Raw genomic sequence first — 54,078 nt, forward strand, 5'->3', positions numbered from 1 at the left:
TCCGCCGGCCCCGGCACCGGCACGCTGGGCGGCCAGGCTGGCAGCGCTGGCGTGGGCGGTTATGGCGGTGGCTACGATGCCACCCACATGGGCGGTCGCGGCGGTACCAGCACCGGCGGCGCGGGCGGTCTGGGCGTGTCCTACTACAGCAACGGCGGCAACGGCGCCACGGCCACCAACGGAACGATTTCCATTGGCGGCGGTGGCGGCGGCGCGGGTTGGGACAAGGTCGGCGGCGCGGGCGGCAATGCCGCCGGCGGTATCTACAACGCCTCCAGCGGCACCCTCACGGTGATCGGCACCTCGACCATCAGCAACAACATCGGCGCGGGCGGCGGCGGTGGCGGCGGTGGCGGCCAAGGCAGCAACGCCAGCAACGGCGGGATCGGCGGCCGGGGCGTCGGCGCAGTCTGGAACAAGGGCACCTTCCTGATCACCGCGGCCAACTTCGCCGCCCTGAGCGGCAACGCGGCGGCCAGTGGCGCCGGCGGCGTGGCGCTGGGGGGTGGCACGACCGGTACTTCACCGACTTCGTTCGCGACCATCTACAACGACGGCGGCATCCTCAACACCGCCTATGCACCACCGCCCACCGCGACCATAGTGGTCGCCGATACCACGTTGAGCATCGGCGAGACTTCGCTGGTGACCATCACTTTCTCCGAGGCGGTGACCGGTTTCACCAACGCCGACCTGACCATTGCCAACGGCACCTTGACCGCGGTGAGCAGCAGCGATGGCGGCATCACCTGGACCGCCACCTTCACCCCGACGTCGAGCATCACCGATACCAGCAACGTGATCACCCTGGATAACACCGGGGTGATCAATGGCCTTGGCACCGCCGGGGTCGGCACCACCAACTCCAACAACTACGTGGTCGATACCGTCCGGCCGACCGCGACCATCGTGGTGGCGGACAATGCCTTGCGAGTCGGTGAAACCTCGCTGGTGACCATCACCTTCAGCGAAGCGGTCAGCGGCCTCACCAACGCCGACCTGACTATCGCCAACGGCACCCTGACTGCGGTGAGCAGCAGCGACGGCGGCATCACCTGGACCGGCACCTTCACCCCGAGCGCCAGCATTACCGATACCACCAACCTGATTACCCTGGACAACACCGGCATCGCCGACCTGGCCGGCAACGCCGGCAGCGGCACCACCGATTCCAACAATTACGCGATCGATACCGTCCGCCCGACCGCGACCATCGTGGTCGCCGACAGCACCCTCACGGCGGGCGAGACGTCCCTGGTGACCATCACCTTCAGCGAGGCGGTCAGCGGCTTCACCAATGCCGACCTGAGCATCGCCAACGGCACCCTGACTACGGTGAGCAGCAGCGATGGCGGCATCACCTGGACCGCGACTTTCACCCCGACCGATGGCATCAGCGACGCCAGCAACCTGATCACCCTGAACAACACCGGCATTGCCGACCTGGCCGGTAATACGGGCAGCGGCACCACGGATTCGGGCAACTACGTGATCAACACCGCGCACCCGACGGCCACCATCGTGGTCGCCGACAATGCCTTGAGCATCGGTGAAACCTCGCTGGTGACCATCACCTTCTCCGAGGCGGTAACCGGGTTCACCAATGCCGACCTGACCATCGCCAACGGCACCCTGACCACAGTGAGCAGCAGCGACGGCGGCATCACCTGGACCGCCACCTTCACCCCGACGTCGAGCATTACCGATACCAGCAACGTCATTACCCTGGATAACACCGGCGTACAGAACGCCGTGGGCAACCTGGGCCTGGGCACCACCAACTCGAACAATTACGCCATCGATACGGTGCGGCCGACCGCGACCATTGTGGTCGCCGACAGCGCGCTGAGAATCGGCGAAACCTCGCTGGTGACCATCACCTTCAGCGAAGCGGTGACGGGTTTCACCAACGCCGACCTGACCATCGCCAACGGCACCCTGACCGCGGTGAGCAGCAGCGATGGCGGCATCACCTGGACCGGCACCTTCACTCCGAGCGCCAGCATTACCGATACCACCAACCTGATCACCCTGGACAACACCGGCATCGCCGACCTGGCCGGCAACGCCGGCAGCGGGACCACCGATTCCAACAACTACGCGATCGATACAGTGCGGCCGACCGCGACTATCGTGGTCGCCGACAGTGCTCTCAGCGCCGGTGAAACCTCGCTGGTGACCATCACTTTCAGCGAAGCAGTCAGCGGTTTTACCAACGCCGACCTGACCATCGCCAACGGCACCCTGACCGCGGTCAGCAGCAGCGATGGCGGCATCACCTGGACCGCGACTTTCACCCCGACCGTCGGAATCAACGATGTCAGCAACCTGATCACCCTGAACAACACCGGGGTCACCGACCTGGCCGGCAACACCGGCAGCGGTACCACCAACTCCAACAACTACAGCATCGACACCGTCCTGCCGACCGCGACCATAGTGGTGGCGGACAACGCCTTGAGGATCGGTGAAACCTCACTGGTGACCATCACCTTCAGCGAGGCAGTGAGCGGTTTCGACAACAGTGACCTGACGGTGGCCAACGGTACCTTGAGCACGGTGAGCAGCAGCGACGGTGGCATCACCTGGACCGCCACCTTCACCCCGACGTCGAGCATCACTGACACCAGCAACGTCATCACCCTGGACAACAGCGGCGTGACCAACGCCTCCGGCAATGCCGGCAGCGGCACCACCGACTCCAACAACTACGCCATCGATACGGTGCGGCCGACCGCGACCATCGTGGTCGCCGATACCGCGCTGAGAATCGGTGAAACCTCGCTGGTGACTATCACCTTCAGCGAGGCCGTCAGTGGCTTCACCAACGCCGACCTGACCATCGCCAACGGCACCCTGAGCGCGGTGAGCAGCAGCGACGGTGGCGTCACCTGGACCGCCACCTTCACTCCGAGCGCCAGCATCGGCGACAGCAGCAACCTGATCACCCTGAACAACACGGGCATCGCCGACCTGGCCGGCAACGCCGGTAGCGGCACCACCGATTCCAACAACTACGCCATCGATACGGTGCGGCCGACCGCGACCATAGTGGTTGCCGACAGTGCTCTCAGCGCTGGCGAAACCTCGTTGGTGACCATTACCTTCAACGAAGCGGTGAGCGGCTTCACCAATGCTGACCTGAGCATCGCCAACGGCACCCTGACCGCGGTCAGCAGCAGCGACGGCGGCATCACCTGGACCGCGACTTTCACCCCGACCGTCGGTATCAACGATGCCAGCAACCTGATCACCTTGAACAACACCGGAGTCACCGATCTGGCTGGCAACACTGGCAGCGGCACCACCAACTCCAACAACTACAGCATCGACACCGTCCTGCCGACCGCGACCATAGTGGTCGCCGACAATGCCCTGAAGATTGGTGAAACCTCGCTGGTGACTATCACCTTCAGCGAGGCAGTAAGCGGTTTCAGCAATGCCGACCTGACCATCGCCAACGGCACGCTGAGCGCGGTCAGCAGCAGCGACGGTGGTATCACCTGGACCGCCACCTTCACCCCGACGTCGAGCATCACTGACACCAGCAATGTCATCACCCTGGATAACAGCGGGGTGACCAACGCCTCGGGCAACGCCGGCAGCGGCACCACTGACTCCAACAACTATGCGATCGACACCGTCCGCCCGACCGCGACCATAGTGGTCGCCGACAGCGCCCTGGGCGTGGGCCAGACCAGTACCGTGACCATCACCTTCAGCGAGGCGGTGACCGGCTTTACCCTGGCCGACCTGACCGTTGCCAACGGTACGTTGAGTGGCTTGAGCACCAGCGACAACATCACCTACACGGCCACCCTCACCCCGACGGCCGGCATCACCGATAACAGCAACCTGATCACCCTGGACAACACCGGGGTGACGGATGGGGCCGGCAACACCGGCAGCGGCACCACCGACTCCAACAACTACGCCATCGACAGCCTGGGTCCGAATGCCACCATCGTTCTCTCCGACTCGACCCTCAAGGCCGGCGAAACCGCGGTGGTGACCATCACCTTCAGTGAAGCAGTGAGCGGTTTCGACAACAGCGACCTGACGGTGGCCAATGGCACGCTGAGCGCGGTCAGCAGCAGCGACGGCGGTATCACCTGGACCGCCACCTTCACCCCGACGGCGGGCATCACCGACCTGAGCAACCTGATCACCCTGAACAACACCGGCATCACCGACGTGGCCGGCAACAGCGGTACCGGGACCACCAACTCAGCCAACTACAGCATCGAAACCGTGGTGCCGACCGCCACCATCGTGATCGCCGACACGGCCTTGAAGGCCGGCGAAACCTCGCTGGTGACCATCACCTTCAGTGAGGCGGTCAGTGGTTTCGACAACAGCGACCTGAGCATCGCCAACGGCACCTTGAGTGCGCTGAGCAGCAGCGACGGTGGTGTCACCTGGACCGCCACCTTCACCCCGGCAGTCGGTATCGCCGATACCAGCAACGTCATCACCCTGAACAACAGCGGCGTGATCAATGTCTCGGGGAATACGGGCAGCGGCACCACCGATTCGAACAACTACGTCATCGACACGGCTCGCCCAACCGCGACCATAGTGGTGGCCAATCCGATCCTGCCGATCGGCGAAACCAGCCTGGTGACCATCACCTTCAGCGAGGCGGTCAGCGGTTTCGACAACAGCGACCTGACGGTGAGCAACGGCACCCTGAGCGCGGTCAGCAGCAGCGACGGCGGCATCACCTGGACCGCGACCTTCACCCCGAACGTCAATGTCAGCGATGCCACCAACCTGATCACCCTCAACAACAGCGGGGTCAGTGATGCGGCGGGCAACGCCGGCAGCGGCAGCACCGACTCGAACAATTTCATCATCGACACCGGGCGGCCGACCGCCACCATCGTGCTGGCCGACACGGCCCTGAAAGCGGGCGAAACCACCACGGTGACCATCACCTTCAGCGAGGCGATCAGCGGCTTCACCAACTCGGACCTGACGGTGGCCAACGGTACCCTGGGGGCCCTGAGCAGCAGCGATGGCGGGGTTACCTGGACCGCCACCTTTACCCCGGCCATCAACATCAGCGACAGCAGCAATCAGATCACCCTGAACAACGCCGGAGTGATAGACGCCGTCGGCAACACCGGCAGCGGCACCACCGACTCGGCCAACTACGTCATCGATACCGTGCGCCCCACCGCTACCGTGGTGGTCGCCAACCCGATGCTGGCGGCGGGCGACACGTCCCTGGTGACCATCACCTTCAGCAAGGCGGTCAGCGGTTTCGACAACAGCGACCTGACGGTGACTAACGGCACCTTGAGCGCGGTCAGCAGTAGCGATGGCGGCATTACCTGGACCGCGACCTTCACACCGAACACCAACGTCAGCGATACGAGCAACCTGATCACCCTCAACAACAGTGGGGTCAGCGACGCCTCGGGCAATACCGGGCTGGGCAGCACGGATTCGAACAATTACCTGATCGATACCCAGCGGCCGACCGCGACCATCGTGGTCGCCAACAGCAGCCTCGGCGTGGGCCAGACCAGCGGCGTGACCATCACCTTCAGCGAAGCGGTGAGCGGCTTCACCAACTCGGACCTGACGGTGGCCAACGGCACCCTGAGCGCCTTGAGCAGCAGCGACGGCGGCCGGACCTGGACCGCGACCCTGACGCCAACCGCCAATATCAGCGATACCAGCAACCTGGTCACCCTGAACAACAGCGGGGTGAGCGACGCATTCGGCAATACCGGCAGCGGCAGCACCGACTCCAACAACTACGCGATCAACACCGTGCCGGCGACCAACCCACCCACGGAGCTGCCGGTGGGCGATCCGGAATTCCGTTCGAGCGACCCGGTGGTTCCGCCGCTGCCGCCTTATGTGCCGCTGCAGCCCATGGTCACCACGCCACCGGTTGGCGACCTGGGCTCGCCATTGGCCTTCGCGCCACTGTTCGAGCAGCGGGTGCTGGGCGATGGCATCCGGCCGTTGGGGGATATTTTCATCAATCACGGGGCCCTGGCGCCGAGCTTCATTGCCCAGGTATTTGGCAGCAGCGATCCCGGTGGCGACGGTAATGGCCATGGTTTCCTCGGCTTCGGTGGCGGCGATGGCGGGGTGTTCAGCCAAAGCACGCTGTCGGTGCTGTTCGGCCAGGACTCCACTGAGGACGGCGGTTCGCTGAAGTCCTTCGGCGACAAGCCCAGGGCCGGCGATCTTTCCCAGGGCGGGCGCGGGGTGTTCGGGGCACCGTCGCTGACCCAGCAATTGCAAGTGATGCAAGACATGGAGCAACGGCCGATCCGCGATCTGGCCAAGGCATTCGAACAGGCCGGCATCAGCGCAATGCAGGCCTGAAACAAGACATAAATACGATGCGGCACCCAGGGGCGAGACAAGGATGAATAAAAGTCAGAAGTTGTTCGGGGTCAGCTTGTTGGCGCTGGCGGTCAGTGGTTGTGCCGTCAGCAGTAAACCGATTGAACGCAGTGCCAGCGAGCAGCGCGCCAGGAGCGACCTGCAGAGCATGTACAAGGATCAGGAGCCGCTGAGCGGCCCGCTGACCCTGCACCAGGCCATGGCCCGGGCAGTGAAATACAACCTCGAGGGCCGGTTGAAAATCATGGAAGAGGCCCTGGCCAAGCGCCAACTGGACCTCGCCAGTTTCGACATGCTGCCGCGCATGGCCCTCTCCGCCGGCTACGTGGGGCGCAACAACGTCAGCGCCTCCAGCAGCCAGAGCGTGGAAACCGGTACCCAGTCCCTGGAACCCTCGACCTCCCAGGACCGGGACCGCAGAGTGGCCGACCTGACCATGGTCTGGAACGTGCTGGACTTCGGCGTCAGCTACATCAATGCCAAGCAGCAGGGCGACCAGCGGCTGATCGTCCAGGAGCGCCGGCGCAAGGTGATCAACACCATTGTCCAGGACGTGCGCTCGGCCTATTGGCGGGCGGTGGCGGCCGAACGCCTGCTCAAGCAGATCGACAGCCTCGCAGGTCGGGTCGAGCAGGCCCGCGGCAACAGCCAGAGCATGAGCGAGCAACGCATCGGCGACCCGGTGCAGGCCCTGGCCTACCAGCGTTCGCTGATCGAGGCCACCCGCCAGCTGGAGGAGCAGCGCCGGGCGTTATCCCTGGCCAAGACCGAGCTGTCGACCCTGATCAACCTGCCCATGGGCACCCAGCTGACCCTGGCGACCACCGACGATTACCCGGTGCCGGAACTCAAGGTCGATATGGCCCGCCTCGAACACGAGGCCCTGACCAGCCGCCCGGAACTGCGCGAGCAGGATTACCAGAGCCGTATCAGCGCCGCGGAAACCCGCAAGGCCATGCTGCGCCTGCTGCCGGGCCTGGAGTTCTCCGCCGGTGGGCACTACGACAGCAACTCGTTTCTGGTCAACGACAAGTGGGCCGACTACGGGGTGAAGGTCACCTGGAACCTGTTCAATGTGCTCTCCGCGCCGGCGGCCATCGACACCGCCAAGGCCGGTGAAGACGTCGCCGCGGCGCGCCGCCAGGCCATGTCCATCGCGGTGCTGGCCCAGGTCTATGTGGCCAACGCCAACTACCGCGACGCGTTGCGCCAGTTCAAGACCAGCCAGGAGCTGGCGGACATCGACGGGCAGATCGTCGGCCAGCTGCGCAACCGCTACCAGGCCAATGGCATTGGCGAGCTGGACCTGATCCAGGGCGAGCTGAACACCTTGCAGGCGGACCTGCGGCGCGACCTGGCCTATGCCGACCTGCGCAACGCCTATGGGCAGATCTTCGCCAGTGCCGGGCTCGACCCGTTGCCCAACGAGGTGCAGTCGACCCAGGTGCAGTCCATCGCCTCGGCGCTGGCCAGTCGCGAGGCCGACTGGGCGGCGGGCAACATCAGCACGCCGGTGGCCCATGCCCAAAGACAATAATCTGCAGGCGCCCCAGGCCAGCGTCAGCCGGGCCCAGCGCGAGGCGCGCAATGGTCATCGCGGGGTGGCGATCCTGCTGACCGGCCTGCCGGCGGCGGGCAAGTCGACCCTGGCCCAGGCGCTGCAGGCCGGGCTGTTCCAGCACGGCCGGCAGAGCCTGGTGCTGGACGGCGACGCCTTGCGCGGCGGCCTGAATCGCGACCTGGGGTTCGCCGAGGCCGACCGCCGGGAAAACATCCGCCGCGCCAGCGAGCTGGCGGCCTTGCTGGTGGACAACGGGCAGATCGTGATCCTGGCGATGATCGCCCCGCTGATCGAACAGCGCGAGCTGTTCGCCCGGCGCCTGGGCGAGGACTATCTGGAGGTCTGGTGCAGCGCCTCGCTGGCGGTCTGTGAACAGCGCGACCCCAAGGGCCACTACGCCCGCGCCCGCAGCGGCGAGTTGCCGGGGTTCACCGGTATCTCGGCACCCTATGAGCCACCACGGGCCGCGCTGGAGCTGGACACCGGCACCCAGTCGATCGACGACTGCCAGCGGCAATTGCTCGGCTGGCTGGTCGAGCGCAAGGTGCTGCCTGCCTCATGAGCCGCCCGGCGTTCGCCCGGCTGCCGGTCAGCGTGGATCTGCCACGGCTGTTGCGCGCCCTGGCGCGCATCGACGCGAGTGCCTGGCAGGGCCACTTCAACGGCGGCTATTACGAAGGCGACTGGAGCGGCGTGGCCTTGATCTCGGCGGTGGACGCGCCCTCCGAACTGGCGCCGGGCAAGGGCCAACCGGTACAGCGCGAGCCCTGGCGGCAGGACCCGGACTGGCAACAGGCATTGCGTCACCTGCCCTTGCAGATCGTTTCGGCGCGCCTGCTGCGGCTGGGCCCGGGGGCACGCATTCATGAACACCGCGACTACGACCTGGGCGGCCCGGACGCCGACCTGCGCTTGCATATACCCCTGCTCAGCCCGCCGCTAGTGGAATTCCTGCTTGATGGTCAGCGCATGCCGATGCAGGCGGGGGAGTGCTGGTTTCTCGACCTGTCGCGCCCGCACCGTGTGGACAACCACGACAGCCAGGAACGCATTCACCTGGTGATCGATTGTCGCCCCGACTCCTGGCTGGAGCAGATGATTGCCGACGGCGCGCCGACCACGCCGACGCCTGGCCTGGGCCGCGCCGCCGTGGACTTCGCCCGGTTCTGTCGGTTGCTTGAAGAGGACCCCGCGCTGTGCCAGGCCTTGCAGGCGCTGAACGACAGCGAAGCCTTCATCGAGCGCACCCTGGCCCTGGCGGCCGAGCGTGGCCTGGCGTTCACCCGCGAAGACCTGCGTTCGGCCATGCGCCAGGGGCGGCGTCTGTGGAATGAACAATGGACGGCCTGAACCTGCATGGCTGGTTGCCGATCCGCATTTGGCAGCCGCGTGACGAGTGGCGGGTCGACTGGTGCTGGTTCGGCGACAGGCCGCTGTCGCAGCCGTTTTTCCGCGAGGCGGTCGAAGAGGCCCTGCGCCTGCCGTTCAATCAGGCGTTCCGGCGCCAGACGCCGTTGTCTGCCCTGACCGAATGGCGCCAACGTAGCCCGGGCCTGGCTCCCAGCGCCTTTATCTTCCACGCCTCGCGCTGCGGCTCGACCCTGGCCAGCCAGATGCTGGCTCATCTGGACGATCACATCGTGGTGTCCGAACCGCCACCGCTGGATGCCTTGCTGCGCAGCTCGCTGGCGCCACGGGAGAGGGCTGCCGCGCTGGTGGGATTGCTGTCGGCCTATGGGCAGGTGCGCCGCGGCAGTGAGCAGCGGCTGGTGATCAAGCTCGATGCCTGGAACATCGGCGAGCTGCCGCTGCTGCGCCAGTGCTTCGTCGATACGCCGTGGTTGTTTCTGTATCGCGAGCCGCTGGAAATCGCCGTATCGCATCTGCGCCGCGCCGGCATGCACATGACGCCGGGCCTGATCGGGCCTAGCGCCTTGGACGACGGCGAGCCTTTCCAGGACCGGGAAAGCTGGATCGCCCGGCGTCTGGGGCGCTTGTTGCAACTGGGGCTGGAGCACTGCCGCGAACACCATGGCCTGGTGCTGAACTACAGCGAATTGCCCGCTGCCATGGACGGCCATCTGGGCGATTTTTTCGGCCTGAGCGCCGAGCAACGCCGGACGGCATTCGCCTGTGTCGGCCAGCATGCCAAGCAGCCGGCCCAGGCCTTTGTCGATGACCGCCAGGGCAAGCAGCAACAGGCCTCAGCCCGGCTGCGGGAGCAGCTGGAGCAGTGGGCGCAGGCGCCTTACGCAGCGCTGGAGCAGTGGCGCAGCTGCGCGGTCCCGCAACCTCGGCTCAGTTCTTCGGCGACAACTCCGCCATGCCCTTGAGGAATTCGATGGGCAGCGGGAAAACGATGGTCGAGCTTTTATCGCCGGCAATCGCGCTCAGGGTCTGCATGTAACGCAGCTGCATGGCGCCGGGCTGGCGGCCGAGCATTTCGGCGGCCTGCATGAGCTTTTCCGAGGCCTGCAATTCGCCTTCGGCGTGGATCACCTTGGCCCGGCGTTCCCGCTCGGCTTCGGCCTGTTTGGCAATGGCGCGGATCATCGATTCGTTGAGGTCGACGTGCTTGATCTCGACGTTCGCCACCTTGATGCCCCAGGCGTCGGTCTGGGCGTCCAGCACCTGCTGGATATCGGCGTTCAGGCGCTCGCGCTCGGCCAGCAACTCGTCCAGCTCATGCTTGCCCAGCACCGCGCGCAGGGTGGTCTGGGCCAGTTGGCTGGTGGCCATGAGGAAGTCCTCGACCTGGATGATCGCCTTCTGCGAGTCCAGCACGCGGAAATACAGCACGGCGTTGACCTTGACCGAGACGTTGTCGCGGGTGATCACATCCTGGGGCGGCACGTCGAGCACCACGGTGCGCAAGTCGACGCGGACCATCTGCTGGACGACCGGAATCAGCAGGACCAGCCCGGGCCCCTTGACCCGCCAGAAGCGCCCCAGCTGGAACACCACCCCGCGCTCGTATTCGCGCAGGATGCGAAACGTCGAGACCGCCAGCGCCAACAGCAGCGCCAGCAGCGCGCCAAAACCCAATTCCAGACCCATTTCATCCTCCTCGCGGCGCGGCCTCGGCCGTCGTCACTTCCAGAAGCAGCCCCTTGCGCGCCACCACCCGAACCCGTTGCCCGGTTTGCAGCGGTGTCGCGCTCAGGACCTGCCAGTGTTCGCCCTGCAACAGCACCCAGCCGTTGTAAGGGTTGCCCGTTTGCACCGCGGTGATCGCCGTTATGCTGCCCACCAACCCAGCGTCGCCAGCCACCTGCTGGCGTTGTCGCGCACGCACCGCCATGCTCGCCAGCGTCGCCAGGAGCAGCGCACTGATTACCGCCAGGCTGACGATGAGCGGCAGGGGAATGCCGTAGCCCGGGACATCGGTGTCCATCAGGATCACCGCGCCGACCACAAAGGAGACGATGCCGCCGAAGCCGATGACGCCGAAGGTCGGTAGAAAAGCTTCGGCGACCATGAAGGCGATGCCCAGCAGGATCAGGGCCACGCCGGCGTAGTTCACCGGCAGCAACTGCAAGGCATACAGACCGAGCAGCAGGCAGATGCCGCCGAGCACGCCGGGCACCGCGGTGCCCGGGTTGACGAACTCGAAGAACAGCCCGTAGATGCCGATCATCATCAGGATCAGCGCGACGCTGGGGTGGGTGATGACCGACAGCAGCTGCGTGCGCCAGTCCGGGTCGTGATGGATCACCGCCGCGCCCAGGGTATGCAGCTGCACCGCCTGGCCGGCGGCGATGAGGAACTTGCCATCGAGTTGCCTGAGCAGGCCGTTCAGGTCATCCGCGACATAGTCGACCACCTTCAGCTTCAAGGCTTCCTGGGCCGGCAGGCTGACGGCCTCGCGCACGGCCTGTTCCGCCCATTCGGCGTTGCGCCCGCGCAATTGCGCCAGGCCGCGGATATAGGCCGCGGCGTCGTTGATCTGTTTCTGGCTGAGGGTGTCGGGTTCCGGTTCCGGGTTCTTGTCCGAGCGTGGCGCGGCGGGCGGGTTGCCGCCCGGGTCGGGCTGCCCCGGCATCCCGACCCGCACCGGGGTGGCGGCCCCGAGGTTGGTGCCCGGGGCCATGGCGGCGATATGGCTGGCATACAGGATGTAGGTGCCGGCGCTGGCGGCGCGGGCGCCACTGGGGGCGACGTAACTGGCCACCGGCACCGGGCTGGCGAGGATCGCCTTGATGATCGAGCGCATCGAGGTGTCGAGACCGCCGGGGGTGTCGATGCCCAGCACCACCAGTTGGGCCTGTTCGTCGGCCGCCTTGTCCAGGCCGCGCACCACGTAGTCGGCGCTGGCGGGGCTGATCACATCGTTGACGGTGAGCACCACCACCGGCTTCACGGCCTGGGCGTGCCCGGTCGGCAGGCCGATCAGCACCCCCAGCAGCAGCCCCTTCAGTGTCGCCCGCCACCCACGCTCGTTCATCCGACCCTCCTGGAGAGTCATGTGCCTCGGTTGCCAGCCGTTCGCTGGCTTTGTCCTTGAGTCTAGTAGAGCGTGGGATTGAGCAAATTTTGAACAACCTCATGCTCGCGTGCCGTTCGGAAGTTCGTCAGTGGGCGAGGGCGGCGCGGCCTAGACTTTGGGGAGGGAGTGACAGTCGTTAACCCATCGTCCTGCAAAGCCGTTCAGGACACCGAGGTGCATCATGCGTATGGCAAAAACCGTGCAACGCAGCCTGGAACAGGCGCATTGCGATTTTGACGTGGTGGCTCATCCACATTCGTCGAGCAGCCTGGAGACCGCCCGGGTCGCGGGAGTTCCCGCCGAACGCGTGGCCAAATCGGTGATCCTCGACGACAGTCACGGCCACTACCTGATGGCCGTGCTGCCGGCCAGCCGCCACCTGGATCTGAGCAAGGTGCGCGGCAGCAACGAATGGCAGATCACCCGGGAAAGCACCCTGGCGCATCTGTTCAACGATTGCGAACGCGGCGCGGTACCGGCCCTGGGCGAATCCTATGGGCTGGACGTGGTGATCGATCCAATGCTGACCCGGCAGAAAGACATCTACCTGGAAGCCGGCAACCACAACAACCTGGTGCATCTGAGCATGGACGAGTACCTGAAAATGGTGCCTCATGCCGAGGTGTGCGAGGTCAGCTACTAGCGCCGTCGGTGCCTGTAGCGACCCTTTGCTGGTTGGCCCGCTCCTGCAGGCTGTTTCTGCAGGAGCGCGGCTGCACGCGATCGACTGCGCGGCAGTCGTCCGACATTCCCGACCCATTCAGGAGCCCCCCATGGAATCCCCATCCCACAGCCTGCCTGCCCTGTTCAAACAACTCGGCCTGTCCGACGACCCCGTGGACATCGACCGTTTCATCGCCACCCATTCACCGCTCAAGCCGGAACTGCACCTGGCGGATGCCTTCTTCTGGACCCCCAGCCAGGCGGATTTCCTGCGCGACGAGATCCTCGACGACGCCGACTGGGCGGAAGTGGTGGATCAGCTGGATGTGTTGTTGAGGAAGGGGCGGGGGGGTTGAGGCAAGTGGATTGATGTCGTCATGGAAATAGACCAGAATTAAGACCAAATTAGAGGTCTTAATTATGCAAAGCGTATTGGCTGATAAAGCTGTCAGCGTGTCTGAACTGAAAAAAAATCCTTCGGCTGTCCTGAACGGCGCACAGGGTGGTGCGGTTGCGGTGCTCAATCACAACCGGGTCATGGGCTATATGGTCCCGGCCGACGTGTTTGAAGCCATGATGGAGCGTCTTGACGATCTTGAACTGGCGGAGATTGTCCGTGCCCGTCGTCACGAGACCCCGGTCCCGGTAAATCTGGATGACTTATAAGCTCCAGTTCCTGCCTTCGGCGCGCAAGGAATGGGACAAGCTCGGTCATACCCTGCGCGAGCAATTCAAGAAGAAGCTGGCCGAGCGCCTGGAAATGCCGCAGGTGCCCGCGGACGCCCTTCACGGTATGGCGGACTGCTACAAGATCAAGCTCAAGGCCTCTGGCTATCGCCTGGTTTACCAAGTGATCGAGGATCAGGTCGTGGTTTCGGTGGTGGCCGTGGGCAAACGTGAACGCAGTGCCGTGTATGAGCGGGCCCGAAAGCGCTGAGGCGTTTTCGGGTCAATGGTCGTTCAATTGTTTCAAAACTTGACTGAGATTATCCTCCCCATGCACCATTGATAGTTAGCAAACTAACTGTGTGCGAACTTTCCTTTGCCCGACTCTCTTGAATCACTCCAGATGAATATCAGCAGTGGCATGGTGGTCGCCGCCCGGCATTGGCGGCGGATCTGCCAGAGCACGCTGGTCAACTATGGAATCTCCGAAGCCTGCGCCGTGCCCCTGCTGATGATCGGGCGCCTGGGCGAGGGCGTGCGCCAGGTGACGGTGGCGCAGGCGGCGGGGATGGAAAGCCCGTCCCTGGTGCGTCTGCTGGACCAGCTGTGCAACGCCGGTTACGCCATACGCTCTGAAGATCCCCACGATCGCCGGGCCAAATGCCTGAGCCTGACCGACACCGGCCGCGAACTGGTGCAGTCGGTGGAAGCCGAATTGGTGCGCCTGCGCCGCGAGGTGCTGGAAGGCATCACAGCAGCGGACCTGGAGGCTGCGTTGAAGGTAATCCGCGCCTTCGAGTCGGCTGCCCAGCTGCCGGTGGTGCCGTCTTGAGCGGATTCTTCACCGGCGTCCCCCCCGCGCGCGACTGGTTCTACGGCGTGCGCACCTTTGCCGCGTCGATGATCGCGCTGTACATCGCCATGCTCATGCAGATGCCGCGTCCGTACTGGGCGATGGCCACGGTGTACATCGTCTCCAGCCCGTTCGTCGGGCCCACCAGTTCCAAGGCGCTGTACCGCGCGATCGGCACCTTGCTCGGTGCCTCGGCGGCGGTGCTGTTCGTGCCGATGTTCGTGCAGAGCCCCTATCTGCTGGTGGTGATCATCGCCCTGTGGACCGGGATCCTGCTGTTTCTCTCCCTGCACCTGCGTACCGCCAACAGCTATGCGTTGATGCTGGCCGGCTACAGCCTGCCGCTGATCGCCCTGCCGGTGGTGGATAACCCGCTGGGGGTGTGGGACGTGGCGGAGGCGCGCACCGAGGAGATCTTCCTCGGCATCGTCTGCGCGGCCGTGATCGGCAGCATGTTCTGGCCACGGCGGCTGGCGCCGGTGTTCGTCGATTCGGCGGGCAAATGGTTCGCTGATGCGTCCACCTACAGCCAGCGTTTTCTCAGCCGCGACGTGCGGCCCGAAGAAGTCAGTGCCTTGCGCGCATCCATGGTCGCCACCTTCAACAGCCTGGAGCTGATGATCGGCCAGTTGCCCCACGAAGGCGCGCGTCCGCAGACCGTGCGCAATACCAAGGAACTGCGCGGGCGCATGATCCACCTGCTGCCCGTGGTCGACGCCCTGGACGATGCCCTGTACGCCCTGGAGCGGCGCACCCCGGAGCTGGTGGACAGGTTCGCGCCGCTGCTGGCCCAGGCCGGGCAATGGCTGGAAAGCACCGCCCAGGGTGCGTCGGTCGAGCGCTGGCAGGCCCTGCGTGGCCAGCTCGAAGCGCTGCAACCCGATGCCGAAGCCCTCGACGACCGGCGCCAGTTGCTGTTTTCCAACGCCCTGTACCGCCTCGGCGAGTGGATCGACCTGTGGCAGGACTGCCGCAGCCTGCAACACGCCATCCAGTGCGAAAGCCAGGACATCTGGCGTGCGGTCTATCGCCACTGGCGCCTGGGTCGCCTGACGCCGTTCCTCGACCGCGGGCTGATGCTGTATTCGGTGGCTTCCACTGTCCTGGCGATCATCGTCGCCTCGGTGCTGTGGATCCTCCTGGGCTGGACCGACGGCGGCAGCGCGGTGATCCTCGCGGCGGTGGCCTGCAGCTTTTTCGCCTCGATGGACGACCCGGCGCCGCAGATCTACCGGTTCTTCTTCTGGACCGCGATGTCGGTGCTGTTCGCCAGCCTCTACCTGTTCCTGATCCTGCCCAACCTGCACGATTTCCCGATGCTGGTGCTGGCCTTCGCCGTGCCGTTCATCTGCGTCGGCACCCTGACGGTACAGCCGCGTTTTTACCTGGGCATGCTGCTGACCATCGTCAACACCTCGTCCTTCATCAGCATCCAGGGTGCCTACGACGCCGACTTCATGAGCTTCGCCAACTCCAACCTGGCCGGGCCCATGGGCCTGCTGTTCGTCTTTGTCTGGACCCTGGTCGCGCGGCCGTTCGGTTCGGAGCTGGCGGCCAAGCGCCTGACCCGCTTCAGCTGGCAGGACATCGTCGGCATGACCGAACCGGCCAACCTGGCCGAACACCGCCATCTGGGCGTGCAGATGCTCGACCGCCTGATGCAGCACCTGCCGCGGCTGGCCATGACCGGCCAGGACACCGGCGCGGCCCTGCGCGAAGTGCGCGTCGGTTTGAACCTGCTGGACCTGCTGGCCTACGCCCCTCGGGCGCAGGGCAACGCGCAGGCGCTGCTGCGCCAAGTGGTGGCCGAGGTCGGCGCCTACTTCAAGGCCTGCCTCAAGGCCGGCGAACGCCTGCCGGCGCCGAGCGGCCTGCTGATGACCCTGGACCGCGCCCGCCGCACCCTGGATGCCCACAGCCAGGACGACCGCGAAACCCGTTTGCACCTGCTGCACGCCCTCAGCGGCCTGCGTCTGGCCTTGCTGCCCGGCGTGGAGTTCGTCGGCGGTGGCGAGCTTGAAGAACCGCTGCCCCATGGCATCGATGGAGCGCCTTTATGATCGGTGACCTGGATATCAGCGGGGTGTTTTTGCCCACGCTGCTGGTGCTGATGGGCCTTACCTATGGCTTGTACCTGGTGGTCCACGGGCTGCTGACGCGCCTGCACTTTTATCGCCTGGTCTGGCACCGGGCTTTGTTCAACGTTGGTCTGTACGCTTTGCTGCTCGGCGCCGTGGACTCACTCAGTCGATACCTGATGACATGAAAAAACCTTTATTGACCATCGGCCGTGTGGTCCTGACCTTGCTGGTGGTGAGCTTCGCGGTCGTGGTGGTCTGGCGCATGGTGATGTACTACATGTTCGCACCCTGGACCCGGGACGGGCATATCCGTGCCGACATCGTGCAGATCGCCCCGGACGTCTCCGGGCTGATCCAGCAGGTGCAGGTGCGGGACAACCAACTGGTCAAGCGCGGCCAGGTGCTGTTCAGCATCGACCAGGACCGCTTCAGCCTGGCCCAGCGCCAGGCCAGGGCGTCCCTGGCCGACCGCCAGGAAACCCTGGCCCAGGCCCAGCGCGAGGCCAAGCGCAACCTCGGCCTGGGCAACCTGGTGCCGCGCGAGCAGCTGGAAGAAAGCCAGTCCCGCGTGGCCCGTGCCCAGTCGGCCCTGGCCGAAGCCCAGGTGGCGGTGGACAGTGCCCAGTTGAACCTCGACCGTTCGGTGATCCGCAGCCCGGTGGATGGCTACGTCAACGACCGCGCGCCGCGTACCCAGGAGTTCGTCACCGCCGGTCGCCCGGTGTTGTCGGTGGTGGACAGCAACTCCTTCCACATCGACGGCTACTTCGAGGAAACCAAGCTCGACGGCATTCATATCGGCCAGAGCGTCGATATCCGGGTGATCGGCGATCGCGCGCGGCTGCGCGGGCATGTCGAAAGCATCGTCGCCGGCATCGAGGACCGCGACCGCAGCAGCGGCTCCAACCTGCTGCCCAACGTCAACCCGGCCTTCAGCTGGGTGCGCCTGGCCCAGCGGATTCCGGTGCGCATTGCCTTCGACGAGGTGCCGGAAGACTTCCGCATGATCGCCGGGCGCACCGCCACTGTGTCGATCATCGACGATCAGGCGCCAACCCGGTCGGAGCCGGCGCAATGAACAGCGCCCTGCGTTTGGCCACGGCCGGGCTCGGTTTGTTGCTGTCGGCCTGCCAGATGGTCGGCCCGGACTACCGGCTGCCGGACGACGCGGCGCTGCATCGCAGCGATTTGCAGGGCGACCTGGCCGGTTCGAGCGACAGCGTGGTCTCGGCGCCGGTCCCGGCAGACTGGTGGCGCTTGTACCAGGACCCGCGCCTGGACCAGTTGGTGCAGCAGGCCATGGCCTCCAACACCGACCTGCGGGTCGCGGCGGCCAACCTGGCGCGGGCCCGCGCCCAGGTCGACGAGGCCCAGGCAGCAGGCGGCTGGAGTGGTGGGGCCAAGGCCGGGGTCGAGCGTTTGCAGGAGTCCGGCGAAGCCTTCCTGCTGCCGGAGAAAGTGCCGGTGGCCAACGTCGGCAACCTGTCCGTCAGCACCTCTTATCAGTTCGACCTGTTCGGCACCCTGCAGCGCGGCATCGAGGCGGCCAAGGCCAATGCCGATGCGACCCAGGCGGCGGCCGATACCGCGCGCATCACCCTGGTGGCGGATGTGGTGCGGGCCTACACGCAGGTCTGCGCGGCCAACGAAGAGCGCGAGATCGCCGAGCACTCCCTGGACCTGCAAGCCCAGAGCACCGAACTCACCCAGCGCCTGCGCGACGCCGGGCGCGGCGACGAAACCCAGGTCACCCGTTCCCAGACCCAGTTCAAATCCCTGCGCGCCGAACTGCCGCGCTACGAGGCGGCGCGCCAGTCGGCGCTGTTCCGCCTGTCGATGCTGCTGGCCAAACCGGTGGAGCGACTGCCCGCCGGCACCGGCAGTTGCGCCGAGTTGCCGCACATTGCGCAATTGTTGCCGGTGGGTGACGGCGCGGCGCTGCTCAAGCGCCGTCCGGATGTCCGCCAGGCCGAGCGCCGGCTGGCCGCCGCCACCGCGGAAATCGGCGTGGCCACCGGCGCCCTGTACCCGGACATCAGCATCGGCGCGACCGTTGGCACCGTGGGCATCGTCGACAACCTCGGCAAACCCTCCACCAACCGCTGGGGCTTTGGCCCGCTGATCAGCTGGACGGTGCCGGCCAACGGTGCCCGCGAACGCATTCATCAGGCCGAAGCCGCCAGCCAGGGCGCCCTGGCGCATTTCGACGGGGTGGTGCTCAACGCCATCCGCGAAACCCAGACCGGCCTGGCCCAATACAGCGCCCAGTTGCAACGTCGCGACGCCTTGGCCGATGCCGAGCAGTCGGCGCGGCAGGCCGCCGACCAGACCCATCGCTTCTTCCAGGCCGGCCGCGAGTCGTTCCTCGCCGACCTGCAGGCGACCCGCACCTATACCGACGTACGGGCCCAACTGGCGGCGGCCAACACCCAGGTGGCGATGAGTCAGATCGACCTGTTCCTGGCCCTGGGCGGTGGCTGGGAAAGCGGACGAACGCAAGCCTCGAACCCCGGCAAACCCTGAGGCCGTTGCTATGCTTTGATCAGTTGGGTGAGCACCTTGCGTCCAGTGCTCGGCCAGCGGTCAGGCACGTGATGGTCATGGGGATTCGAATAATGAAAAACCCTTATGCTCTCGGCTTCTGGTGCGCCATCGTTGCACTGGTGCTGCTTTCTGCGACTTATTTCTACGGTGTCATGCTGGCGCACCAGATCGACAAGGCAATGATCTTTCTCGACAGCGCCAGCGCGCTGATTGCGGTGAGCGCCATTGTCTTCGTGGCCTGGACGTCGTTCCAGACCCAGAAAATCAAGAAAAAACAGCTGGAGCAGGGCAAGACCCTGGTGGCGATCTGGGACACCAAAGTCGCCCTGCGCCGCGTCGAAACCGTGTTCGACCGGTACTTCTGGGGCAGTTACTGGCAGCCGGGGCGGACCTTTCAGGAGGTCATGGGCGAGTTGACCGGCACCCCCCTGGAGAAAAGCCTCGAAGCCCTGAAAAAACAGTGCGTACTGCTGGATAAACAGGCCGCGGACGGTCGCCACTGGCTGAACAATGCCCGCGAACTGTCCGATGTCGCCGCCGCCATGGCCCGCGAGCGTTATCAACTGGACTTCTGCGACCCGCGTTCGGAAACGCCGGGCGGCGCGGTGATCAACCGCGATTTCGAAGTGCTGGTCTACACCTGGACCGCCCGCCTGAAAAGCTTCGATCATCAGCTCGACGCGCTGGAAGTCGAATACTCCGAACATGCGTAGCGGCCGAAGGAAGGCACGCAAACCCTGTAGCCGCTGCCGAGCCCGCGAGGCTGCGATCGGTTTGGGCGGCATTCCGACGCAGCAACCGCAAAACCTGAATCCGCGGTCCACCTGGAAAAACGCGTCGCCTGGCCTGGCGACCGCTACGCAGTCGATCGCAGGCTGCGCCAGCGGCTACAGGAACCGCGGCGCCTGTGTAGCCGCTGCCGAGCCCGCGAGGCTGCGATCGGTTGCGCAGCAACCGCAAAACCTGAATCCGCGGTCCACCTGGAAAAACGCGTCGCCTGGCCTGGCGACCGCTACGTCGGAATGCCGCCCAAGTCGATCGCAGGCTGCGCCAGCGGCTACAGGAACCGTCCCGCACGTTCACTACTTTTCACATGGAAAGGTTGGGCCGCCCGGCCTGGCCGGTGCTAATCTTCGGCAGTTTTACGCACAGTCGAGCCACAACCCGTACCGGGTTCAGGGAAGACGACCACACATTCAACAACGGATCGATCGGGTCAAATAATGAATAAATCAGCAGGCGTACTGTTAGGAATCGTCGTCGCAGTGGGCGCTATCAGCGCCGGCGGCGCCTGGTATACCGGGACCAAGCTGGAAGGGGTGCTGCAAACCTCTATCGCTGATGCCAACAAGGAACTCCAGGCGGCCATGGTCGGTTCCAACGGTACCGCCAGCCTGGAGCTGGTATCGCTGGAGCGCAATCTGTTCAGCAGCACCGCGCGCTACCGCCTCAAGGGCCAGGGCGAGATGTTCGGCGACAGTGCCGAGGGCGTCGAACTGGTGTTCGTCGACCGTATCGAACACGGCCCGCTGCCGTTCTCGCGCCTGATGACCCTGAAATGGCTGCCGGTCATGGCCACCAGTCACTACGAGCTGGAAAAGAACGCCCTGACCGAAAAATGGTTCGCCGCCACCAAGGATGTTTCCCCGCTCAAGGGCGTGGTCAACCTGGGTTACGACCGTTCCGCCACCGGCAACCTGGAGTTGCTGCCGCTGGACACGGCCCTGGACGACAAGTCGACCCTCAAGTTCTCCGGCCTGAAGCTGGACCTCTCGACCAGCGCCCAAGCGCAGAAGGTCAAGGCCGAAGGCTACATGGACAGCCTCAAGCTCAACAGCGTCGCCGAAGACCAGACCCCGGTGCAGGTCGAGCTCAACGGCCTGACCCTGGCCAGCAACCTGACCAAGAGCAACTATGGCTTCTACGTCGGCGACAACACCCTGGAGCTGACCAGCACCAAGGCCACGTTCGGCGAGAAACAGTCGGTGCTCAGCTTCAAGAATTCGCAGATCAAGAGCGCCACCGACGAGAAGGGCGCCCACCTGGCCGGTCGTGCCGACTACAAGATCAGCGAAGTCGCCCTCAACGGCAAAGCCGTCGGTTCGGCGCAAATGGCCTGGAGCATGAAGAACCTCGACATCGCCTCCGGCATGTCGCTGATGCAGGTCTACCAGAACAAGCTGCAACCCTACGAAGACGCCGTCGCCGCGGCCGAAGCCGCCGGGGAGCCAGCGCCCGAGCTGAACCTGAGCGAGGCCGAGCAGGCCCAGGTCAAGGCTGACCTGGACAAGCTGCTGGCTGCCCAGCCGCACATCGCCCTGGAAAACCTCTCGTTCAAGACCGCCAACGGCGAAAGCCGCCTGAGCCTGGTGGTGGACCTGAACAAGCCGCAATCCATGGATCTGCCGCCGGCCGAACTGAGCAAGCAACTGCTCACCCAGCTGAACCTGAACCTGCTGCTGTCCAAGCCGATGATCGCCGACGTGGCGGCGTTGCAGGCGCAACTGGACGGTGTGACCGACGCCAAGGCGATCGCCGACCAGGGCAGCATGGCCGCCGACATGGTCAGCGGCATGGCGCTGGGTACCCAGCTGGCCAAGCTGGAAGGCAACGACATCGTCTCCAAGGTGCGCTACGCCAATAACGAAGTGGACTTCAACGGCCAGAAAATGACGCCTGAGCAGTTCGTCGGTTTTGTCATGAGCAAACTGGGACCCGTCACCATCCAGTAAGCCTCGAAAACCCCTTCCTGGGGTTTTCAGCCAGAAACGCCCGGCCTCCGTAGCACGGATCTGCCGGGCGTTTTTTTGCCTGCATCCGACGGCAGAACCCCCACCCAGAGCCTCCCTGAACATGGCTACAGGCCACGTCGTTCGCGGATTCGGGCAGAAACGAATCTGAAGAAATATTGCATTTGCGCATCTGCATCAGCCTTGCGTGGAAGACTCCGCCCCAATCTGGCCGAGTCATCTGATTCGGCTTCCTGGCACGTATCAGGCGGGGGGACACAAGACCCCGGCTAGCCATGTAAGGACGCTGAAGAAAATGCCGCCCATTGTTCACCCCGTTCGCCTTTATGGTTTGCGACCGATGTTTCGCCTGGCGTTATGCAGCCAATTGCTGTGGCCGACCCTGGCCCTTGCCGACCCGGCGTACGACCGCCTGATTCTCGACGCCCGCGCCGGCAGCTATGCGCCAGCCCTGAGCCATTTGCGCCAGGTGCCGGCCGAGCGCCTGAACACCGGGCTGGTCAGCGACCACCTGCAGATCGCCAGCTGGGCCGGCCTCGACGCCGAGGTGGTGAATGTCTATGAAACCCAGGCCCGTGGCCGGGTGCTGCCGATCCAGGCGCTGACCGCCACCGCCCATGCCTACCGTAATCTGCAGCGCTGGGACTCGGCGATCCAGGTCTACCGCCTGGCCCTCGAACGCGACCCGCGCAATCCCGACCTGCAACTGGGCCTGGCCCTGACCCAGGCCGACGCCGGCAAGCCCGAGGAAGCCGTGCGTCGCGCCCGCGAGCTGGTGGCGGCCAAGCCTGACGATGCCACCCGCCGCCTGGCCCTGGGCTACGCCCTGACCCGCGCCGGTTCGCCGTATGACGCGCTGTTCGAGTTCGACCAGGCGTTCATCCGCGCCGGCACCCGGCCGGAAGTCGCCCGCGAATACCTGTTCGCCCTGCAACGGGCACGCCTGCCGGAACCGGCCTTGCGCCTGGCCCGCCAGCGCCCGGGGCTGATCGATCCCGTCATAGAACGTCGCCTGCAAGGCGACCTGGCCGCCGAGCGCGTGCGCCTGGCCGAGCTGGCCACCCGCAGCGAGAAAGAGCGTTATGTCATCGCCGACCGCGCCCTGGCCGATTACGACCAGTTGCTCGCCACCTGGACCCCGGACCCGGCGGCCAAGGACGACGTGACCCGTTGGCGCATCGACCGCATGGGCGCGCTCAAGGCTCGGGCGCGTACCGCCCAGGTGATCGACCAATACCACAAGCTGACCGCCGAAGACGTGGCCATCCCCACCTACGCCCTGCGCTGGGTGGCGGCCTCCTACCTGGACCAGCGCCAGCCGGAGATCGCCAGCGACCTCTATCGCCAGGTGCTGGCGGCGCCGGATGCCGATGTCAGCGACCGCGTCGAAGACAGCACCGCGCTGTATTACGCCTTGCTGGAAAGCGACCGCCCACAGGAGGCGCAACAGGTCGCCGACGACCTGGCCAGGAACCAGAAGCCGCGGGTCGAGCTCAAGGGCTTGCCGGTGGGCAACCCCAACGATGAATGGATGGACGCCCAGCAACTCGCCGCGCAGTCCGGCACCTACAGCGCCGACCTGCCGGGCAGCGAGCAGCGCCTGGCCAGCCTGGTGGACCAGGCGCCGGGCAATATCGGCCTGCGCGTGGCCCAGGCCAACCTGTACCAGGCCCGGGACTGGCCGCGCCGCGCCGAGGGCCTGCTCAAGGAAACCGAGAGCATGGCGCCGCGCGATGTCGGCCTCGAGGTCGCCCAGGGCCACACCGCCCAGGACCTGCAGGAATGGCGTCAGCTCGATGCCCTGACCGACGACGTGGTGCAGCGTTATCCCGACAACCGTCAGGTGCAGCGCCTGGCCCGCCAGCGCCAAGTGCACGATATGGCCGAGCTGCGGGTCGAGACCTATGGCGGCAAGAGCTACGGCGGCGGCAACAGCGGCGCCGGCGCGGTTTCCGGCAGCAAGGATTTCGGCATCGAGACGGTGCTCTACAGCCCGCCGATCGATGAAGACTGGCGGCTGTTCGGCGGCCTCGGCTATGCCACCGGCGACTTCCAGGAAGGCACCGGGCATCACCGCTGGCAGCGTATCGGCGTGGAACGCCGGACCCGCGACATGACCCTGGAAGCGGAAGTCTCCAACCACTCCTACGGCTTCGACGACAAGCAGGGCGCGCGGCTGTCCCTGGCCCGTGACATCGACGATCACTGGCAGTACGGCGGTAGCCTGGAATACCTCTCGGCCAATACCCCGCTGCGGGCGCTCAACAGCAACATCTACGCCAATGGCGGCAGCGCGTTCCTGCGCTGGCGGGCCAACGAGAGCCGTGAATGGCGGCTGGCCCTGAGCCCCTCGCATTTCAGCGACGGCAACAACCGTTTCGAGGCCCTGCTCACCGGTCGCGAGGGCGTCTATGCCACGCCGCATGTGCAGGTCGACCTGGGCCTGGAACTCGGCGCCAGCCGCAACACCAAGGAAGACACGCCCTACTTCAACCCCAGGTCGGACTTCACGGTGCTGCCGACGGTGAACGTCAACCACGTGCTCTATCACCGCTACGAAACCTCCTGGAGCCAGCAGTTCCAGGTGGGCGCCGGTACCTACAGCCAGCGCGATTACTCCACCGGGGCGATCGGCCTGCTCAGCTATGGCCAGCGGGTGACCTGGAATGACGTGTTTGAAGCCGGGGCCGCCCTGAGCGTGCTCAACCGGCCTTACGACGGCGACCGGGAAACCGACCTGCGCCTGCTCCTCGACCTTACCTATCGCTTCTAGAAGAGTCCGAAGATGCCTCCGATGACCCGTTGCATCCTCCTGCTGGGAGCCCTGATTCTCAGCGCCTGCGCCCAGCCCGCCGCGGATTTCCTGCCGCCGGCGCAGCGCCCGGTGCCCGCCAGCGAAACCCCGTGGCCGAAAAACCACGTGCTGGGCATTGCCTACCACGACGTCGAAGACCGCGACCCCGACCAGGCGGTGGTGGCCGTGCGCACCGAACGCTTGATCGAACAGCTGGCCTGGCTGCGCGAGAACGGCTACCAGCCGGTCACAGTGGACCAGATCATGGCGGCGCGCAAAGGCGGCCCCGAGCTGCCGGCCAAGGCCGTGCTGCTGAGCTTCGACGACGGTTATGCGAGCTTCTACACCCGCGTGCTGCCGGTGCTGCGCAGCTACAACTGGCATGCCCTGCTGGCGCCGGTGGGGGCGTGGGTCGATACCCCGCTGAACCAGCCGGTGGACTTTGCCGGCACCCCGCGCAAGCGCTCGGACTTCCTGACCTGGCAGCAGGTCCGCGAGATCTCCCGTTCCGGCCTGGTGGAAATCGCCGCCCACACCGACGCCAACCACAAAGGCGTGCTGGCCAACCCCCAGGGCAACCTGCAACCGGCCGCCGCCACCCGGCGTTATGACGCCAGCAGCGGGCGCTATGAAAGCGAGGCCGAGTTCGAGGCGCGCCTGCGCAGCGACGTGGCGGCGATCTCGAAAAAAATCCGCGCCGCCACCGGCTACAGCCCGCGCGTCTGGGTCTGGCCCTACGGCGCCGCCGACGGCACCGCGCTGCGGGTGGTGGGCGAGCAGGGCTACGACATGGCCCTGACCCTCGACGACGGCCTCGATGCCCTCGACAACCTGATGAGCAGCCCGCGGTTCCTGGTGTCCTCGGACCCGGACGGCATCCACTTCTCCAACAGCATCGTCGGCGTCGAAGCCAGCAACCCGATGCGCGTGGCCCATGTCGACCTGGACAACGTCTACGACCCGGACCCGCAGCAGCAGGAAATCAACCTCGGCAAGCTGGTCCAGCGCATGGCCGACCTGGGCGTGAATACCGTGTTCCTGCAAGCCTTCGCCGACCCCAAGGGCGATGGCTTGGTGCACTCGCTGTACTTCGCCAACCGCCACCTGCCGGTGCGCGCCGACATCTTCGATCGGGTCGCCTGGCAACTGCGCACCCGGGCCAACGTCAAGGTCTTCGCCTGGATGCCGGTGCTGAGTTTCGCTCTCGACCCGAGCCTGCCGCGCGTGACCCGCTGGGACCCGGAAACCGGTCAGGTCGCGGCCGACCCGGACCAGTACCGGCGCCTGTCGCCGTTCGACCCGAAAGTGCGGCGCATCATCGGTGAGATCTACGAGGACGTGGCGCGCCTGACCTCGGTGGACGGCATCCTCTACCACGACGACGCGGTGCTCTCCGACTTCGAAGACGCCAGCCCCGAAGCGCTGCGCACCTACGCCGCCAACGGCCTGCCCGGCTTGATCGCCGCCTTGCGCGCCGATCCGGCGACCCTGCAGCGCTGGACCCGCTTCAAGAGCCGCTACCTGATCGACTTCACCCATGAGCTGACCGCCAAGGTCAAGGCGATCCGCGGGCCGCAGGTGCTGACCGCGCGCAACCTGTTCGCCGAGCCGATGCTCAACCCGCAGAGCGAAGCCTGGTTCGCCCAGAACCTCGACGACTTCCTCGCCAACTACGACTGGACCGCGCCGATGGCCATGCCGTTGATGGAGGGCCAGCAGCGCAAGGCTTCCGGCGCCTGGCTGGAGCAACTGGTGGCCACGGTCAAGGCACGCCCCGGCGCGCTCAACCGTACCGTCTTCGAACTGCAGGCCCGGGACTGGGCACAAAAACCGGCGAGCGATATCGACGCCGCGCAGATGGCCGACTGGATGGGCCGACTCAAGCGCCAGGGCGCGACCAGTTTCGGCTACTACCCGGATAACTTTCTCGAGAACTCGCCGGACTTGAAGACCATCCGTCCTGCGCTCTCCACCAAGTGGAATCCTTAAATCATGTTGGATCGACTGCTAGCCCTGCTCGTTCTGGCGATTGTCCTCGGTGTGCCGCTGGGCCTGATCTTCCTGGTGACCGGCCAGTTCCTGATGGACTTCGTGTTCTTCTACCCGCTGTTCATGTCCGGCCTGTGGATCGCCGGCGGCCTGTACTTCTGGCTGCACTGGGAACGCCACTGGCCCTGGAAGGACGACACCTTGCCGCCGGCGCTGGCGGGCGAGCCGCTGATCAGCATCCTGATCCCTTGCTACAACGAGGGCGACAACGCGGCGGACACCATCCACGCGGCGCTGGCCCAGCACTACCCGAACATCGAAGTCATCGCGATCAACGACGGGTCCAAGGACAACACCGCGCAAGTGCTGGACGCCCTGGCGCTGGAGGATCCACGGCTGCGGGTGGTGCACCTGGCCCAAAACCAGGGCAAGGCCGTGGCCCTGCGCATGGGTGCCGTGGCGGCGCGCAGCGAATACCTGGTGTGCATTGACGGTGACGCGCTGCTGGCGCCGAACACCGCGGCCTACCTGGTGGCGCCGCTGCTGGAGAATGCGCGCCTGGGCGCGGTGACCGGCAACCCGCGGATCCGCACCCGCTCGACCCTGGTGGGCCGGGTCCAGGTGGGCGAGTTCTCCTCGATCATCGGCCTGATCAAGCGCACCCAGCGGGTGTTCGGGCGGATCTTCACAGTCTCCGGGGTGATTGTCGCCTTCCGCCGCTCGGCCCTGCACCGGGTCGGCTACTGGAGCCCGGACATGATCACCGAAGACATCGACATCAGCTGGAAGCTGCAGCTCGATCACTGGAGCATCTTCTACGAGCCACGGGCGCTGTGCTGGATCCTCATGCCGGAAACCCTGCACGGCCTGTGGAAGCAGCGCCTGCGCTGGGCCCAGGGCGGCGCCGAGGTGCTGTTCAAGAACATCCGCGGGATCTGGCAATGGCGCCACCGTTACCTGTGGCCGCTGTTGTTCGAATACTGCCTGTCCACCGGCTGGGCCTTCACCTTCCTGCTGTCGGTGATCTTCTGGGGCGTCGGCAAGTTCATCGTCATGCCCGAGGCCATCGCCGTCGACCGCCTGATGCCTCCGGCCTTCACCGGGCTGGTGCTGGCGATGGTCTGCCTGCTGCAGTTCGCGGTCAGCATCCTGATCGATCGCCGCTATGAAAAGGGCTTGGGCAAGACCATGTTCTGGGTGGTCTGGTACCCCCTGGTGTTCTGGCTCGTCAGCCTGTTCACCACCCTTGTCAGTTTCCCCAAGGTGCTGTTCAGCCAACACCAGAAGCGTGCGCGCTGGGTCAGCCCCGACCGTGGCATCAAGCCCATAGATGATGAAGAGGAGGCTCGCTGATGAAGATCATCAGAACCCGTCAACGCCCAGTGCTGGTGCTCGTCGATGCGGCGTTCACCGTGCTGGCCTGGATCGGCCTGGTGTACCTGCTGGTACGCGGCCTGTGGCCGCTGATCGACACCCACGACGGCCCGCGCATCGAAATCGGCGTGCTCGAGGCGCTCGGCACCTTGCAGATCTACCTGTGGGTGGCCCTGCTCAATGCCGCCGTGCTGATCCTCTGGGCGCGTTACCAGCAGCGCAAGAGCAAAAGCTTTGCCCGGCGCCGCCTGCCGTCGCCGGCGGTGGACGACCGGCGCCTGAGCGAAAGCTTCAAGCTCAGCGCCGCCAACTTTGCGCGCATGCGCCAGCCCGGAACCATGACGGTGCACAACGACGAGGAGGGCGGCATCAGCCTTGTCACCACCGGCTTCATGCGCCTCAACGCCGAACGTGCGCCGCATGCGCCGTTGCTGGCGGATGCCGTGCAACGCTGATTCAGCCGCTGATTGAAGGTGGCAGGGTCAGGGCGACCGGGTAACAATCCCGGTTGCCGTCGAAAAAAGCCCCGGAGCTGAAAAAAACCGGGGTTTTTTCGTTTACAAGCGGCTGCGGCTCAAGCTCAATCAGCCTCCAAGCTCCAAGCTCCAAGCTCCAAGCTCCAAGCTCCAAGCTCCAAGCTCCAAGCTCCAAGCTCCAAGCGCGACGCTTCGCCGCGCAGCTAGAGTCTCCAGGCTCCGATGAACCCATTCGCAGAAGGTGCTCGCGTATGTCCCGTTTTGCTTCTCTCAATACCTGGCTGGCCGCCAGCGCCGTCCTGCTGTGCCTGCAGTTGCCGGACCAGGCCCAGGCCCAGGAGCGTTTCACCCTGAACGTGCCCGGTGTCTCGGACAACCGCCTGTTCACCCCGGCCAGCGCCAGCGATGCCAAGGGCTGTGGCGGGCATAACCTGTCGCCGGCCCTGGCCTGGACCGCCGGCCCCGAAGGCACCCGCAGCTACGCCATCGTGATGCACGACCCGGACGGCGCCAAAGGCCAGGGTATCGATCACTGGGTGCATTACGGGATCAAGGCCACGACCCGGCAGATCGCCGCGGGCGCGGGGGCCAAGGGCACCCTGGAAGGGCTGGGCGGCACCAACAGCAAAGGCACCACCACCTACGTCGGCCCGTGCCCGCCGGTGGGCGACAGCGCGCACCACTACATCATCCAGATCTACGCCCTGGAGCTGGCGCCTGACGCCTTGCCGGCCGGCCTGACCCGTGCCCAGCTGCTGGAGAAGATCAACGGCCACGTGCTGCGTAACAGCAGCGTGGTGCGGCGCTACCTGCGCTAAGAAAAAAATTTCCGGGGCTTAACCCGAATCGCCCAGGGGCTTCGTCTGAAGGGGGGAATGGATCAATTTCTCCCGAGGTCAGCCCCATGTTCCTTCCTCCGTACTACCTTCGCCCCGCCGTTCAAGGGTGCGCCGCCGGGTTGCTGTTGGCCATGGCCGGTTGCGGCCCGTCCGCGCCGGATACCCGGGGCGCAGCCTTGCCCGTCGAGGACGCGGTCGCACCCCAGGCCGCCGCGCCCTCGCCGAGCGAGGCCCAGCGCGCCGATGTGATCCTGGCCGGATCCAACAACGCCAAGGCGCTCGCCCCGACGCCCCTGCACACCTCGATGATGACGCGCGAATCGCTGTCCGCCGGCTATCGCGCCGAGCCGCGGGAGCAGTACCAGAACCTGCCGGACAACCCGATCCAGAGCGTGGCGCAGGCCCCGGTCTCGACCTTCAGCGTCGACGTCGATACCGGCGCCTACGCCAACGTCCGGCGCCTGCTCAACCAGGGCAGCCTGCCGCCGCAAGGCGCGGTGCGCCTGGAGGAGCTGGTCAATTACTTCCCCTACGATTACGCCCTGCCCGGCGATGGCTCGCCGTTTGGCGTGACCACCGAGATCGCGCCGTCGCCCTGGAACCCCCACACCCGCCTGCTGCGCATCGGCATCAAGGCTTCGGATCGCGCCGTTGCCGAGCTGGCGCCGGCCAACCTGGTGTTCCTGGTGGACGTCTCCGGCTCCATGGATCGCCGCGAGGGCCTGCCGCTGGTGCAAAGCACCCTCAAGCTGCTGGTCGACCAGTTGCGCGAGCAGGACCGGGTGTCGCTGGTGGTGTATGCCGGTGAATCGCGGGTGGTGTTGGAGCCCACTTCCGGGCGCGACAAGGCGAAGATCCGCAACGCCATCGAGCAACTGACGGCGGGCGGTTCCACCGCCGGCGCCTCGGGCATCCAGCTGGCGTACCAGATGGCCCGCCAGGGTTTCATCAAGAACGGCATCAACCGCATCCTGCTGGCCACCGACGGTGACTTCAACGTTGGCATCAGCGACTTCGACCGCCTCAAGCAGATGGCCGTCGAGCAGCGTAAAAGCGGGGTGTCGCTGACCACCCTCGGCTTTGGCGTGGACAACTACAACGAGCACCTGATGGAGCAACTGGCCGACGCCGGCGATGGCAACTACGCCTACATCGACAACCTGCGCGAGGCGCGCAAGGTCCTGGTGGACCAGCTCGGCTCGACCCTGGCGGTGGTGGCCAAGGACGTGAAGCTGCAGGTGGAATTCAATCCGGCCCAGGTCAGCGAATATCGCCTGCTGGGCTACGAGAACCGCGCGCTGAAACGCGAGGACTTCAACAACGACAAGGTCGATGCCGGCGAGATCGGCGCCGGGCATACCGTTACCGCGCTGTATGAAATCGTGCCCAAGGGCGAGCAGGGCTGGCTGGAGCCGCTGCGTTATGGCCAGGCCCAGGCGTCGTCGGAATCGAACAGCAAGGGCGACGAACTGGCCATGCTGCGGGTGCGCTACCAGGCCCCGCAAGGCGGCAGCAGCCGGCTGATCGAGCGGCCGATCCTGGCTTCGCAGCAGCATGGCAAACTCGCCCAGGCCAGCGATGATCTAAGATTTGCCGCAGCCGTGGCGGCGTTCGCCCAGCAGCTCAAGGACGGTCGCTACACCGGCGACTTCGGCCTCAAGGACACCGTCGCCCTGGCCCGCGGCGCCAAGGGCGAAGACCGTTTCGGCCTGCGTGGCGAGTTCGTGCAACTGGTGGAACTGGCGCAGAGCCTGCAGACTGCCGCTCCGGCGGATCAACCGAGACGCTCCGGGGAGGCCTTGAGCCGCCGTGAGTAACGTCATGACCCACCACCAGAAGGAGTTCAGCACGACCATGCCTGCGGTGAACCGGTCAGGACCCGCCAGCAGCGACGAAACGCTGCTGGCGCGTTATCGCGCGGGTGACAGCGCTGCCTTCGAGGTCCTCTACCAACGCCATCGCCAGGGGTTGTACCGGTTTCTGCTGAGCCTGTGCGACAAGGCCGAGCTGGCCGACGAGGTCTACCAGGACACCTGGCTCAGCCTGATCCGCACCAGCAGCGCGCCACAGGGCCGGGCCAGTTTTCGCACCTGGCTGTACCAGATCGCCCGCAACCGCCTGATCGACCACTGGCGCAAGCACGGCATCCGCAACCCGCTGCACGACAGCTACGACGAGCAGTTGCATGAGCTGGCCGATGACACCAGCGGCCCGGAGCAACACCTGAGCCTGAGCCGTGAACGGCAACGCATCGACGCCGCCTTGCAGGACCTGCCCGCCGACCAGCGCGAAGTGTTCCTGTTGCGCGCCCACGGCGAACTGGAATTGCCGCAGATCGCCAGCCTTACCGATACGCCGCTGGAAACGGTGAAAAGCCGTTTCCGTTATGCGCTGAAAAAACTGCGTCGGCTCCTGGCCGAGGAGGTACTGACATGACTGACGCCCGACAGCTTCCGCCCACCGAAGAAGAGCGCATGCTCGAGCACATTCGCCAGCACAGCCACGGCGAACCGCCGGCCAGCCTCGACGCCCTGATCATGGCCACGGCCCGCCGCGAAGCCCCGGCGCCTAAACCTTCCCTGTGGCAACGCTGGTTCGATCTGTGCCGCCAGCCGCGCTGGCAAGTGGCGTTCGCCGGCCTGTTTGGCGTGACCTTGTTGCTGGGCGTGTTGCAGCGCACTCCAGAGCCTGCGCCCCGCCAGGTGCTCGCCCCGGCGCCCATGGCCAAGGCCGCGGCCCCCCAGCTGGCGCGCCGCCAGGCCGAATCCACTGCAGCCTCCGCAGAGTCGGCCCGTGCCGAATCACGCATGGATGCATCGGACCACTTCGAGTTGGCTACCACACCGCATGCCAGCGGCGCCTTGTCGGCGCCCGCTCCCGCCGCCCCCGTGGCGGGCCTGCCGCTGACCCGGGACACCGAAGCTTTCGCCGGTAAACCTTATGAGTCCCTGGGGCACCTGGCGTCGTTTCCGGGCAAGGAGCAGGGCGAGCGCGAGGCGCCGGAGTCGATTCTCGACGACGCCCTGCGTGAGGTGTTGCGGCTGCGCCAGACCGGCCAGGACAAGATCGCCGACCAGTACATCATTGCCTTGAAACAGCGCTTCCCCGACGAGGAGATTGCCGATCGACTGGAGGCTTTGCAGAAACCCTGAGGGTAAAACGCGCGCAAGTAATGGCCTGGCACCCGGAAAACGCGCACTATCGAGCCAGTTTCCTGAAAGTGAGAGGCTGGCCATGGCGCCACGCATCGACCGTATCGCTGCACTGCTGAATTGCCCGACCAAGGGCGCGGATATCCGCCAGGCCATCAAGGAGAGTCGCAAGGACTTTCTGCTCGAGGCCGAGGAAGAAGATGAAGACCCGCAGCAGGCCCAGCCTGCCGCGGATCAGGATGAGTCGACGCAGAAGCGGCAGACGCCAGACTGAAACCCGGAGCCTTTACTTGCGGGCGGGCGCGCGCTTCACGTTCTGGCCCTTGGCCTCGATGGCCAGGGCGATCGCCTTGTAGCAGTCGTAGAACAGTTCCTGGTTCTTGAACATGTTTTCCACCAGCTCCATCTTGCCGTCGCTGTGCTGGACGCGGATGAAACGCTGGTTGAAGACCTCCACCAGCTCGACGTCCGCGATATTGATCAGGCGAATCTCGCGGATCTTCGAACTGAAGTTGCTGACCGGGGCCACCAGCTTCTTGTCCGTCAGCACCACATAACGATTGCCGGCACCGCGCAGGAAGATCAGCGCGCCCGCGACGGCGACGGTCATGGCCACGCCCACGACGCCAAGCAGTTGCATGACCAGATGACCATTGAGCCCCAGGGCCTCTAGCAGCCGGATCACGCCGTTGTTCTCGCTGGGTGTGCCGAACACCGCGAACAGCGAAAGCCCACCGAAGACCAGGCCCGCCAGGGTCATTTTCTTGTAGTTGGGCCCGTAGTAATAACGCGCCTGGTGCGATGGCGCGGTATTAGCGGAAAGGTTCGAGATATTCATCGTGTGGGGTCTTCCATGAGTCTGGCCGAGAAAAGGCGGGTATCTGCTCGGTAATGGGCAGAGTGCGCGAACGGCATCGGGGAGAGGCATCATCGCAAAAAAGAGCGGAGATACCTAAACCGGCAGCAGGCGCATTCAAGTGTAAGGCGAAGCGGGCAGGTCGATGAACTCGGTGGCGGCACCGTCCTCGGCCATGCGCCGGGCTCGCTCCGGCAGCAGCCGGGCGTGGTTTTCCAGCTGCCAGCGATACCAGCTCAGGCGCTGGACTATCCGTCGTCGGCAAGGGGCTGGCAGCTGCGCCAGCAGGTCGGCGCTGTCGGGCGCCCAGCGGGCCCGGGTCGAGTAGTAGCCGAACAGGTTTTCCCGCAGGCCGAAGCAGTCCTCGAAGCTTTCCTCGATGCTGTGCACATAGAGCTCGAAGCCGGCGCTCAACTGCTGTTCGCCGTTGGCGTTATCGCGCAGGTAGGCGAATATCCCCGGCCAGTTGATGCAGAACAGGTGCTCGTCCCAATCGCCGTCCCGGGTCAGGTACTCACCCTGGCCGCGAAAGAACTGCGGTATTTCCTGGCGCTCCAGGGCCCGTTCAAAGTTGCTGCTCATGCCGCTCTTCCTCTCGTGAGCCCTGGACGTTGGCGATGCTGACGGACTGCGCCACGCATTCGATGACGCAGTCGAAGCCGATGTCCAGGCGCAGGTAATAACCAGGCTGCAAGCGTGTGAGCTGGGTACGCATACGCCCGTCGAAACGCGTGCCGCTGACGTGCAGTTCGCTGATGCCCTGGATCTTCAGGTCCAGGCGGCAGTGGGTCAGCGCCTGGCTGGCCGGCCAGGTGGATGGCAGGGACTGGCGCAGCATCGGGCCTGCCAACTGCAGGCTCAGTTGCTCGCCCTGGAACTGTGGGCCCGGGGTGTGCAGGTCGTAGGGCGTGGCCGCCACATCGCATACGGCTTTCCAGGCTTGGGGATTGTCGACGCTGAACAGCCAGTCGCGGGAGCCGCGATCCCGCGCCGGGATCGCCCGGCATTCGGCCAGGGATGGCAATCGGGCGCGGATCAGGTCGTCGTGCCACAGCTGCCGGGCCGCCAGGAGCAGGCGCTGGAAGAAGTCCCGGCTGTCGTCGATCTGCGCCGGCCAGCCGGTGGGCCATTGATCGTAGTCGTAGTCGTCTTCAACGGGTTCCCAAACCTCCTCGAAGTCGAAGTCCGGATCGTCCAGGGCCCCTTGCAGGACCTCCACCAACCGCTGCCGGTGACGGAAATTCTCCCGGTCGTTGAAGTGCGCCAGGCAGTAATGGCGGATCAGGTGTTCGCGATCATCGGGGTCGTTGGGGTCGTAGCGGCTCAGCTCGGCATCCAGTGCCGGGGGCATGTCATAGCCGATGAAACAGCCGATCCAGGAACGCAGGTCCGGCTGATAAGGCTGGTTGAGCAAAGGATGGCGCAGCATCGGGACCTCCTGTCCGCGAGGCGTGGGTCGGCACACACCTCGGTGATTCTTCGATCGACTCAACGGATGCAAACGAAAAAGCCCCAGGCCATGCGACCTGGGGCTTTTGCGTTTCTGGCTGGCGCACTCGGCGGGATTCGAACCCACGACCCCTGCCTTCGGAGGGCAGTACTCTATCCAGCTGAGCTACGAGTGCAGTGCGGGCGACATCATACCCATGTCGGCTTGGGGCGTCCATGCGGTTTTTTCTCGCGTGATGATTGGTCGTCGCCTCGTTGTTTGTCTTGTCCTTCGCGATGCCCGAAAGCCCCTTCGCCCTATTCACAAGTCCTCCCGTCGTACGTCCCTTTGTTTGCTTTGCTCTATGGCTTCAAGCGCTCTAACCGCTGCGTGCTGGCGCAGCGATTTCCTACCAGTCAAGGCGAACGCATGCATTCAAAAGGCGCGGTAATGCTCGATTTTTCGTTGCGTCAGACTCTGCTGGCACGCTCCGATCTGTTCAGGGGGATGCCGGACACATTGATCCATTATGTGGCCACCCATTCCGTGGAGCGCTCGCTGAGTGACCGGGAGGTGCTCTATCTCAAGAGCGAGGCGCTGGATTTCATCGCGCTGGTCGCCGAAGGGCAGGTGTATTCGGTGATTCATGGCCCGGACGGGCGCGAGCAGATTGTCGGCAGCGCCGGCGTCGGCCAGGTGGTGGGCGAGTCGGCGCTGATCGAGGGCCACGCCCGGGAAACCTCGGCCTTCGCCTGTGGCCCGACCCGGGTGCTGCTGTTGGGGCGGCGACATTTCCGGGTGCTGTACGACGAGCCGCTGTTCTGGCAGCGGGTCCTGATGCTGCTGATGACGCGCCTGATGAAGGTCCTCGAGTTGCTCGAACTGGTTTGCCTGCACCGCCTGGAGTCGCGGTTGGCGCGGTTCCTGCTGGCCAGTATCGATGACTTCGAGCTGGCCCCGCTGACCTGTGCAGCGGTGCCGCGCAACCAGGGCATCCTGGCCGCGATGCTCAACACCAGCCGGCCCAAGCTGAATGTCCAGTTGCAGCTGTGGCGGCGTTCGGGGGTGATCAGTTGCCAGAGCGGCCGGCTGGTGATCAACGATGTCGAGCATCTGCGGCGCAAGGCTTGCTCGCTGAATTAGTTGTTCAACTGTTCCCCAGGTAACAGCGAACGCCTGTTGCGCGATCAGAGACTGTCGGCTCATCAAGGAATGCACAGGGAGTGCTGGCGATGGGATCTTTTCGTGAAGTGGCGGCGGTCGATCGGTTGTTCGAGGCAAGCTGGCGAGCGGTCTACCCCGAGCTGATGCGCCGGGCCAACCGGCGAGCCAGGGGCAACCTGGCATTGGCCCAGGAATGGCTGTCCAACACGGCCGTGAAAGCCCTGCTGTTCTTCAGGCGTTCCCCGGAACGCATCCGAGAGCCGCAGGGTTTTCTGTTTCTGGTGCTGGACCACGTCTTTCTCGACAGCCTGCGGCGCAGCAAGCGCGAAGGGCAGGTGTTCGATCATTCGGTCGACCTTGAGCACGATCACCAGGCCCTGCTCGCCGCGCCTTGCCTGTCGGTGCTCGAGTACGTCGAGCAGTTCGAGCGACTGACGCAACTGGGCAGTCGCGTGGCGCAGTTGCCAGTGCTCCAGCGGCGGTTGTTTGAAATGCGTTTTGTCGAGGAACTGCCGTACCCGCAGATCGCCGCCGAGTTGGGCATCGCCCAGCCCCTGGCGCGCAAGCGCGTGCAGTTGCTGCGCGAGGCGCTGCGCTGACAGCACTTTTGCATTCACAGCCGCGGATGTCGGGCGTTCTTGTTTCATGAGCACCTGAAACCGCCGACGAGTTCACCGCCAGCGCGCCTGCGCTGGCGTCTTCCATCAAGGAGAGATGTATGCCAGAGGTCAACAGCCAGATTACCGACGCGGTAACGCAAACCAACGTCAAGGTGGTGGCCGAGGCGCCGGCCCAGGCCATTGCCTCGCTGTACCAGGTGGCCAGTCATTCGGCGGGGCTGTCCCTGCAGAATGCGGTCAACAGCCAGCAGGCGTTGAATCAGATCTCCAACGCGGTGATCTCCAAGGCTGTGTCGCTGATCATGCAGATCGGCGAGAAGCCTTGACGCCTGGGGAGAGACCTCATGTTCTGGTTCAAGAAAAAACCTGCTGCCACCGCCGAGCCGGAGACTGACGCCACGCCGGCGACCGACCCTGAGGCGGCCAATCCCAAGCCAGGCGATACCGAGCCGAGCAATCCCAAGCCGAGCACTCCCGAAGCCGCTGAGCCTACGGCTGCGGGGCCGCAGGTTGCTGATTCCACTACAGGGGGCACCTCCCCGCCACCCAGCACTCCCGCCAAGCCGCCGCGCACGGTGATGGACCGCATGAACGAGCACATGATGGTCCAGGTCGCGGCGCCGCCGACCGGCAGCACCGATGCGCTGAACAGCCAGATCGTCGAGGCGGTGGAGTTCACCAACGCGCAGACCTTCAGCTATGCCCCGGCGCAGATCGCCATCGCCCCGGACATGATGATCAGCCAGGCCGCCGGCCTGGTCGCGCAATCGGCGGCGGGCTATTTCGACGGGGTCAGCAAGCTGGCGCTGGCGGCCCAGGCGGTATTGCTCGAGCAGATGACGAAAAACATCGTCGAGAACCACCCCGAAAAAGCCGCCGAGGACGCCTTGGGTGCCCTGGCCACCGACCTGCTGGTGGGGGCGGCGGCCGCGGTCGCCGCGGCGGCCGGCGCCCTGGAGGCGACAGCGGCGGGCATCGCCATCGACAAGATCGACGAGAGCATCGCCAAGTACAGCAACACCCTGGCCAATCGCGGCGCGCCGCCGTCCTGATTCACGCCGTCCCGGCGTCATGAGCACCCAGTCCCGGAGCCCCTCCGGGACTGTGCAGCAGCACGTTCAACACGCACTTTTCTTCAATGAGGAGCGACATCATGCAGCCTGGAGATATTGTTTTTTCAGTAGCCCAAGTGGACGACAAGCTGTCCACCAGCATTCCCCGCGCGTTCATTCGCGCGGGGCAGTGGATCAAGGCCAAGATGTTCGGCGACGGTTCGCCGAATGTGCCCGTGGTGCACGCGGCCATCGCGATCAGCGATACCTGTGTGATCGAAAGCGTCGGCAGTGGCATCCAGATGACCGATCTGTCGAGCGAGGCGGTCAAGCGCTCGGCGATGGTCTATTCCTGCGGTGACGACGATCTTGCCCGGGCCGCCGTGGTGGCCGCCGAGCAATTCAACGGCGACGTCGGCAGTACCCAGATCAGTGGCCGCTATAGCGTATGGAACGCGGCGTTGTCGGTGTTCAAACGCACCCCGTTCACCCCCGAGCTGCAGGCGCGGATCAACGAGTCGGTGGCGATCGGCAACGTCTCGTTCTGTTCGCAATTCGTCGCCAACAGCTACGAGGTCGGCAACCTCTACAACAACGCCAACCTGCTGCCACCGCCGCCCGCGGTCTTCGATACCCGTCCCACCGCCATGACCCCCTGGGACCTGGCCTCGTCCTGCGACAGCGACGGCAAGTTCTACTTCGCCGGTTTCTGGCAGGACGGCATCGAGGTGCGGCTTTAGCGGCGCGGCTCCGTGTCTGAAGGAGGACATCCAGATGCCCCAGGAAAACCAGGACTCGCTCGCGGGTCTCTACCAATTGGCCGACGCGCTCAACCTGAGCCTGTCCGCGGGTGAAAAGCAGATTCTCGAAGCCTGGATGCGCAGTCAGCCGCAGACGGGTGTCATCGACCAGGTGCTCACCCAGACCCAGCACCTGATCGACAACGAGAAACAGCGCACCAGCGAGTTGATGGCGCAGGCCAAGGCCAGCGAAGGCGCGCTGCAGCAGAGCGCCCAGCAGCGCGAAGCGGTGATTCGCCAGTGGCTGGCGGCCAAGCAACAGGCGGCTGCCGCCGAGGCGGGCGCCAAGCCCGCGCAGGCGCTGACGCCCGAGCAGACCGAGCTGATCCAGCAGGCTGTCAATGCGGCCGTCCAGGCGCGGATGCAGGGGCTGGTCGAGCAGGTCGAGGCGGTGATTTCCCGTCTCGGCCAGCCAGCCGGCGCCCCGGCGGAGCATTGAGCGTTTGCGTGTTCACAGCCTGTGTTTTGCCACGTTCATTGATTAACACGGAACCCGCCGTGTACTAACAAAGGAAGTTGAACCATGCCATTAGTCAACGAGCAAATTACCGACGCGGTCACTCAGACCAACGTCAAAGTGGTGGCTGAAGCGCCAGCGATGGCCATGAGCACCATCTACCAGTCCATGGCCCAGGCCACGGCGATCCTGTTCCAGAACTCCGTTTCTGCGCAGCAGCAGCAAAACACCCTGGCCCAGGCGGCCACCAACCAGGGCGTGATGCAGATCTACAGCGTCGATACCACCGCCGGCGCGGCGGCGACCGAAAAAGTCGCCCAGGGCGGCGTGGCCGATAACCTGACCAGCCTGCTGACGATCCTCAAGTCGTTCAACCCTTGATCGGGCGAACGCTAACGGAAGTTGTTCTTTCTTAATAAGGAGTTTCATCTATGAGTACAGTCAGTCCGCAAATCACCGATGCCGTCACCCAGACCAACGTCAAGGTCGTGGCCGAAGCGCCGGCCATGTCGATGGGCACCATCTACCAGTCAATGGGGCAATCCGTAGCGATCCTGTTCCAGAACTCGGTCTCGGCCCAGCAACAGCAAAACACCCTGGCCCAGGCGGCCACCAACCAGGGCGTGATGCAGATCTACAGTGTCGACACCACCGCCGGCGCCTCGGCTACCGAAAAAGTGGCCCAGGGCGGTGTGGGCGACAACCTCACCAGCCTGCTGACAGTGCTCAAGTCGTTCACTTAAGACCTGGCCCTGAGAAAACCCCGCAGCCTTCCGGCTGCGGGGTTTTTTGCGTTTGCGCAACGTCAGCCCAACCCCAATCCCCTGTAGGAGCGAGCGTGCTCGCGATAAAGGACGCCCATTCGACACCCATGTCGACCGTCAGGCCGCCATCGCGAGCAAGCTCGCTCCCACAGGGGGCGTCTGCCCCCAACCGCCGGGGCGGTGTCGTTGATCCGAAAGATTCTGCCAAAGCGGCGTTTTCGTTCTTTTTTTCGAACAGCCTATTGCCCTGTCCCCCGGTTGACCCTAGGATTCGTTTGAGATTTCAAACGCTCTTGTCTGAGAGCCGACCCGCCCGTCTATTCTGATAGGCGCTATTTCTGTGCTTGAGCCCGGTAACAGTTTTTCCTGACGGCAGCCTGTCAAGGCGCCTTTCAACAATCACAATTCGCTCCGCCCCGCGCGGTGCTGTTAAGGAAACCGACATGCAGCTTAAAGACGCCCAGTTGTTCCGCCAGCAAGCCTTCATCGATGGGGCTTGGGTCGACGCGGATAACGGCCAGACCATCAAAGTGAACAACCCGGCAACGGGCGAAATCCTCGGCACCGTGCCGAAGATGGGCGCGGCTGAAACCCGCCGTGCCATCGAAGCCGCCGACAAGGCCCTGCCGGCCTGGCGCGCGCTGACCGCCAAGGAGCGGGCGACCAAGCTGCGTCGCTGGTATGAGCTGCTGATCGAAAACCAGGACGACCTCGGTCGCCTGATGACCCTGGAGCAGGGCAAGCCACTGGCCGAAGCCAAGGGCGAAATCGCCTACGCCGCCTCCTTCATCGAATGGTTCGCCGAAGAAGCCAAGCGCATCTACGGCGACGTGATTCCCGGCCACCAGCCGGACAAGCGCCTGATCGTGATCAAGCAGCCGATCGGTGTGACCGCGGCCATCACCCCGTGGAACTTCCCGGCGGCGATGATCACCCGTAAAGCCGGCCCGGCCCTGGCCGCTGGCTGCACCATGGTGATCAAGCCGGCTTCGCAGACCCCGTTCTCCGCCCTGGCCCTGGTCGAGCTGGCGCACCGCGCCGGCATCCCGAAAGGCGTGCTCAGCGTGGTCACCGGCAGCGCCGGCGACATCGGCGGCGAGCTGACCAGCAACCCGATCGTGCGCAAGCTGTCCTTCACCGGCTCGACCGAAATCGGTCGCCAGCTGATGGCCGAATGCGCCAAGGACATCAAGAAAGTCTCCCTGGAGCTGGGCGGCAACGCTCCGTTCATCGTGTTCGACGACGCGGACCTGGATAAGGCCGTCGAAGGCGCGATCATCTCCAAGTACCGCAACAACGGCCAGACCTGCGTCTGCGCCAACCGCCTGTACATCCAGGATTCGGTCTACGACGCCTTCGCCGAGAAGCTCAAGGCCGCGGTGGCCAAGCTGAAGATCGGCAACGGCCTGGAAGAAGGCACCACCACCGGTCCTTTGATCGACGAAAAAGCCGTGGCCAAGGTCCAGGAACACATCGCCGACGCCCTGGGCAAAGGCGCGACCCTGCTGGCCGGCGGCAAGCCGATGGAAGGCAACTTCTTCGAGCCGACCATCCTGGTCAACGTGTCGAAAGACGCGGCCGTGGCCAAGGAAGAAACCTTCGGTCCGCTGGCGCCGCTGTTCCGTTTCAAGGACGAAGCCGAAGTGATCGCCATGTCCAACGACACCGAGTTCGGCCTGGCCTCGTACTTCTACGCTCGCGACCTGGGCCGTGTGTTCCGTGTGGCCGAAGCCCTGGAATACGGCATGGTCGGCGTCAACACCGGGTTGATCTCCAACGAAGTCGCGCCGTTCGGCGGCATCAAGGCCTCGGGCCTGGGCCGTGAAGGCTCCAAGTACGGCATCGAGGATTACCTGGAAATCAAATACCTCTGCCTGGGCATCTGATACCCGCGCCAAGGCATGGTTTTAAACGCCAGGGGCACGAGAGCGCTGTCCCCTGGCGTGCTGCAAACGCTATTTGAGTAGTGGCCGGGATAGCCGGGGCAGTCGATCATCGCATGCTGCCGCGGTTGCCTCCCCGCCACGTCATCCTTGAACCACGCCGACCGATGAGCGGCGAATGAGGACACTATGAGCAAGACCAACGCATCCCTGATGAAACGCCGTGAAGCCGCCGTACCGCGCGGTGTAGGCCAGATTCACCCGATCTTCGCCGATTCCGCGAAGAACGCCACGGTAACCGACGTTGAAGGTCGCGAGTTCATCGACTTCGCCGGCGGTATCGCCGTGCTCAACACCGGCCACCTGCATCCGAAAGTCATCGCCGCGGTGACCGAGCAGCTGAACAAGCTGACCCACACCTGCTTCCAGGTCCTGGCCTACGAGCCTTACGTGGAACTGTGCGAAAAAGTGAACGCCAAGGTGCCGGGCGATTTCGCCAAGAAAACCCTGCTGGTGACCACCGGTTCCGAAGCCGTGGAAAACTCGGTGAAGATCGCCCGTGCCGCCACTGGCCGCGCCGGCGTGATCGCCTTCACCGGCGCCTACCATGGCCGCACCATGATGACCCTGGGCCTGACCGGCAAGGTCGTGCCTTACTCGGCCGGCATGGGCCTGATGCCAGGCGGCATCTTCCGCGCGCTGTACCCGAACGAGCTGCACGGTGTGAGCATCGACGATTCGATCGCCAGCATCGAGCGCATCTTCAAGAACGATGCCGAGCCACGTGACATCGCCGCGATCATCATCGAGCCGGTACAGGGCGAAGGCGGTTTCTACGTCGCGCCTAAAGAGTTCATGAAGCGTCTGCGTGCCCTGTGCGACCAGCACGGCATCCTGCTGATCGCCGACGAAGTGCAGACCGGCGCTGGCCGTACCGGCACCTTCTTCGCCATGGAGCAGATGGGCGTTGCCGCCGACCTGACCACCTTCGCCAAGTCCATCGCCGGCGGCTTCCCGCTGGCCGGTGTCTGCGGCAAGGCCGAATACATGGACGCCATCGCACCAGGCGGCCTGGGCGGCACCTACGCCGGTAGCCCGATCGCTTGCGCCGCGGCCCTGGCCGTGATGGAAGTGTTCGAGGAAGAGCACCTGCTGGACCGTTGCAAGGCGGTCGGCGAGCGTCTGGTGACCGGCCTCAAGGCCATCCAGGCCAAGTACCCGGTGATTGGCGACGTGCGTGCCCTGGGCGCGATGATCGCGGTCGAGCTGTTCGAGAACGGCGACAGCCACAAGCCGAACGCTGCCGCCGTGGCACAGGTTGTCGCCAAGGCGCGCGACAAGGGCCTGATCCTGCTGTCCTGCGGCACCTACGGCAACGTCCTGCGCGTGCTGGTTCCGCTGACCTCGCCGGACGAGCAACTGGACAAGGGCCTGGCGATCATCGAAGAGTGCTTCTCCGAGCTCTGATCCCGCCTGTGACCCGATCGACAAAAAGACCCGCTTCGGCGGGTTTTTTTGTGCCGATCGAGGCTGCGCGGTGCATTTGCGCTGTATGGAAGCCTCGGCATTGACTAAGGTGCAAGGGATTGCCCAGGGAGCGTGTTGCATGACTGCTGTGGATTTACCCGCTGTACCGCGAGTGTTGATTGCCGAGGCGGACCCTTGGTCTCGCGATTTGCTCAAGCAAGTGTTGTTGAGTGTACGTTGCGACGCGCGGCTGGATGTGTGCGCCGACGGTCAGGAAGCCCTGCAATTGCTGGCCGAAAACCCCTATGACCTGGTGATCGCCGACTGGGAGTTGCCCGGCGTCGACGGCCTCGGCCTGCTGCGCAGCGTGCGCCAGCGCAAGCGCAACCCGGTGCTGCCTTTTATCCTCATGAGCACCCGCAACGACAGTGCCAGCGTGCGCGAAGCCCTGCCGCTGGCGCCGACGGCCTACCTGACCAAGCCGCTGAACATGGAAGGCCTGACCCAGCGCCTGCAGGACCTGCTGCTGGACGCTGGCCAGGAAGTCTCGTGCGAGGTTCCGACCCTGGCGCCGGGCATGACCCTGTGGACCTTTCTCGAGCGCCGTCGCGAGCTGGCCGACGGCGCGCCGTTGCTCGCCGATGTGCAGCTGGCGGTGAAACGCAGCCTCAACCCCAACGGCCTCGACCTCAAGCTGCTGGAAGAAGAGGTGCGTACCGACCCGCAGATCACCGCGGTGCTGATCGCTGCGGCCAACAGCGCCGCCCAGCACCATGGCAGCGCCGTGCAGACCCTGGCCCAGGCCCTGCATCGATTGGGTACCGGGCAGAGCATGAACCTGATTCTCGGCCTGGCGCTCAAGCGCAGCGCGCGCCTGAGCGACCCGGCCCTGGGCGATTACGCCGAGCGTTACTGGGAGCTGTCGTTGCACACCGCGGAATACGGCCGGACCCTGGCCCGCTTGCTGGATCTGGACCAGGAACGCTGCTATTGCGCCGGCATGCTGCATCGCCTGGGAGACCTGGCGCTGCTGCGTTGCCTGCAAGAGTGGAAACAGGCCGGTGGCGCGCTGGACGACATGGAAGAGATCGGCGATGCCCTGGAACAGTTCGGCGCGGCCTACGGTTCGGCCCTGCGCACCCGCTGGCGCCTGCCGCTGGAGCTGCGCGAGCTGATTGCCTCGGCCTATCAGCTCGGTGGCGGGGTTTATTCCCGCGAGGCCCTGGTGATGAACCTCTCCGCCCAGCTCGCGCGCCTGCAACCGTCCGAGGGCCTCGAAGAGCTGGCCAACAGCAAGACCGCGCGCCTGCTCAAGATTGGCCTGCCGGAGCTGACCCGGCTGCGTAAAAGCTGATACCCCGACCAGCGGCTGGCGCAGCACATCTGTAGCCGCTGCCGAGCCCCGCGAGGCTGCGATCGGCTGCGAAGCAGCCGTAAAGTTCTTCCTGACAAAACGTGAGTTCAGGTTTTGCGAGGACTTCGTCCTCGAGCGCAGCCTCGCTGACGCTCGGCAGCGGCTACGGAGTTCCCGTGAGGTCGTCTACCCCGAAACGATCCGGTTCTTGCCCTGGCGCTTGGCCTCGTACATCGCCGCGTCGGCGCGGGCGAAGAGGCTGTCGAGTTTTTCGTCGTCGGCGGTGAGGCTGGTCAGGCCCTGGCTGACGGTGATGCTGAACTGTCCCTCGGCATGGCTGAAGGTCAGGCGCTGGATTTCCCGCTGCAGGCGTTCGGCAACCTGGCGTGCCATGTCCGGGACGCAGCCGGGGAAGAGGGCGGCGAACTCCTCGCCGCCGATACGCCCGAACAGATCGCCACGGCGCAGGGTGGCGCGGCCGGTCTCGGCGATGCGTTGCAGGACGTTGTCGCCCTCGGGGTGGCCGTAGGTGTCGTTGACCACCTTGAAATCATCGATATCCAGCAACAGGAAGGCCAGCGGCGTGCCTTGCTGGCGCGCCTGCTCGAATTCGCGGTTGGCGCATTCGAAGAAGTGCCGGCGGTTGCTGCTCTGGGTCAGCACGTCGGTAGTGGCCAGGCGTTGCAGCTCGGTTTCCAGGTGCTTTTTCTCGGTGATGTCCTCGGCGAGGCCGACGATGATCACTCGGTCCCCGGGGGCGGCATTGCGATTGATGAAGCACTTGTCGCTGAGCCAGCGGACCTGGCCCTGGGCATCGATGATGCGGTATTCGCGGTCTTCCACCGCGCCTTTCTCCAGTACCTGGGCCAGGGTCCGCTCGGCGTATTCGAGGTCGTCGGGGTAGACGCTGTCGCGCCATTCGTTGGCGTCGGCCAGCAGCAGGCCGGCGGAGCGGCCGAAGATGCGTTCATACGCCGGGCTGACATACAGCACCTGGCGGGCTTCCCAGTCGAAGGCCCAGAGCACGGCATTGACGCTGACCAGCAACGAGCTGAACAGCTGTTCGCGTTCCGTCAGCCGGGCTACCTCGCCCTGGGCGTGCATCAGCGCCATCAGGGTTTGCGCGGCCTCGGGCCACTGGGGCAAAGCGGATGGGAGTTGTGGGTTCTTGTTGACCATCGGCACCGATCTCAAAGCGCATGCCGCTCGGGAAACGAAGCGGCCACAGAAAGCCCGCCTGGATGGCGAAGTGTTGCTTGAGATAGGGGATTGGCGACGAAGTTCCCGGTTTCCGTGGTCTGGGTGCCGGCAGCCGCTGGGCGGTCACGGTGCCGCGGATGACGGGCTGGAACTCAGGGGACGGCGAGGGTAGCGAAGCCCACCGGCCACGGCAGCTGAGCTTGCCGTGGCGGGTGATCGGGCCAGCGTCAGGCGGTGGCAGGGCGCAGCGAGTAGGTTTTCAACTGGCTGGCGAAGTCGCGCAGCGATTGGATCCCGCTGGCCTCGGCTTCGTGGACCCAGTCCTTGATCGCCGCCAGCATGTCGTGGCCGTTGGAGCTGGTCTTGGCCCAGATCTGCTGCAGCGCCAAGCGTTTTTCGTAGATCACTTTCAGGGCCTGGCTGTGCTCCAGCATGTTCTGGATGCGCGCATGGTGACGCTCTTCCAGCAGGCTGGTCTCCCGCGACAGCAGGCGCTTGGCGCGGTGGAACTGATGGCGCACCGAGTGATCGACCTTGTCCAGCTCCTGCTTGACCAGCGGTGCGATCACCAGCTTGCGGTACTGCGCCATGATCTGGAAACGGTTGTTGAGGATCGCCATCGCCGTGTCCATGTCCAGGTGGCCCTTGCCTTCGACCCGGTGGGCGATCGGCGCCACACGCTGCACCTTGGCCAGGCGCAGGAAGCTGAACACCTTGATCCAGGCCCAGCCCAGGTCGAATTCCCACTTCTTCACCGACAGCTTGGCCGAGTTGGGGTAGGTGTGATGGTTGTTGTGCAGCTCTTCGCCGCCGACCAGGATGCCCCAGGGCACCAGGTTGGTCGCCGCGTCGCGGCATTCGAAATTGCGATAGCCGACCGCGTGGCCCAGGCCGTTGATCACCCCGGCGGCCCAGAACGGGATCCACATCATCTGGATCGCCCAGATGGTGATGCCGATGGTGCCGAACAGCAGCAGGTCGATCACCGCCATCAGCGCCACGCCGCCCAGCTTGTAGCGCGAGTAGAGGTTGCGTTCGATCCAGTCGTCCGGGCAGTTCTTGCCGTAGATGCGCAGGGTTTCCGGGTTTTTCGCTTCTTCGCGGTACAGCTCGGCGCCTTTGCGCAGCACCGTGGACAGGCCCTTGATCACCGGGCTGTGGGGGTCGTCCGCAGTTTCGCATTTGGCGTGGTGCTTGCGGTGGATGGCGGTCCACTCGCGGGTGTTCTGCGCCGTGGTCAGCCACAGCCAGAAGCGGAAGAAATGTTTCAGGCCGGCGTTGAGCTCCAGGGAGCGGTGGGCTGAATAGCGATGCAGGTAAACCGTGACCGCAACGATGGTCACGTGAGTCATTAACAGGGTGACTGCCACCAGTTGCCAGGCCGACAAGCCAAGAAAACCTTCGTACCACATAGGCTGTAGGGCCCTCGATAAAAAAAAAACAGCAGTCGCATTATCACCAAGCCCACAGAGAAAACCAGTCGCCCTTTCAGATAAGAGTGGCGAGATGTTTCTTCCTCTATAATCCCTAGCTTTCCGTAAGGACATTGACGACCTTATGTCGGTTTCTTCTCGCGACGCTTTGCGCGCAGCCCTGCTCTACCTCTTGTTGTCTGTGTTGTGGCTGCAGTTCAGTGGTCATTTATTGAGCAGTTTCTTCGATGAGTCGAACGATCTGGCGCGCTGGCAACTGATCAACGGGTATCTCTGGGCGCTGGTCAGCGCGGTCCTGATCTTCATCGCACGGGGGCGACTGTTGCGTTTGCTGGGTGCCGACTCCTGGCTGCACCACCAGCGCGAGGACCGCGAGCGTCTGCGCCAGGCGGCCGCGGTGTTCGATTGCACCCGCGAAGGGGTGCTGGTCAGCGATCGCCGGGGCCAGATCGTCCATGTGAACCGCGCGTTCATCGAGATCACCGGCTATCAGCGCGACGAGGTGCTGGGCCGCCAGCCGAGCATGTTCAAGTCCGGGCACCACACGGCGGATTTCTACCAGGCCATGTTCGATTCGCTGAACACCACGGGCGAGTGGAGCGGCGAGATCTGGAACCGACGCAAATGCGGCGAGATCTACCCGCAGTGGCAGACCATCCGCGCCATCCGCGATGACGATGGCCAGCTCAGCCACTATGTCGCGGTGTTCTCCGACATCAGCGCGATCAAGGATTCCGAGCACGAACTGGCCCACCTGGCGCACCACGACCCGCTGACCGACCTGCCCAATCGCCTGCTGTTCACCGACCGTGCCGAGCAGGCCCTGGCGTCGGCGCAGATCCACAAGCGCGGCTGCGCGCTGCTGATGGTCGACCTGGATCACTTCAAGATGATCAACGACAGCCTCGGGCACAATGTCGGCGACCGTCTGCTCAAGGCCGTGGCCCAGCGCCTGCAAGGCATGTTTGGCCCGGGCATCACCCTGGCGCGGCTGGGCGGCGACGAGTTCGCCGTGCTGGTCGAGAGCTGCGCGCAGCCGGGGCAGGCCGCGGTGCTGGCGCAACGCATCATCGACGGGGTGAAGCAGCCTTTCCTGATGGACGAGAATCAGCTGTTCATCAATGCCAGCATCGGCATCAGCCTGTTCCCCAGCGACGCCCTGAGCGCCGAGCAACTGTTGCGCAATGCCGACACGGCGCTGTTCAAGGCCAAGAGCGCCGGGCGCGACAGTTACGCGCTGTACACCGAGGAACTGACGGCCCACGCCCAGCAACGGGTGGAGATTGCCTTCGAATTGCGCCGCGCCCTGGAGCAGCAGGAGCTGCGGGTGTTCTACCAACCGGTGCACGACCTCGCCAGCAGCCGCCTGGTCGGGGTCGAGGCGCTGGTGCGCTGGGAGCATCCACAGCGTGGCCTGGTGCCGCCTGGCGAGTTCATCCCGATTGCCGAACGCACCGGGCTGATCGCCGAGATCGATGCCTGGGTCATGCAGCAGGCGTGTCGGCAGATGTGCCAATGGCAGGCGGAGGGCATGGCGTTGTCCTTCGTCGCGGTGAACGTCTCCAGCCGTCTGTTCGCCCGCCGTGAGCTGTACCAGCAGGTGGCCCAGGTGCTGCACGACACCGGCCTCGACCCGGCCTACCTGGAGCTGGAGGTCACCGAAAGCGCGGTGATGGAAGACCCGGAAGTCGCCCTGGAGCAGATGCATCGCCTGCGCGAACTGGGGCTGCGCCTGGCCATCGACGACTTCGGCACCGGTTATTCCTCGCTGCTGCGGCTCAAGCGCCTGCCGGTGCAGAAGCTGAAGATCGACCAGGGTTTTGTCGCCGGCCTGCCGTGGGACGAAGACGACGCGGCGATCTCCCGGGTGATCATCGCCCTGGCCCAGAGCATGGGCATGCAGGTGCACGCCGAAGGCATCGAACAGGTGGAACAGGCGCGGTTCCTCCTCGACCAGGGCTGCGACCTGGGCCAGGGCTACTGGTTCGGCCGCCCGGTGCCGGCCACGCAACTGGAATGGGGCCGGGTGCCGCAGATCCACTGATTGCCGGACTTGCATCGATTCCACCTGTAGCCGCTGCCGCAGGCTGCGATCGGCCGAGACGGCCGTGGCGCGCGTGAGAACGTAGGAGGACCTGCGGCAGCTTCTGTAGGAGCGAAGCTTGCTCGCGATCAAGGCGCCGCGGTGTATCAGGCAGGCCGCCATCGCGGGCAAGCCTCGCTCCTACAAGAGGCGAGTTGGCGCTGCAATCAGCGCCGATTCCCACGCAACTCCGCGTCAGTTCAAATAATTTCTTCTGGTTATATAAACATTCTTAAATAGTATTTTTAAGAATATCTGCGCCTATCTACTATTGCCCTCACGCCGTAAGCAGTGCCGCCACTGCCAGGCACATCTCATTCAGGAGCAACACCATGAGCGCATCTCTTCGTAGCGTTGACGGCCAGGACGAACAAACCATCTTGCGCGAGATTCAAAGCGCGTTGCGCGACCTGCGTTTCGGCGCGGTGGAAATCACCGTGCACAACGCCCAGGTCGTGCAGATCGAACGCAAGGAAAAATTCCGCCTGCAAAACCCTGGCAATAAACCAAGCTGAATTTCGCACTACCTCTCGCCGCGAGAGGCCCGACTGGACCACCGGAGGGCGTCATCCATGACCCCCAACCTGAACCCCAGCGTTCGCCCACGAATGCGGGCCTGATTCGCCATAAGAAAAATGCCAGCACATTAAAAAAATCGGGAGCTCCATCATGTCGTCGATTCGCCGTTATGCCCTGGCCGCCCTCGCCAGCGCCGTTTTTGCCGGTTCCGCCGTTGCCAAGGATTACGAATTGCTCAACGTGTCGTACGACCCGACCCGTGAGCTGTACCAGGACTACAACACCGAATTCACGAGTTTCTGGAAAAAGGAACACCCGGGCGACAACGTCAAGATCCAGCAATCCCACGGTGGCTCGGGCAAGCAGGGCCGCGCGGTGATCGACGGCCTGCGCGCCGACGTGGTGACCCTGGCGCTGGCGGGCGACATCGATGAAATCGCCAAGCTCGGCAAGAGCCTGCCGGCCGACTGGCAAAAACGCCTGCCGGATGCGAGCACGCCCTACACCTCGACCATCGTGTTCCTGGTGCGCAAGGGCAACCCCAAGGGCATCAAGGACTGGGGCGACCTGATCAAGAAAGACGTGTCGGTGATCACGCCGAACCCGAAAACCTCCGGCGGCGCCCGCTGGAACTTCCTCGCCGCCTGGGCCTATGGCCTGAAAGCCGGCGGCAGCGAAGCCAAGGCCCAGGAATACGTGAAGGAGCTGTTCAAGCACGTACCGGTGCTGGATACCGGCGCCCGCGGCTCGACCATCACCTTCGTCAACAACGGTCAGGGTGATGTGTTGCTGGCCTGGGAAAACGAAGCCTTCCTGGCATTGAAGGAAGACGGCGGTGCCGACAAGTTCGACATCGTGGTGCCTTCGCTGTCGATCCTCGCCGAGCCGCCAGTGGCGGTGGTGGACAAGAACGCCGAGAAAAAGGGCAACACCGAGATCGCCGAGGCCTACCTCAAGCACCTGTACAGCCCGGCCGGCCAGGAAATCGCGGCGAAGAACTTCTATCGTCCGCGGGACAAGGATGTGGCGGCCAAATACGCTCAGCAGTTCCCGAAACTGGACCTGGTGACCATCGACAAGGACTTCGGCGGCTGGAAAACTGCCCAACCGAAATTCTTCAATGATGGCGGGGTGTTCGACCAGATCTACCAGGCGCAATAAGCAACACTACCTGTAGGAGCGAGCTTGCTCGCGAAGATCGTCAACGATGACGCGTACATTCTGAATGAGCGCGGTGCCCTTGAGTTCTTCGCGAGCGAGCTCGCTCCTACAATGGTATCTACCCGCTAACCAAGGACTTTTATGTCGCGTCGTATCTCCCCCGTCATACCCGGCTTCGGGCTGACGCTGGGCTACACCTTGGTGTACCTCAGCCTGATTGTGCTCATACCCCTGGCGGCGATGTTCGTGCATGCCGCCCAACTCACCTGGGATCAGTTCTGGGCCATTGTCTCCGCTCCGCGGGTACTCGCCGCGCTCAAGCTGAGCTTCGGCACGGCGCTGTACGCGGCGATCATCAACGGCGTGATCGGCACGCTGCTGGCCTGGGTGCTGGTGCGCTACAGCTTTCCCGGGCGCAAGATCATCGACGCGATGATCGACCTGCCGTTCGCCCTGCCCACCGCCGTGGCCGGTATCGCGCTGACCGCGCTGTACGCGCCGACCGGCCTGGTCGGCCAGTTCGCCACCGACCTGGGGTTCAAGATCGCCTACACGCCGCTGGGCATCACCCTGGCGCTGACCTTCGTCACCCTGCCGTTCGTGGTGCGCACCGTACAGCCGGTGCTGGCCGACATTCCTCGGGAAGTCGAAGAAGCCGCCGCCTGCCTTGGCGCCAAACCCTGGCAGGTGTTCCGCCACATCCTGGTACCGGCGCTGTTGCCGGCCTGGCTGACCGGTTTTGCCCTGGCCTTTGCCCGGGGCGTCGGCGAGTACGGCTCGGTGATCTTTATCGCCGGCAACATGCCGATGAAAACCGAAATCCTGCCGCTGCTGATCATGGTCAAGCTCGACCAGTACGATTACACCGGCGCGACCTCCATCGGCGTGTTGATGCTGGTGGTTTCCTTTGTCCTGTTGCTGCTGATCAACCTGCTGCAGCGGCGCATCGAACGACCTTAAGGAGGCGCGAAGCATGTCCCAATCGTCCATTTCCGCCGCTTCCTCGGCCAACGCCGACCGTCGTGGCAGCGCCACCTCGCGGCGCATCCTGATCGGCCTTGGCTGGCTGATCTTCGCCCTGTTCCTGCTGCTGCCGCTGTTCATCGTGGTGTCCCAGGGGCTCAAGCTCGGCCTCGGCGCGTTCTTCGCCGCGATCTTCGAGCCGGACGCATTGTCGGCCCTGAAGCTGACGGTGATCGCCGTGCTGATCTCGGTGCCGCTGAACCTGGTGTTCGGCGTTAGCGCTGCCTGGTGCGTGAGCAAATACACCTTCCGCGGCAAGAGCATCCTGGTGACCCTGATCGACCTGCCGTTCTCGGTGTCGCCGGTGATCGCCGGCCTGGTCTATGTGCTGATGTTCGGCGCCCAGGGTCTGTTCGGGCCGTGGCTGCAGGATCACGATATCCAGATCGTGTTCGCCCTGCCGGGCATCGTCCTGGCGACCATCTTCGTCACCGTGCCCTTCGTCGCCCGTGAGCTGATCCCGCTGATGCAGGAGCAAGGCACCCAGGAAGAGGAAGCCGCGCGGCTGCTGGGGGCCAACGGCTGGCAGATGTTCTGGCATGTGACCGTGCCGAACATCAAGTGGGGCCTGATCTACGGCGTGGTGCTCTGCACCGCGCGGGCCATGGGGGAATTCGGTGCGGTATCGGTGGTTTCCGGGCACATTCGCGGGGTGACCAACACCCTGCCGCTGCACGTCGAGATCCTCTACAACGAATACAACCACGTCGCCGCGTTCGCCGTCGCGAGCCTGTTGCTGATCCTGGCGCTCTTCATCCTGCTGCTCAAGCAGTGGAGCGAAAACCGAATCAACCGCCTGCGCGCCAGCGCCGCGGAGGAATGAATCATGTCGATCGAAGTCCGTAACGTCAGCAAGAACTTCAACGCCTTCAAGGCCCTGAACAGCATCAACCTGGACATCCAGAGCGGCGAGCTGGTGGCGCTGCTGGGCCCGTCCGGCTGCGGCAAGACCACCCTGCTGCGGATCATCGCCGGCCTGGAAACCCCGGACGCCGGCAGCATCGTGTTCCACGGCGAGGACGTCTCCGGCCACGACGTGCGCGATCGCAACGTCGGTTTCGTGTTCCAGCATTACGCGCTGTTCCGCCACATGAGCGTGTTCGACAACGTCGCCTTCGGCCTGCGCATGAAGCCGAAGAACCAGCGCCCGAGCGAAAGCAAGATCGCCGAGAAGGTCCATGAGCTGTTGAACATGGTGCAGCTGGACTGGCTCGCCGACCGCTATCCGGAGCAGCTGTCCGGCGGCCAGCGCCAGCGGATCGCCCTGGCCCGCGCCCTGGCGGTGGAGCCGAAAGTGCTGCTGCTGGACGAACCCTTCGGCGCCCTGGATGCCAAGGTGCGCAAGGAGCTGCGCCGCTGGCTGGCGCGCCTGCATGAAGACATCAACCTGACCTCGGTATTCGTCACCCACGACCAGGAGGAAGCCATGGAAGTGGCCGACCGCATCGTGGTGATGAACAAGGGCGTGATCGAGCAGATCGGCTCGCCGGGCGAGGTGTATGAGAACCCGGCCAGCGACTTTGTCTACCACTTCCTCGGCGACTCCAACCGCCTGCACCTGGGCGAGGACCACCATGTGCTGTTCCGCCCGCACGAAGTGTCGTTGTCGCGCTCCGAACTGGCCGATCACCATGCTGCTGAAGTGCGCGATATCCGTCCGCTGGGCGCCACCACCCGGGTGACCTTGAAGGTCGAAGGGCAGAGCGAGCTGATCGAGGCCGAAGTGGTGAAAGACCATGACAGCCTGGTCGGGCTGGCCAAGGGCGAGACGCTGTTCTTCAAACCCAAGGTCTGGCAGAAAGTCGCCAATATCTAAACGTCAAAAGCATCGCGAGCAAGCTCCGCTCCTACAGGTTCGTGTCGTTCGCGACATTTACGAACGACGCCGATCTGTAGGAGCGAGCGGGCGGCGATCCGACTTGCCCGCGATAGCGATCTACACCGCCGCGCGTTTCGGATTGACCCGCACCCCTCCCGCCCGCGCCTCGATCTCATGCTTGAGCGCCTGGCGCAGCCCCAGCAGAAACGCCAGCTCCGCCACCACGAACAACGGCCCGACGATCAGCCCCGAGACATCGTCGACAAAGGCCGGCTTGCGCCCTTCGTAGTAATGGCCGACGAACTGGATCACCCAGCCGATCACGAACATGCCCACCCCGCTGGCCAGCCAGACCAGGGTGCTTTGCTGTGCCAGCGCATGGCCGGCCCACACCGAC

50 protein-coding genes and 1 tRNA gene are annotated in these 54,078 nt (G+C 64.7%); 42 read left to right on the top strand and 9 right to left on the bottom strand.

Annotated elements, in window-relative coordinates; genetic code table 11:
• The 5 genes from DK261_RS02535 to DK261_RS02555 all read left to right on the top strand — a co-directional run.
• Window positions 1–6,348, top strand: a 6,348-nt coding sequence (locus DK261_RS02535) for an S-layer family protein (protein WP_256597543.1), incomplete at its 5' end; no start/stop codon positions are given.
• 43 nt (window positions 6,349–6,391) lie between these two features.
• A complete protein-coding gene (locus DK261_RS02540; protein WP_009046348.1) occupies window positions 6,392–7,906 on the top strand; it encodes a TolC family protein in 1,515 nt (504 codons plus the stop codon).
• Entirely contained in the window at window positions 7,890–8,492 is a 603-nt protein-coding gene (gene cysC / locus DK261_RS02545) for an adenylyl-sulfate kinase (RefSeq protein ID WP_016705001.1), read from the top strand. Before DK261_RS02540 ends, cysC begins: the two co-directional genes overlap by 17 nt.
• Complete coding sequence (locus tag DK261_RS02550) at window positions 8,489–9,280, top strand: aspartyl/asparaginyl beta-hydroxylase domain-containing protein (RefSeq protein ID WP_110175252.1); 792 nt, start codon at window positions 8,489–8,491, stop codon at window positions 9,278–9,280. The genes cysC and DK261_RS02550 overlap by 4 nt, the downstream gene beginning before the upstream one ends.
• Window positions 9,268–10,263 carry an aspartyl/asparaginyl beta-hydroxylase gene (locus DK261_RS02555; RefSeq protein ID WP_016705003.1) on the top strand — a complete coding sequence of 332 codons (996 nt, stop codon included), beginning with the start codon at window positions 9,268–9,270 and terminating at the stop codon, window positions 10,261–10,263. Before DK261_RS02550 ends, DK261_RS02555 begins: the two co-directional genes overlap by 13 nt.
• Here the strand turns inward: DK261_RS02555 and DK261_RS02560 are convergent.
• Window positions 10,229–10,987 carry a slipin family protein gene (locus DK261_RS02560; protein WP_009046352.1) on the bottom strand — a complete coding sequence of 253 codons (759 nt, stop codon included), beginning with the start codon at window positions 10,985–10,987 and terminating at the stop codon, window positions 10,229–10,231. The genes DK261_RS02555 and DK261_RS02560 overlap by 35 nt on opposite strands.
• Window position 10,988: 1 nt before the next feature.
• Window positions 10,989–12,374, bottom strand: coding sequence for a nodulation protein NfeD (locus DK261_RS02565; protein ID WP_009046353.1), 1,386 nt, complete (start codon window positions 12,372–12,374; stop codon window positions 10,989–10,991).
• Between the two features lie 223 nt (window positions 12,375–12,597).
• On the opposite strand from DK261_RS02565, the gene DK261_RS02570 reads away from it, so the two are divergent.
• The 20 genes from DK261_RS02570 (at window position 12,598) to DK261_RS02670 (ending at window position 32,871) form a co-directional block, all read left to right on the top strand.
• On the top strand, window positions 12,598–13,059 hold the full coding sequence (locus DK261_RS02570) for an aminoacyl-tRNA deacylase (RefSeq protein ID WP_016705004.1): 462 nt from the start codon (window positions 12,598–12,600) through the stop codon (window positions 13,057–13,059).
• A 130-nt stretch (window positions 13,060–13,189) separates the two neighbouring features.
• Window positions 13,190–13,435 (top strand): DUF2789 domain-containing protein, encoded by a 246-nt coding sequence (locus tag DK261_RS02575; protein WP_009046355.1) that lies wholly within the window; start codon window positions 13,190–13,192, stop codon window positions 13,433–13,435.
• A gap of 64 nt (window positions 13,436–13,499) precedes the next feature.
• Window positions 13,500–13,745 (top strand): type II toxin-antitoxin system Phd/YefM family antitoxin, encoded by a 246-nt coding sequence (locus tag DK261_RS02580; protein ID WP_009046356.1) that lies wholly within the window; start codon window positions 13,500–13,502, stop codon window positions 13,743–13,745.
• Window positions 13,735–14,016 carry a type II toxin-antitoxin system RelE/ParE family toxin gene (locus DK261_RS02585; RefSeq protein ID WP_110175253.1) on the top strand — a complete coding sequence of 94 codons (282 nt, stop codon included), beginning with the start codon at window positions 13,735–13,737 and terminating at the stop codon, window positions 14,014–14,016. Before DK261_RS02580 ends, DK261_RS02585 begins: the two co-directional genes overlap by 11 nt.
• Window positions 14,017–14,148: 132 nt before the next feature.
• Window positions 14,149–14,577: a MarR family winged helix-turn-helix transcriptional regulator gene (locus DK261_RS02590; protein WP_028681511.1), complete on the top strand. Its 429-nt coding sequence runs from the start codon at window positions 14,149–14,151 to the stop codon at window positions 14,575–14,577.
• Window positions 14,574–16,658, top strand: a complete 2,085-nt coding sequence (locus tag DK261_RS02595) for an FUSC family protein (protein WP_110175254.1) — start codon at window positions 14,574–14,576, stop codon at window positions 16,656–16,658. The genes DK261_RS02590 and DK261_RS02595 overlap by 4 nt, the downstream gene beginning before the upstream one ends.
• The gene (locus DK261_RS02600; protein WP_007932080.1) at window positions 16,655–16,864 is read left to right on the top strand and encodes a DUF1656 domain-containing protein; all 210 of its coding nucleotides are present in this window, start codon (window positions 16,655–16,657) and stop codon (window positions 16,862–16,864) included. Before DK261_RS02595 ends, DK261_RS02600 begins: the two co-directional genes overlap by 4 nt.
• On the top strand, window positions 16,861–17,757 hold the full coding sequence (locus tag DK261_RS02605; RefSeq protein ID WP_110175255.1) for an HlyD family secretion protein: 897 nt from the start codon (window positions 16,861–16,863) through the stop codon (window positions 17,755–17,757). Before DK261_RS02600 ends, DK261_RS02605 begins: the two co-directional genes overlap by 4 nt.
• The gene (locus DK261_RS02610) at window positions 17,754–19,202 is read left to right on the top strand and encodes an efflux transporter outer membrane subunit (RefSeq protein WP_110175256.1); all 1,449 of its coding nucleotides are present in this window, start codon (window positions 17,754–17,756) and stop codon (window positions 19,200–19,202) included. The genes DK261_RS02605 and DK261_RS02610 overlap by 4 nt, the downstream gene beginning before the upstream one ends.
• Before the next feature lie 92 nt (window positions 19,203–19,294).
• Window positions 19,295–19,936 carry a hypothetical protein gene (locus DK261_RS02615; RefSeq protein ID WP_016705008.1) on the top strand — a complete coding sequence of 214 codons (642 nt, stop codon included), beginning with the start codon at window positions 19,295–19,297 and terminating at the stop codon, window positions 19,934–19,936.
• 510 nt (window positions 19,937–20,446) lie between these two features.
• Window positions 20,447–21,955: a YdgA family protein gene (locus tag DK261_RS02620; RefSeq protein ID WP_009046363.1), complete on the top strand. Its 1,509-nt coding sequence runs from the start codon at window positions 20,447–20,449 to the stop codon at window positions 21,953–21,955.
• Window positions 21,956–22,268: 313 nt separating this feature from the next.
• Window positions 22,269–24,746, top strand: coding sequence for a poly-beta-1,6 N-acetyl-D-glucosamine export porin PgaA (gene pgaA, locus DK261_RS02625; RefSeq protein ID WP_110175257.1), 2,478 nt, complete (start codon window positions 22,269–22,271; stop codon window positions 24,744–24,746).
• 12 nt (window positions 24,747–24,758) lie between these two features.
• The gene (gene pgaB, locus DK261_RS02630) at window positions 24,759–26,756 is read left to right on the top strand and encodes a poly-beta-1,6-N-acetyl-D-glucosamine N-deacetylase PgaB (RefSeq protein WP_110175258.1); all 1,998 of its coding nucleotides are present in this window, start codon (window positions 24,759–24,761) and stop codon (window positions 26,754–26,756) included.
• Between the two features lie 3 nt (window positions 26,757–26,759).
• Complete coding sequence (pgaC, locus tag DK261_RS02635) at window positions 26,760–28,109, top strand: poly-beta-1,6-N-acetyl-D-glucosamine synthase (RefSeq protein WP_009046366.1); 1,350 nt, start codon at window positions 26,760–26,762, stop codon at window positions 28,107–28,109.
• On the top strand, window positions 28,109–28,585 hold the full coding sequence (pgaD, locus tag DK261_RS02640; protein ID WP_028681516.1) for a poly-beta-1,6-N-acetyl-D-glucosamine biosynthesis protein PgaD: 477 nt from the start codon (window positions 28,109–28,111) through the stop codon (window positions 28,583–28,585). The genes pgaC and pgaD overlap by 1 nt, the downstream gene beginning before the upstream one ends.
• 272 nt (window positions 28,586–28,857) lie before the next feature.
• The gene (locus tag DK261_RS02650) at window positions 28,858–29,424 is read left to right on the top strand and encodes a YbhB/YbcL family Raf kinase inhibitor-like protein (protein ID WP_110175260.1); all 567 of its coding nucleotides are present in this window, start codon (window positions 28,858–28,860) and stop codon (window positions 29,422–29,424) included.
• Window positions 29,425–29,510: 86 nt separating this feature from the next.
• A complete protein-coding gene (locus DK261_RS02655) occupies window positions 29,511–31,262 on the top strand; it encodes a VWA domain-containing protein (protein WP_110175261.1) in 1,752 nt (583 codons plus the stop codon).
• A 37-nt stretch (window positions 31,263–31,299) separates the two neighbouring features.
• Window positions 31,300–31,881 carry an RNA polymerase sigma factor gene (locus DK261_RS02660; RefSeq protein ID WP_081363033.1) on the top strand — a complete coding sequence of 194 codons (582 nt, stop codon included), beginning with the start codon at window positions 31,300–31,302 and terminating at the stop codon, window positions 31,879–31,881.
• The gene (locus DK261_RS02665) at window positions 31,878–32,597 is read left to right on the top strand and encodes a hypothetical protein (RefSeq protein ID WP_028681519.1); all 720 of its coding nucleotides are present in this window, start codon (window positions 31,878–31,880) and stop codon (window positions 32,595–32,597) included. Before DK261_RS02660 ends, DK261_RS02665 begins: the two co-directional genes overlap by 4 nt.
• Window positions 32,598–32,679: 82 nt before the next feature.
• Window positions 32,680–32,871, top strand: a complete 192-nt coding sequence (locus DK261_RS02670) for a hypothetical protein (RefSeq protein WP_009046372.1) — start codon at window positions 32,680–32,682, stop codon at window positions 32,869–32,871.
• A 12-nt stretch (window positions 32,872–32,883) separates the two neighbouring features.
• Here DK261_RS02670 and DK261_RS02675 read toward each other — a convergent pair whose 3' ends face one another.
• The 4 genes from DK261_RS02675 to DK261_RS02690 all read right to left on the bottom strand — a co-directional run bounded on the left by DK261_RS02675 (window position 32,884) and on the right by DK261_RS02690 (window position 35,078).
• The gene (locus DK261_RS02675; protein WP_009046373.1) at window positions 32,884–33,435 is read right to left on the bottom strand and encodes a hypothetical protein; all 552 of its coding nucleotides are present in this window, start codon (window positions 33,433–33,435) and stop codon (window positions 32,884–32,886) included.
• Between the two features lie 135 nt (window positions 33,436–33,570).
• A complete protein-coding gene (locus tag DK261_RS02680; protein ID WP_110175262.1) occupies window positions 33,571–34,035 on the bottom strand; it encodes a hypothetical protein in 465 nt (154 codons plus the stop codon).
• Window positions 34,019–34,882: a hypothetical protein gene (locus DK261_RS02685; RefSeq protein ID WP_110175263.1), complete on the bottom strand. Its 864-nt coding sequence runs from the start codon at window positions 34,880–34,882 to the stop codon at window positions 34,019–34,021. The genes DK261_RS02680 and DK261_RS02685 overlap by 17 nt, the downstream gene beginning before the upstream one ends.
• A 119-nt stretch (window positions 34,883–35,001) precedes the next feature.
• Window positions 35,002–35,078, bottom strand: a tRNA-Arg gene (locus DK261_RS02690).
• Window positions 35,079–35,332: 254 nt separating this feature from the next.
• Here DK261_RS02690 and DK261_RS02695 point away from each other — a divergent pair.
• From DK261_RS02695 to DK261_RS02745, 11 genes are all read left to right on the top strand, one after another.
• Complete coding sequence (locus tag DK261_RS02695) at window positions 35,333–36,025, top strand: Crp/Fnr family transcriptional regulator (RefSeq protein ID WP_016705018.1); 693 nt, start codon at window positions 35,333–35,335, stop codon at window positions 36,023–36,025.
• 89 nt (window positions 36,026–36,114) lie between these two features.
• Window positions 36,115–36,645: an RNA polymerase sigma factor gene (locus tag DK261_RS02700; protein WP_028681523.1), complete on the top strand. Its 531-nt coding sequence runs from the start codon at window positions 36,115–36,117 to the stop codon at window positions 36,643–36,645.
• A gap of 119 nt (window positions 36,646–36,764) precedes the next feature.
• On the top strand, window positions 36,765–36,992 hold the full coding sequence (locus DK261_RS02705; protein WP_007930328.1) for a RebB family R body protein: 228 nt from the start codon (window positions 36,765–36,767) through the stop codon (window positions 36,990–36,992).
• 18 nt (window positions 36,993–37,010) lie between these two features.
• Window positions 37,011–37,718, top strand: a complete 708-nt coding sequence (locus DK261_RS02710) for a hypothetical protein (protein ID WP_110175264.1) — start codon at window positions 37,011–37,013, stop codon at window positions 37,716–37,718.
• 101 nt (window positions 37,719–37,819) lie between these two features.
• Window positions 37,820–38,458: a hypothetical protein gene (locus DK261_RS02715; RefSeq protein ID WP_009046379.1), complete on the top strand. Its 639-nt coding sequence runs from the start codon at window positions 37,820–37,822 to the stop codon at window positions 38,456–38,458.
• Between the two features lie 34 nt (window positions 38,459–38,492).
• A complete protein-coding gene (locus DK261_RS02720) occupies window positions 38,493–38,957 on the top strand; it encodes a hypothetical protein (RefSeq protein ID WP_009046380.1) in 465 nt (154 codons plus the stop codon).
• 84 nt (window positions 38,958–39,041) lie between these two features.
• Window positions 39,042–39,356 carry a RebB family R body protein gene (locus DK261_RS02725; protein ID WP_009046381.1) on the top strand — a complete coding sequence of 105 codons (315 nt, stop codon included), beginning with the start codon at window positions 39,042–39,044 and terminating at the stop codon, window positions 39,354–39,356.
• A 50-nt stretch (window positions 39,357–39,406) separates the two neighbouring features.
• On the top strand, window positions 39,407–39,718 hold the full coding sequence (locus DK261_RS02730) for a RebB family R body protein (RefSeq protein WP_009046382.1): 312 nt from the start codon (window positions 39,407–39,409) through the stop codon (window positions 39,716–39,718).
• 464 nt (window positions 39,719–40,182) lie between these two features.
• Entirely contained in the window at window positions 40,183–41,625 is a 1,443-nt protein-coding gene (gene gabD / locus DK261_RS02735) for an NADP-dependent succinate-semialdehyde dehydrogenase (RefSeq protein ID WP_009046383.1), read from the top strand.
• A gap of 186 nt (window positions 41,626–41,811) precedes the next feature.
• Window positions 41,812–43,089, top strand: coding sequence for a 4-aminobutyrate--2-oxoglutarate transaminase (gabT, locus tag DK261_RS02740; RefSeq protein WP_009046384.1), 1,278 nt, complete (start codon window positions 41,812–41,814; stop codon window positions 43,087–43,089).
• Window positions 43,090–43,228: 139 nt separating this feature from the next.
• Window positions 43,229–44,443 carry a response regulator gene (locus tag DK261_RS02745; protein WP_009046385.1) on the top strand — a complete coding sequence of 405 codons (1,215 nt, stop codon included), beginning with the start codon at window positions 43,229–43,231 and terminating at the stop codon, window positions 44,441–44,443.
• Between the two features lie 186 nt (window positions 44,444–44,629).
• Here DK261_RS02745 and DK261_RS02750 read toward each other — a convergent pair whose 3' ends face one another.
• Together DK261_RS02750 and desA are read right to left on the bottom strand one after the other, a co-directional pair.
• Window positions 44,630–45,622, bottom strand: coding sequence for a sensor domain-containing diguanylate cyclase (locus tag DK261_RS02750; protein WP_110175265.1), 993 nt, complete (start codon window positions 45,620–45,622; stop codon window positions 44,630–44,632).
• Window positions 45,623–45,870: 248 nt separating this feature from the next.
• Window positions 45,871–47,055: a delta-9 fatty acid desaturase DesA gene (gene desA / locus DK261_RS02755; protein WP_009046387.1), complete on the bottom strand. Its 1,185-nt coding sequence runs from the start codon at window positions 47,053–47,055 to the stop codon at window positions 45,871–45,873.
• Between the two features lie 145 nt (window positions 47,056–47,200).
• On the opposite strand from desA, the gene dibA reads away from it, so the two are divergent.
• The 6 genes from dibA to DK261_RS02785 all read left to right on the top strand — a co-directional run bounded on the left by dibA (window position 47,201) and on the right by DK261_RS02785 (window position 53,678).
• Window positions 47,201–49,120, top strand: coding sequence for a phosphodiesterase DibA (gene dibA, locus DK261_RS02760; protein WP_009046388.1), 1,920 nt, complete (start codon window positions 47,201–47,203; stop codon window positions 49,118–49,120).
• A 371-nt stretch (window positions 49,121–49,491) separates the two neighbouring features.
• A complete protein-coding gene (gene oscA / locus DK261_RS02765) occupies window positions 49,492–49,674 on the top strand; it encodes a sulfur starvation response protein OscA (protein WP_009041629.1) in 183 nt (60 codons plus the stop codon).
• A 154-nt stretch (window positions 49,675–49,828) separates the two neighbouring features.
• Window positions 49,829–50,839: a sulfate ABC transporter substrate-binding protein gene (locus tag DK261_RS02770; RefSeq protein ID WP_016705023.1), complete on the top strand. Its 1,011-nt coding sequence runs from the start codon at window positions 49,829–49,831 to the stop codon at window positions 50,837–50,839.
• A 141-nt stretch (window positions 50,840–50,980) separates the two neighbouring features.
• Window positions 50,981–51,799: a sulfate ABC transporter permease subunit CysT gene (cysT, locus tag DK261_RS02775; protein ID WP_007921521.1), complete on the top strand. Its 819-nt coding sequence runs from the start codon at window positions 50,981–50,983 to the stop codon at window positions 51,797–51,799.
• 13 nt (window positions 51,800–51,812) lie between these two features.
• Entirely contained in the window at window positions 51,813–52,685 is an 873-nt protein-coding gene (cysW, locus tag DK261_RS02780; protein WP_007921522.1) for a sulfate ABC transporter permease subunit CysW, read from the top strand.
• Between the two features lie 3 nt (window positions 52,686–52,688).
• Entirely contained in the window at window positions 52,689–53,678 is a 990-nt protein-coding gene (locus tag DK261_RS02785) for a sulfate/molybdate ABC transporter ATP-binding protein (protein ID WP_007921524.1), read from the top strand.
• Between the two features lie 120 nt (window positions 53,679–53,798).
• Here DK261_RS02785 and DK261_RS33300 read toward each other — a convergent pair.
• A partial coding sequence (locus tag DK261_RS33300) for an Mpo1-like protein (RefSeq protein WP_218278165.1) occupies window positions 53,799–54,078 on the bottom strand: 280 nt, incomplete at its 5' end.

It is taken from the genome of Pseudomonas sp. RW409 (assembly GCF_003184125.1).
GTDB lineage: Bacteria > Pseudomonadota > Gammaproteobacteria > Pseudomonadales > Pseudomonadaceae > Aquipseudomonas > Aquipseudomonas chlororaphis_I.

What these genes read in the sequence shown, in the direction of transcription:
- DK261_RS02540 (WP_009046348.1), top strand. Translation starts at nt 6,392, where the DNA reads ATGAATAAAAGTCAGAAGTTGTTCGGGGTCAGCTTGTTGGCGCTGGCG.
- cysC (WP_016705001.1), top strand. Translation starts at nt 7,890, where the DNA reads ATGCCCAAAGACAATAATCTGCAGGCGCCCCAGGCCAGCGTCAGCCGG.
- DK261_RS02550 (WP_110175252.1), top strand. Translation starts at nt 8,489, where the DNA reads ATGAGCCGCCCGGCGTTCGCCCGGCTGCCGGTCAGCGTGGATCTGCCA.
- DK261_RS02555 (WP_016705003.1), top strand. Translation starts at nt 9,268, where the DNA reads ATGGACGGCCTGAACCTGCATGGCTGGTTGCCGATCCGCATTTGGCAG.
- DK261_RS02560 (WP_009046352.1), bottom strand. Translation starts at nt 10,987, where the DNA reads ATGGGTCTGGAATTGGGTTTTGGCGCGCTGCTGGCGCTGCTGTTGGCG.
- DK261_RS02565 (WP_009046353.1), bottom strand. Translation starts at nt 12,374, where the DNA reads ATGAACGAGCGTGGGTGGCGGGCGACACTGAAGGGGCTGCTGCTGGGG.
- DK261_RS02570 (WP_016705004.1), top strand. Translation starts at nt 12,598, where the DNA reads ATGCGTATGGCAAAAACCGTGCAACGCAGCCTGGAACAGGCGCATTGC.
- DK261_RS02575 (WP_009046355.1), top strand. Translation starts at nt 13,190, where the DNA reads ATGGAATCCCCATCCCACAGCCTGCCTGCCCTGTTCAAACAACTCGGC.
- DK261_RS02580 (WP_009046356.1), top strand. Translation starts at nt 13,500, where the DNA reads ATGCAAAGCGTATTGGCTGATAAAGCTGTCAGCGTGTCTGAACTGAAA.
- DK261_RS02585 (WP_110175253.1), top strand. Translation starts at nt 13,735, where the DNA reads ATGACTTATAAGCTCCAGTTCCTGCCTTCGGCGCGCAAGGAATGGGAC.
- DK261_RS02590 (WP_028681511.1), top strand. Translation starts at nt 14,149, where the DNA reads ATGAATATCAGCAGTGGCATGGTGGTCGCCGCCCGGCATTGGCGGCGG.
- DK261_RS02600 (WP_007932080.1), top strand. Translation starts at nt 16,655, where the DNA reads ATGATCGGTGACCTGGATATCAGCGGGGTGTTTTTGCCCACGCTGCTG.
- DK261_RS02605 (WP_110175255.1), top strand. Translation starts at nt 16,861, where the DNA reads ATGAAAAAACCTTTATTGACCATCGGCCGTGTGGTCCTGACCTTGCTG.
- DK261_RS02610 (WP_110175256.1), top strand. Translation starts at nt 17,754, where the DNA reads ATGAACAGCGCCCTGCGTTTGGCCACGGCCGGGCTCGGTTTGTTGCTG.
- DK261_RS02615 (WP_016705008.1), top strand. Translation starts at nt 19,295, where the DNA reads ATGAAAAACCCTTATGCTCTCGGCTTCTGGTGCGCCATCGTTGCACTG.
- DK261_RS02620 (WP_009046363.1), top strand. Translation starts at nt 20,447, where the DNA reads ATGAATAAATCAGCAGGCGTACTGTTAGGAATCGTCGTCGCAGTGGGC.
- pgaA (WP_110175257.1), top strand. Translation starts at nt 22,269, where the DNA reads ATGCCGCCCATTGTTCACCCCGTTCGCCTTTATGGTTTGCGACCGATG.
- pgaB (WP_110175258.1), top strand. Translation starts at nt 24,759, where the DNA reads ATGCCTCCGATGACCCGTTGCATCCTCCTGCTGGGAGCCCTGATTCTC.
- pgaC (WP_009046366.1), top strand. Translation starts at nt 26,760, where the DNA reads ATGTTGGATCGACTGCTAGCCCTGCTCGTTCTGGCGATTGTCCTCGGT.
- pgaD (WP_028681516.1), top strand. Translation starts at nt 28,109, where the DNA reads ATGAAGATCATCAGAACCCGTCAACGCCCAGTGCTGGTGCTCGTCGAT.
- DK261_RS02650 (WP_110175260.1), top strand. Translation starts at nt 28,858, where the DNA reads ATGTCCCGTTTTGCTTCTCTCAATACCTGGCTGGCCGCCAGCGCCGTC.
- DK261_RS02655 (WP_110175261.1), top strand. Translation starts at nt 29,511, where the DNA reads ATGTTCCTTCCTCCGTACTACCTTCGCCCCGCCGTTCAAGGGTGCGCC.
- DK261_RS02660 (WP_081363033.1), top strand. Translation starts at nt 31,300, where the DNA reads ATGCCTGCGGTGAACCGGTCAGGACCCGCCAGCAGCGACGAAACGCTG.
- DK261_RS02665 (WP_028681519.1), top strand. Translation starts at nt 31,878, where the DNA reads ATGACTGACGCCCGACAGCTTCCGCCCACCGAAGAAGAGCGCATGCTC.
- DK261_RS02670 (WP_009046372.1), top strand. Translation starts at nt 32,680, where the DNA reads ATGGCGCCACGCATCGACCGTATCGCTGCACTGCTGAATTGCCCGACC.
- DK261_RS02675 (WP_009046373.1), bottom strand. Translation starts at nt 33,435, where the DNA reads ATGAATATCTCGAACCTTTCCGCTAATACCGCGCCATCGCACCAGGCG.
- DK261_RS02680 (WP_110175262.1), bottom strand. Translation starts at nt 34,035, where the DNA reads ATGAGCAGCAACTTTGAACGGGCCCTGGAGCGCCAGGAAATACCGCAG.
- DK261_RS02685 (WP_110175263.1), bottom strand. Translation starts at nt 34,882, where the DNA reads ATGCTGCGCCATCCTTTGCTCAACCAGCCTTATCAGCCGGACCTGCGT.
- DK261_RS02695 (WP_016705018.1), top strand. Translation starts at nt 35,333, where the DNA reads ATGCTCGATTTTTCGTTGCGTCAGACTCTGCTGGCACGCTCCGATCTG.
- DK261_RS02700 (WP_028681523.1), top strand. Translation starts at nt 36,115, where the DNA reads ATGGGATCTTTTCGTGAAGTGGCGGCGGTCGATCGGTTGTTCGAGGCA.
- DK261_RS02705 (WP_007930328.1), top strand. Translation starts at nt 36,765, where the DNA reads ATGCCAGAGGTCAACAGCCAGATTACCGACGCGGTAACGCAAACCAAC.
- DK261_RS02710 (WP_110175264.1), top strand. Translation starts at nt 37,011, where the DNA reads ATGTTCTGGTTCAAGAAAAAACCTGCTGCCACCGCCGAGCCGGAGACT.
- DK261_RS02715 (WP_009046379.1), top strand. Translation starts at nt 37,820, where the DNA reads ATGCAGCCTGGAGATATTGTTTTTTCAGTAGCCCAAGTGGACGACAAG.
- DK261_RS02720 (WP_009046380.1), top strand. Translation starts at nt 38,493, where the DNA reads ATGCCCCAGGAAAACCAGGACTCGCTCGCGGGTCTCTACCAATTGGCC.
- DK261_RS02725 (WP_009046381.1), top strand. Translation starts at nt 39,042, where the DNA reads ATGCCATTAGTCAACGAGCAAATTACCGACGCGGTCACTCAGACCAAC.
- DK261_RS02730 (WP_009046382.1), top strand. Translation starts at nt 39,407, where the DNA reads ATGAGTACAGTCAGTCCGCAAATCACCGATGCCGTCACCCAGACCAAC.
- gabD (WP_009046383.1), top strand. Translation starts at nt 40,183, where the DNA reads ATGCAGCTTAAAGACGCCCAGTTGTTCCGCCAGCAAGCCTTCATCGAT.
- gabT (WP_009046384.1), top strand. Translation starts at nt 41,812, where the DNA reads ATGAGCAAGACCAACGCATCCCTGATGAAACGCCGTGAAGCCGCCGTA.
- DK261_RS02745 (WP_009046385.1), top strand. Translation starts at nt 43,229, where the DNA reads ATGACTGCTGTGGATTTACCCGCTGTACCGCGAGTGTTGATTGCCGAG.
- DK261_RS02750 (WP_110175265.1), bottom strand. Translation starts at nt 45,622, where the DNA reads ATGGTCAACAAGAACCCACAACTCCCATCCGCTTTGCCCCAGTGGCCC.
- desA (WP_009046387.1), bottom strand. Translation starts at nt 47,055, where the DNA reads ATGTGGTACGAAGGTTTTCTTGGCTTGTCGGCCTGGCAACTGGTGGCA.
- dibA (WP_009046388.1), top strand. Translation starts at nt 47,201, where the DNA reads ATGTCGGTTTCTTCTCGCGACGCTTTGCGCGCAGCCCTGCTCTACCTC.
- oscA (WP_009041629.1), top strand. Translation starts at nt 49,492, where the DNA reads ATGAGCGCATCTCTTCGTAGCGTTGACGGCCAGGACGAACAAACCATC.
- DK261_RS02770 (WP_016705023.1), top strand. Translation starts at nt 49,829, where the DNA reads ATGTCGTCGATTCGCCGTTATGCCCTGGCCGCCCTCGCCAGCGCCGTT.
- cysT (WP_007921521.1), top strand. Translation starts at nt 50,981, where the DNA reads ATGTCGCGTCGTATCTCCCCCGTCATACCCGGCTTCGGGCTGACGCTG.
- cysW (WP_007921522.1), top strand. Translation starts at nt 51,813, where the DNA reads ATGTCCCAATCGTCCATTTCCGCCGCTTCCTCGGCCAACGCCGACCGT.
- DK261_RS02785 (WP_007921524.1), top strand. Translation starts at nt 52,689, where the DNA reads ATGTCGATCGAAGTCCGTAACGTCAGCAAGAACTTCAACGCCTTCAAG.